This window comes from Tianweitania aestuarii (assembly GCF_018457165.1).
In the GTDB taxonomy this organism is placed as follows: Bacteria; Pseudomonadota; Alphaproteobacteria; order Rhizobiales; family Rhizobiaceae; genus Tianweitania; species Tianweitania aestuarii.
On the sequence record NZ_JAFMNX010000001.1, the window covers coordinates 681,273 to 736,754 of the forward strand.

A 55,482-nucleotide genomic window follows, 5' to 3' on the forward strand; every position below is an offset into this window, starting at 1 on the left:
TATGTTCAGTTCTTCGGCATGCTTCCGGGTTCCTGGTGGGAGCGCAATGCGAGCGGCCAGGGCAAGGTCGATCTGGTGAACCAGAAGGAAGTCGATCTGCTGCAACAGGCGCTGGCCGCCTCGGGCGATGATGTTGCTCGTCTTTATCGCGAGATCGCACTGGAAATGATCAACGACCGGATCATCGTGCCGGTTGTCAGCCCGAACCTCATTCTCGCTTACCGTAACGAGGTTGCCGGCGTGCGCTACAGCGCCTGCTGCAATCTCCCCTTGGCTGAACTGAGCATCAAGTAACGTCAGCATAGGGCAGGGCATCCCGATGTTCGCTTACGTCACCAAACGTCTCATCGCGATGCCCTTTCTGCTGCTGGGCGTCATCACCGTCGCCTTTCTTCTGACCCACTTCACCGCCGCCGATCCTTTGACCTCCATCATCGGCGAGCGGCAGATGAACAATCCGGAAGTGGTGGAAGCGGCCCGGCAGCGCTGGGGGCTCGATCGCTCCTTGCCCGAGCAATATCTGGTTTATCTCGGCAACCTCGTGACCGGCGATTTCGGCACCTCCTTCCGCACGCGCCAGCCGGTCGCGCAGGATCTCATCCTGCGCCTGCCCGCCACGCTGGAACTGGTGATTGCCGCCATGATGCTCGGCACCCTGTTCGGCATCACTTTGGGCGTTCTCGCCGCCCGGTTTCGCGGCGGCGTCATCGACAATCTCGCGCGTCTCTTTGCCCTGATCGGCGCTTCGGCGCCCGTGTTCTGGTCCGGCCTGCTCGTTCTGTTCGTGTTTTCCGTTCAGCTCGGCTGGCTGCCGGGTCCCGGCCGCATCGATGCGCGCGCTGTCGCACCGCCTTTCGTGACTGGCTTCTTCACGATCGACACTTTGCTTGCCGGCGACTGGACCGGATTTCGCAGCGTGCTTCTTCATCTCCTGCTGCCCGCGTCTGTTCTCGGCTGGACGGTGACCGGCATCGTGTCGCGTATGGTGCGCGCGTCCATGCTCGATGTTCTCAGCCAGGAATACATCCTCGCCGCGCGTGCCAAGGGCGCGAGCCCGGTGCGGGTTCTGCTTCATCACGCCTTGCGCAACGCCATGCTGCCGACGCTCACCATCATCGGCTTTTCCTTCGCCTATCTGATCACCGGCGCGGTGTTGACCGAAACCATCTTCGCCTGGCCCGGCATCGGCTCCTACGCCGTGTCCGCCGCCCGCGGCCTCGATCATCCGGCGATCGTCGGCGTCACGATCATCGGCGGCGCGGCGTTTCTGATCGCCAATCTCCTGACCGACATCGCTTATGCCGTGGTTGATCCGCGCGTGAAGCTCGGCGCAAAGGCCGGCGCATGAGCATCCTGTCGAGCCGCTCCGCATCCTCCCGCTTTGTTTGGCCCGAATGGGCGACGCTTCCGCTTGTCGGCGGCGGCGTTGTGATCCTGGCCTGGATCATCATCGGCCTGACCATTCCGTGGTGGACACCTTACGATCCCACCAACCTCGCCGGCATGCGCTTTCAGCCGCCCGGGGCCGAACACTGGCTGGGCACGGACGCACTTGGCCGCGATGTGCTGACCCGCACGCTCTACGGCGTGCGCCATTCCTTCCCAATCGCGGTTTTCGTGATCGGCTGCGCGGTGGTGATCGGCTGCACGCTCGGCGCCATCGCCGGTTATGTCGGCGGCTGGCTCGACAGCGTCATCATGCGCTTCGTCGATATTACCCTTTCCTTTCCCCCGATCCTGCTCGCCATGGCGGTCACGGCCTCGCTTGGGCCGGGTCTCGGCAACGCCGCGATCGCCATGGTGATCGTGTGGTGGCCGATCTATGCCCGGCTGATGCGTGCGCAGGTTCTGTCGGTGCGAAGCCGCGAGCATGTCGAAGCAGCCGTTGCATCGGGCGCAAGTCGCTCCCGCGTTCTGATCAAGCATATCCTGCCGCTGTGCTGGAGCCCGATCATCGTGAACGCCACGATGGATTTTGGCCAGGTCGTGCTTCTGGCAGCCAGCCTCTCCTTCATCGGCCTGGGTGCCGTGCCGCCGACACCCGAATGGGGCCAGATGATTTCGGAAGGCGCGATCCAGTTCTATCGCTGGTGGATCGCACTCGGCCCGGGCCTTGCGATCCTGTCGGTCGTTCTGGCCTCCAACTTCCTCGGCGATGGCTTGCGCGATTATCTCGATCCGAGGGCATCATGAGCGCACCGCTTCTCGCCATCAGGGATCTGACCGTTTCCTTCGCGACACGTCGCGGCGGCCATGCGTTTCAGGCCGTCAGCGGCGTCGACCTCACGGTTCAGTCCGGCGAGGTTCACGGCGTCGTCGGCGAATCCGGCTCGGGCAAAAGCGTGACGATGCTGGCCGTCATGCAGCTCCTGTCGCAAAGCGCGACCATCGCCGGCTCGATCATGCTTGATGGCCAGGAACTCACCGCCCTTTCGGATCGCCAGATGCGCAAGATCCGGGGCGCGCGGATCGGCTATATCTTCCAGGATCCCATGACGGCGCTCAACCCGTTGCTGACGGTCGGCGAACAGATCGCCGAAGCCGTGCGCATCCACCGCGGCGATGTCGGCCACAAACACGCCGTCGCGCGCGCGATCGACCTGCTGCGGCTGGTCGCAATCCCCAATCCTGAGAAGCGCGCGAACCAGTACCCGCACGAGTTTTCCGGTGGCATGCGTCAGCGCGCGGTTATTGCGATGGCAATGGCCAACGAACCGGACCTTCTGATCGCCGACGAACCCACCACCGCCCTCGATGTGACGATCCAGGCGCAGATCATGGAACTGCTCGACCAGCTGCGCCGCGAAAAGAACATCGGCATTGTTCTGGTGACGCATGATCTCGGCGTTGTGGCCGGCGTCGCAAAGAGCCTGTCGATCATGTATGCCGGTCGTGTGGTCGAGCGCGGTCTGGTGGACGATGTTTTCGCCGCCCCGCATCATCCCTACACCAAGGGACTGCTGGAAAGCCTGCCGCAGATGGATGAACGGGTGGAGCGGTTGAGCGCCATCGCCGGCGCACCACCCCCGATCAGCGCGCGTCCGTCCGGCTGCCCGTTTCATCCGCGCTGTCCGTATGTCATCGAACGCTGTCGAAGCGAACGGCCGGTTCTGCGCCCTGTCGGACCGATCGATGTCGCGTGTCACCGCGCGGAGATCGTGGCCGCCGACAAGGGGACCTTGCAGGATGCTTGAGGAAACCACGGCAACGAAGCCGCTTCTTTCAGTGGAAGGTCTGGTCAAGGAGTTTCCGGTTGCCGGCGGCTGGTTTGGCCGCTCGGGCGGAGCGGTTCGCGCCCTGTCCGATGTCAGCTTCGAGATCGCTGGCGGCGAGACGCTCGGCCTTGTCGGTGAATCCGGCTGCGGAAAGTCCACCTTGGCGCGCTGCATCGCACGGTTGTTGCAGGCCACCGCCGGCCGCGTCGTCTTCGACGGGGTGGATCTGACGCAGCTCTCGCATGCCCAGATGCGCCAGTTCCGGAAGCGGATCCAGTTCGTGTTTCAGGACCCTCACGCCTCCCTGCATCCCCGCATGCGCACGCGCGATATCATCGCCGAACCCCTGCGGATGGAAAACGCGTCGGCTTCAGCCAAGCGCGAGCGCATCACCGAACTGCTTGAACTGGTGAAGCTCGATCCCGCGCATGCCGACCGTTACCCGCACGAGTTTTCCGGCGGCCAGCGCCAGCGCATCGGCATTGCCCGTGCGCTCGCCTTGCAGCCTGAACTGATTATCCTCGATGAGCCGGTTTCGGCGCTGGATGTCTCTATCCAGGCCGGCGTGCTCAACCTCTTGAAGGATCTGCAGGACAGGTTCGATCTGTCCTATCTCTTTATCGCCCATGACCTGTCGGTGGTGCATCACCTGTGCGATCGCATCGCTGTTATGTATCTCGGCAAGATCGTCGAGATCGGTGATCGCGATCATCTGTACCGGGCGCCCAGCCACCCCTATACGCAGGCGCTTCTTTCGGCCGTTCCGCTGGCCGATCCAGCAAAGGAGCGGGCGCGTCGGCGGATGGTGCTGCAAGGCGATGCGCCAAGTCCGAGCAATCCTCCATCCGGCTGCCGCTTCCGGACCCGCTGTCCGCGCGCCCAGACGTTGTGCGCGCAACAGGAGCCGGTTCTGGAAACCAAGCCAGGGGGCACGCGCGCGGCCTGCCATTTCCCGCTGACGGGGTGATCGCTCAGCTTTCGTCGGTCTCTGACAACGAAGAAGCCGCCATCATCTCGTCGAGCGGAATATAGATCCGGTCGATCGCTGCCTGTGTCAGCGGTTTGCGGGGCAGAAACTCAGGAAGGAAGCGGCGCAGATAATCGATGGCGGTGGCACTCGCTTCGAGGCGAAACGCATCGGTGATCGTGCCATGCCGGCCATAGGATAGGGCCCAAACGCCGTCCATGCTCGCGCCGGCAATCTCGAGCCGGTCAACGAAATCGGGAATGAAGGGCAAGTGAAAATAGGCCTCGAACAAGCGTTCGCGGCTGCGCGCGATACGCGCATTGCCTGAAAGATCGGCATTGCGCACCGCAACGCTGACGCCTGCGCCTAGAAACAATCTCAGTGCCGCCGGCCGGCTGTTTTGAAAGGCTGCGGCACGCGAATGCTTCATGTGCAGCATGTCCTGCCAGGTCTGCGGCTCGGGATCGGTCGGCGGCTGGATGGAAAGCTGGTAAATTTCCTCGTTGAAGCGACCTGCCAGCGCCACGAAGGCCGCATTGCGGTTGGGAAAGAAGTGATAAACCGAGGCAAGCGGAATACCGGCTTCTTCCGCGATCTGCGCAAGGCTGACATCCTCGTCATTATGCAGGGTCAGCAGTCGTTCCGTGGCATCGAGCAGAGTGTTGAGGCGCTCGACACCGCGCCGGCGCATCTGGCGAAGTGGAAGCCCGTCGCTTCGGCTTGAATTGGCTTCCATTCCTGAGCGGCTCCTCGGCGTTTCTTGCGTTCAATCGCGCATGGCTTCAACGGCACGCAAAAGAACATCGTCGGCGCCAAGTTTACCGGGTTTCAGATAGAGCGATAGATGCAGCGGTATTTCCGCAACGCAGAAGCCCGTGCCAAGCCCCTTGTCGGGAAAGGCGCGCACCTGGCGAATGCCGAGACTTTCAACGATCGATCCCGATGTTTCGCCGCCCGCGACTGCCAGCCGCCGCACGCCGCGTTCCACCAGACCCCTTGCAACGGCAGCAAGGATGCGCTCGGCTTTGCGTGCCGCCTGCAGCGAGCCATGAACGCGCTGCGCTTTTTCAACAGCGTCCTGATCGGCAGCCGTCGTGACGGCGAGCGGATCGTTCCCGATGCGCTGCGTCGCCCAGTGAAGTGCGTCGGCGATAATCGCCTCTTCGGAACGCTCATCAAGAATGTCGATCGCCAGAACAGGGTGATGCTGTTCAAAGGCAGCAAGCTGGGCGCTCGCAACCGGACCGACGCTCCCCACCAGCACGGCCGCCGGACCTTTCGCATGTGAAGGCGCCGGCATGCGCGTGTCTGAACCGCCTCCGGCGCAAACCCTCGCAAATTCGATGATATGCGCATCGCTGCCGATCGTCGTTCGATCGCTGGCGGCGAGAACCGCGCCGGTTTGCGCATCCGTGTCATCGGAGCAATCAATCAGGATGTAGTCGTGGCCTTCTCCAGCCACCGCGTTCAAGCGCAAGCGCGCGGCATCGACGCCGCCCTGCAGGGCGAGGTGGTTGAGGAGCCCGACCTGCTTGCGCGTCTGGCGCGCCAGGCTGCGCACCATGTCGGGATCGCTCATGGGCGTCAGGGGATCGAAGCGCTTGATCGATTCCGACACAAGACGGTTGCGATAAAATAGGTAGCCCTGATGCACGGTCGTTCCGAAGCGCGGAAAACCGGCGCTGAGCAGCAGCGGCTTTTGGTTGTAGCGGTCGGAAAGAAAATCAGCCACCGGTCCGATATTGCCGTCATCGGTGGAATCGAAACTGGCGCACACCTTGTAGGCGATCTTCGTGCAGCCGGCCCGTTCAAAGCGCTCGGTGATGGCTTCCACATCGGCCACGGCGCTCGCCGCCGGAGCAAGCCGCGTGCGCGTCCCGATCACCGCAACCTCGCAACGGTCGAGTGCTGCGATTTCGTCGCGCTCGAACAGAACAGGGCAGGCGATGCCGGCGCCCTCGATATAGCCCGCAATCATCAAGCCGCCGGTGAAATCGTCCGCTATGATCCCGAGCATCACGCTCTCCAAAATGATAATCTATTCGAAAATCTTGGCACAAGAACACGGAAAGCGATAGCGGCATCCGCCATTCTGCGGTAGCTTTCTCGAATTCCGATTAGGTTTCGCGTGGAGTGATCCACTGTGCTGGAGGAACTGACCATGGACGACATTCAGGCTCGTCAATCGATCGTCGAAGCGGTGCGCTTTCTTGAAGACAAAGGTCTCAATCATGGCAGCGCCGGCAATGTCAGTCTTCGCCACGGCGACCATCTGCTCATCACCCCCACCGGCGGGCGCGGCTCCACGATGCAGCCGAAGGACATCGTGGAACTGGCGCTCGACGGTACTGTCCAGGGCGAGGGGATCCCCTCCAGCGAATGGCGGTTCCACACCGGCATCCTGTCGCGTCGGCCCGATGCCAATGCCGTCGTTCACACCCATGCCGATTGTTGCGTCGCTCTGAGCTGTCTGCGCAAGCCGATCCCCGCCTTCCACTACATGGTCGCAAGCTTCGGCGGCGTCACCGTGCCGTGTTCCCGCTACGAGTCGTTCGGCTCCAAGGGTTTGGCGGATGCGGCGGTCGAGGCGATCGAAGGCCATTACGCCTGCCTTCTGGCCAATCACGGCATGATCGTCACAGGCCGCAGCCTGCAGCATGCGCTCGATCTCACCGTGAAGCTCGAAACGCTTGCCCGCCAGTATATCCTGTCCTGCCAGGCGGGTGAGCCGGTCCTGCTCGACAACACGGAAATGGCAGAGGTCTATCGTCGCTACGGAACCTACGGCACCGCAGCCTCGCCTGCCTGAGCAATCCACGACGCCACATATGGCAGGAGCGGGCAGGGGACTTATCCCCGCCCGCCAGATCGATCGATCCGCTTCTCGAGCAAGCGGACGCTCGAGACGAGACGTTGATTTGCGGCTGGCACGCGGTTGCGACCACAATGGCGCTGAAAGCCGCGACTTCTCGACCCGTGTGCCGCCGAAACTCCATTTTCCATTCAGCCAAATGCGCAAAAGGCCGGTTCTGGAACCGGCCTTTTGCTTGAATGAGTGGCTTACTGAGCCAGCCAGGACGTCCAGCGATCGCGCAACATCGCCCGGTTTTCGCCGATCCAATTGAAGTCGGGATCAACCAGAACCTCGTAGTTCGCGGGGTAGGTCGCGAACAGTTTCTGTTCTTCTTCCGGCAACTTCGCGAGGCCTGCCGAAGACGAGGTCGCATAGCCGACCTTCTCCATGAAACCCGGATGACCGTCCGAGTTGCCATAGAAAAAGTCTATATATTTCAATGCGCCTTCGGGGTTCGGGGCGTCCTTGAGGATCGACATGTAACCGGTGTCGCGCATGGCTCCATCCCACGCCATCGCCAGCGGAGCGCCATCCTTGATGGTTGCAAGCGAGCGACCGGAATAAGACATCGTCATCACGACTTCCTTGTCGCGCATGATCTGCTGCACCTGATTGCCGGTCTTCCACCACACCGCGATGTGCGGCCGGATCTCATCTAACTTCTTGTAAGCTCTATCTAAATCGAGCGGAAACAAATCCTTGCGCTCGACACCATCAGCCAGCAAAGCCGCTGCCGGCACCCACCAATCGCGGTCGCCCGTGTCCGGCAAACCGCGAGGTCCCGGAAACTCGGCGACGTTCCAGAAGTCGGCCCAGTTCTTGGGCGCCTTGTCGGCGAAGGTTTCGGTGTTGTAGGTCAACACCATGCCACCCGTCGTGCGCGCCACGCCCTTGGTGGTGCAAGCGCCTTCTAGGCCGAATTTCTTTACGTTTTCAAGCGTATCGCAGGGAATATCGAGGAGCATGTCGGCCTTGTCGACCAGGTCCGGACCGGTTGCGGTGACGATGTCGAACTCGACATTGCCGCTTCGAACCATGCCCTCGGCACGCGCCCATTGATCGGGAACCTCGATGTCGAACGGAATGACCTCCGTGCCGGTCGCTTCCTGGAACGGCAGGTACATCTGCTCTTCAAGCGTATTGCGCATCAAGCCACCGGTGGTGGCCACCACGATTTCATCTGCAAATGCCGGCAGCGCCGCCGTTACGAGCAGTGATGCCCCAAGTAGTTTCGTTAAGTGCGTCCTGATCGTCATAGTCAGCCTCCTTTGCTGAGTTCCCTTGTTATTTTCAGGATTGTTCCACCCGCGCCGCGTTGCGGTTGGCGACGTATTTCAGCAGCCCGGCGGCGAGAAGCACGACGATCGAAAGCAGCGTCAGCATCACGGCGATGGCCGGGATGATCGGCGTCAGGTTCTGCTCGATATCGTCGAACATCATGCGCGGCAGCGTCTTGTCGCGGATGCCGGCAAGAAAGAAGGCGATCACCGGCTCGTCGAACGAGATGATGAAGGCGAACAAGGCGCCTGAAATCACGTTTGGCAAAATGATGGGAAGCGTCACCAGCCGAAAGGCGTTGAAGCGATTTGCGCCGCAGCTCATGGCTGCATCTTCCAGGGCCGGATCGACGCTCGACAACGCCGCCGCCACGGTAAAAACCGTGAAAGGCATGGCGATGATCGAATGCGCCGCGACATAGCCGAAAACCGTTCCCGACAGCCCCGTATTCTGGAAGAAGAGGTAGAGCGCGACAGCCAGCGCGATGTGGGGAACCACGATCGGCCCGATGAGAAAGGCCTGGAACAGCGTGCCCATCGCCTTTGCGCCACGCACCAGAGCATAGGTCGCCATCGTTCCAATCACAGCCGTGGTGATGGCCGTCAGCGCAGCAATCTTGACGCTGAACCATGTCGCCGCCATCCAGCGCGAATTGCCGAAGAAGTCTTCGAACCAGCGCAGGGTCATGCCTTCAGGCGGAAAGGTCAGGTAGGTCGTTTCGCTGAACGCCATCGGCAGGATCACGAGGATCGGCAGCAGGATGAAGATCAGAACGGCATAAACATAGGCGTTGAGGATGATCGCTCTCGGGTTCATGCGCTTGCTCCCAGCATCCGCTCGAAGCGGAACACCTTGCTGAAGGCTATGGTGATGATCGTCACCAGCAGCGTCAAAACGCCGACGAGCGCCGCCGCGAAGGGCCAGTCGAGGTTCTCCCGCATCTGTTGGGAGATCAGTGTCGCGATCATCATTTCCTGCGGCGAACCCAGCAGGGATGGCGTGATGAAGTAGCCGAGTGCCGTCAGGAAAACGAGGATGAAGCCGCCGATGATGCCAGGCATGGCAAGCGGCAGCGTAACCTCCCAGAACGTTCTCAAGGGTCCGGCCCCGCAGATCGCGGACGCGCGATTGTAATCAGACGGGATGTTGCGCAGGGCGCCATAGATCGGCAGCACCATGAAAGGCATCAGCACATGCGTCATGGCGATTACCACGGCACCTTGCGTGTAAAGCAGGCGCAGTGGCTCCGAGGTGATGCCGATGCCCTGCAGAAAGTCGTTCACCAGCCCGTTGCGCTGCAGAAGGATCGCCCATGCAGCGGTCCGCACGAGAACGGACGACCAGAACGGCAGCAACACGCAGGCCGTCAGGAATACCGCCTTCGGCCCGCGGGAGTTGGCCATCAGAATGGCGACAGGCAGCGACAAGGCAAGGGAAAGCAGGCTGACGAGCAGCGCAATCCGCAGCGTGCGGAACAGCACTGTGGCGTAGAGCGGATTTTCCAGAACCCGTTCGTAGTTGCCCAGCGTCGGCGAGGGCTCCAGCACCGAAAGCGACAGCAGGCTGCCAAGCGGATAGATGAAGGCGAAAAAGATTAGTGCAAAGAACGGCGCCATGAGGAGCAGGATCGCTCCGCGCGACATGCGGCGCCCATCCGCTTCAAAGAAGCCCGGCTTCATTGGCTGGCATCCGCAGGATAAAGAAGCGCGGCTTCAGGCGGCACCTTGATGCCGATTTCCTGACCCGGCCGTATGGGCGCTTGCCCGGCGCTCGCCACCCGCAGACGGACTTCGCTGCCATCTGCGAGATGGGTGATGAGGAGGCTGCCCGCTCCTGCATAAACGACATCACGAACTGTCGCTTTCCAGCTTCCTTCCGTGCCCGGTGCTGCAATGGACAGCCGTTCCGGGCGAATGGCGAGAATGGCCGATCCGGGACGAACGGGTTGGATCGACGCTGTGTCTGGAAGCCGGATCTGATCCTGATCGGAAAACACGGCGTTTACGCCATCCCACCGCACCGGCAGCATGTTCATTTCGCCAATGAAGCTTGCCGCGAACAGGTTGGACGGGCGCTCGTAGAGCTCGCGTGCCTGTGAAACCTGCTGCAACCGGCCGGCTTTGAGAATGGCGATCCGATCGGCCATCGTCAGCGCTTCACCCTGGTCATGCGTGACGAAAACAACGGTAAAACCAAGTTCGGCATGAAGCCGCTTGATTTCGATCTGCATTTCCTCCCGCAGGTTCTTGTCGAGCGCGGATAGAGGCTCGTCCATCAGAAGAACCTGAGGATTGTAGACAATGGCCCGGGCCAGAGCCACGCGCTGCTGTTGACCGCCCGAGAGCTGGTTCGGCGTGCGGTCGCCATAACCGCCCAGGCGCACCACCTCGAGCGCAGCTTCGGCCTGCCGGCGGCGCTCAGCCTTCGCGACACCGCGCATCTTGAGGGGAAAGGCGACATTGTCGCCCACGCTCAAATGGGGAAACAGCGTATAATGCTGAAACACCATGCCGATGTTGCGCTTGTTTGGTGGCAGGCGCGTGCAATCCTGACCGCCGATCAGGATCTGGCCTTCCGATGGCCGCTCGAAGCCGGCGATGCTCATGAGAACGGTGGATTTGCCCGAACCGCTCGGTCCCAGAAGGGCCACGAACTCACCTGCATTGATGGTGAGCGAGACGTCGTTCACCGCCTTCACGTTGCCGAACGTCTTTCCGAGATGCTTGATCTCGATAGAAGCACCTTTGACGTTCGACGAGACGGCTTGCGACATGGGAGCTCCCGGTCTTGGACACATTCGTGAAAGCGACTGCTGGCCTTTAACGCTACACGATATATCAGGAAGCTCAAGTATGTTGGTTATTTTATCGAGTTTTGATCGCTTGGTAAAATCCCGCGTACAACCGCCTATGCGAAAGTGGCTAATTGGAGCTTTGAAAATGCGGGCAGCCACGCTGTTGGCTAGAATGCGCAAAATAGAGCTTCGCCGAAAAAATTATCACTAAGTCTCCTGTGGTGCTTGACAGATTTAAGCGATCGTCATCCTCTGCTTTCGCCCTGCACGAAGGCTGCAGGCGTTGACCAGAGACTTCGTTCGCTAGGGCTGTGCCAGTTCTGGCGAGGGGCGCGCCGTTTGGCAGACTGGTCACAAGGCGGAACAAGGACTTCGACTAATCATGACCAAGGAACCGTTTCAGTTTCCAGAAATGGGACCCCACGCCATTCTCCCGCGTACCGTGCGCAAGGGGTATGCGGATGAGCACTTCCTATCCGATTATCGTTTTCAGTTTCCACGGGAAGATCCGAGCCTGCCCGAGGTCTTCGTGTACACGGAGCGGATGTCGTTTGATCCTGGTGAGACGGTGGAGTTCCACGGCTCGACCAATGCCAGTGAATGGTCGATCCAGATCTATCGCGACGGCTTCAAGCCGGAGATGGTGCATGAAAGCTTCGGTCTTCCCGGTAGCTTCACGAAGACCTCTGAGACAGCCTATTCGGATGGATGCGACTGGCCTGTCCTGCATCGCTGGACGATCCCCGCAGATCTCCGATCAGGGTTCTACCGCGTTGTATCGACCTGTATGCGGCCGGGTGGTGAGCGTTTCGTCCAGCACCACTTCGTCGTAGTCCGCCCAACCGCTGCCACCAAACGCGGCCGCATTCTCTTCATGCTCGCGACCGGAACATGGACTGCCTACAATGACTGGGGCGGCGCAAACCATTATTTCGGAACCTGGGGTCCGAACAAGAACGAGGGATCGCCGATCCTCAGTCTGAAGCGTCCTTGGACACGCGGTATGGTCTGGCTGCCCAAGGGTGCCGCCCGCATCATGACGACACCGATGCCGGACATGAATGATGCACCCCGCTTTCCATCGAAGGAATGGGGCTATTCCGGCGGCTGGGGGCAGTATTATGCGGCGGCAGGTTGGGCGCAGTTTGATCGCCACTTTGCAGTCTGGGCCGAGCGCGAAGGCTACGAGTTCGACATCATCACGCAAACCGACCTCCATTTCCGACCGGAGATCCTGGATGACTACAGCTGCCTCGTGACTGTCGGCCATGACGAATATTGGTCATGGGACATGCGCAAGACGGTGGAAGCCTTTGTTGAGCGCGGCGGCGGCTTTTCCCGGTTCGGCGGTAACTTCCTTTGGCAGATCCGGCTGGAAGACAATGGCAGTCGGCAACATTGCTGGAAGTTCAAGGCGCCGACCATGGATCCCGTCCGCGACGATCCGGAGCGCAAGCACCTTCTGACCGCGTCGTGGGAAAGCGGCGGCGTCAATTGGCCGGGCGCATCCACCGTCGGCGTCAACGGGTGCCATGGCATGTATGCGAGCTGGGGCGGGTTCGCCCCAAGAGGCTCGCGTGGCTTCACGGTCTATCGCCCGGACCATTGGGCGTTCAATGGCACCGACCTACGCTACGCCGACATCTTTGGCGCTGAAGCCGGCATCTTCGGCTATGAGGTGGATGGTCTTGATTATACCTTCCACCAAGGCCTGCCCTATCCCGTTGCTGCTGACGGAATGCCTGAGGATATCGACATTCTCGCCATGAGCCCCGCCGTCCTGCTCGAACACGAGATCGAAGGCGAGGGCGTTCGCTACTATGTTCGCGACAGCGACCTCAACGGCTTGGCTGAACTGGCAGCCGATGACACACCGGTGGCACGCCGCAAGTTCCAGTACGGATCGGGCATGGTGGTCGGTATGAAGCGCGGCAAGGGCGAAGTGCTCACGGCCGGATCCTGCGAATGGATCATGGGCCTCACCCGCAGCGATCCCTTCACGGAAACGATCACGCGAAACGCTCTGGACCGCTTTTCCGGCGCGTAAAGACGGCGACGGCTGAAGCACGATCGGCATCAAAGAACACTCGGCGCTGGTGTCACGGCGTTGAGTTGTTCATTCTGATCAAGGCCGCCTGAAACGAAGTTGACGTTGGTCAGTCTAGCTCAGCCGCTGATTAACCAGGGCGTCCCAGTATCGGATGCCGTGGATGATCGCGTCATCGTTGAAGTCGTAGGCGGGGTGATGGAGACCTGCGGAATCACCGTTGCCGAGCCATATAAGGGCTCCCGGACGTCTTTCGAGCATGAACGAAAAGTCTTCTGAGCCCATGGTGCAGGGATAATCACCATCGACATGGTCCTCGCCGGCGATGGTGCGTGCGGCAGCGAGCGCTTCCGTCGTCATCGCGGGGTCGTTGATCGTGACGGGATAGCCGGGACGCCAATCGATTTCGGCTTCCAACTCGAATAGCTTGGCCGTGCCGGTGATCATGTCCCGGAACCGCGCTTCAACGGCTTTGCGGGTCTTGGGATCAACGGTGCGGATCGTGCCGCCGATCTGAACGCTGGCTGGAATGACATTGAGCGCATTGGCCGCGCCGGCTGCCAGATGCGTAACGGATACGACCACCGGATCCAGCGGATTGGTGAAGCGCGATGGGATCGACTGCAGCGCGGTTACCAGATGCGCCGTTGCAAGCACCGGGTCCGGCGTTTCATGCGGCGAAGCGGCATGACCGCCCCGTCCGCGAAGCGTCAGCATGAAGCGGTCCCCGGCGGCCATCAGGGCTCCGGGGCGTGAAGCAAAGGAGCCGACTGGTAGGCCGGGCTCGTTATGCATGCCGAACACTTCCTCGATGCCGAAGCGCTCAAGAACGCCTTCCTCGATCATCGCACGCCCGCCAGCACCGCCTTCTTCCGCCGGCTGGAAGATCAGCACCACAGTGCCCTGGAAATCGCGCGTCTCTGTCAGATGGCGAGCCGTACCCAGCAGCATGGCGGTATGGCCGTCATGACCACAGGCATGCATCATGCCGTCGATCTTGGAAGCATGCGGCAGATTGGTTTGCTCGGAGATCGGCAGGGCGTCCATGTCGCACCGCAGCGCGATGGTCTTGCCTTCGCCACGGCTGCCCTTGATGACGCCGACCACGCCGGATGTCGCAATGCCGGTCACGACCTCATCGCAGCCGAACGCTTTCAGCTTCTCGGCGACGAAGGCGGCGGTTTTCGGAAGATCGAACAACAGCTCCGGCTGTTGATGAATCTGGCGCCGCCAGACGCGCGCTTCGGCTGCAATATTGCTGAATTGGCCGTGGTCTGACATTGCAATATCCCCGTTTTGTGCTGCGACTTGTCTATTCCACGCGGCGAAACGGCGAAAGATCCGGGTCGGGATCAGGCATCGCATTCAACAGCATGCGTGTGTAGTCGTCCTTCGGATGGTCGAAGATGTCGTCCACCGGACCCTGCTCGACAAGCTTGCCGCGATAGATCACGGCCACCTCATCGCAGACATAGCGGATCACGCCGAGATCGTGGCTGATGAAGAAGTAGGTCAGGCCGAGCTCGTCCTGAAGGCGGTGCAGCAGGTTCAAAACTTCGGCTTGAACAGACACGTCGAGCGCCGAAGTCGGTTCATCGAGGATCAGGAACTCCGGCTTCACCGCTAGTGCACGCGCAATTCCGATGCGCTGTCGCTGGCCGCCGGAAAACTCGTGCGGATAGCGAAACAGGTGCTCGCGGCTCAAACCAACTTGCAGGAGAAGCTCCTCCACCCGCTCGGTACGCTGGCGCGAACTCATAGGCACGGTTTCGCGATGGATGATCAGCGGCTCGGAAATGATGTCGTGGATCGTTATGCGCGGATTGAGCGAGGCATAAGGATCCTGGAACACGATCTGCAGCCGCGCGCGAACACGACGCATCTCAGCCTTCGACAAAGCGTGAATATCCTTGCCTTCAAAGCGGATCGTGCCGGAGGTCAGGCTTTCCAGGCGAAGGATGCACTTGGTCAGGGTCGTCTTGCCCGAACCGGATTCGCCAACGAGGCCGAAGCTGCTGCCCTTCTTCACCGACAGGGAGACATCGTCGAGGGCGGTGAAGCCTTCACCCTTTCGCGACGTACCGAAGATCTTGGTGACGTTCTTGATCTCAAGGCTCATGCGAAAGCCTCCGGTGACAGGCCACTTAGGCCACGCAACTCGCCGCGCTTGGTGTGAACGGTAGGAACGGAGTCGAGCAAGGCCTGCGTGTAAACGTGGCTTGGATGCTTGAGGACTTCGCGCACGGGGCCCGACTCAAGGATCCGGCCGCGATACATCACGGCCACATGGCTGCAGATCTGCGCGACAACGCCGAGATTGTGGGTGATCAGCAGAACGCCGATGTTCCGCTCCGCCACGAGATCATGGATCAGGCGCAAAATTTGGGCCTGAACGGAAACGTCCAATGCGGTGGTAGGCTCGTCGGCGATGAGAAGATCCGGCTTGCCGATCATCGCCATGGCAATCAGCACCCGCTGGCGCATGCCGCCGGAGAACTGATGCGGATAATCGTCGATGCGGGTGGCGGCATCGGGAATGCCGACCTTGTCCAGCATCTCGATGGCTGTCTTGCGCGCCGCCTTCTTCATCGCACTGCGCGAAGCGCCTTTGCTCAGTCCGAGGATCGAGGGATCGTCATGACCGGCATGGAGCGCGACATCCACCAGCTGCGTGCCGATGCGGAATACCGGATTGAGGTTGGTGGTGGGATCCTGAAAGATCATCCCGATATGGCGGCCGCGCAGCGCGCGCATGTCACGGTCGGATGCCTTGAGCAGATCCTTGCCGCCAAAGTCGATGTTGCCGGCCAGATAACGACCGGGCGGGGAGGGGATCAGGCGCGATACGGATAAACCGGTGAGGGATTTGCCCGATCCCGTTTCGCCAACCATCCCCCAGATCTCGCCACGTTCAATCTTCAGATCGATGCCATGCAGGATCTGCGTTTCGCCCTCATAGGAGCGCATGGCGAGTTGCAGGTTCTGGATATCAAGAAGAGCCATGCCGCCGTCCCTTAACGCCTTGCCTTGGGGTCGAGCACGTCGCGCAAGCCATCGCCCAGGAGGTTGAAGGCGAGTACGGCCAGGAAGATCGCGGTGCCCGGTGCAACGGCGGTCCACCAGTAATCCGGCATATAGGAGCGCGCGCCTGACAGAAGCGTGCCCCATTCCGGCGTGGGTGGCTTGACGCCGATGCCCACGAAGCCGAGCGAGGCAACCGTCAGGATTGCAAAGCCCATGTCGAGCGAGGCTTTCACCACGATCGGCGACATGATGTTAGGCAGGATATGACGGCACAGGATGCGCGTGGCATTGGCACCAAGCGCTCGAGCTGCCACCATGAACTGTTCTTCCTTCTTGCCGATGACTTCGCCACGCACCAGCCGCGCATAGGCCGGCCACCAGGTGATCGCGATGGCGATGATCATGTTGAACACGCCCGTTCCCAGGGCTGCAGCCACGGCCATTGCAAGAATGAGGCTGGGGATCGTCAAAAGCAGGTCGGGCAGCCGCATCAGGATCTCATCAAGCCAGCCGCCGAAATAGCCGGCGATCGCTCCTACCGTGGTGCCGACCACGATGGCGATGAAGACCACAGCCATGCCGGAGAAGAGCGAAATGCGCGAGCCGACCAGAACGAGCGAGAAGATGTCTTGCCCAAGCTCGTTGGTCCCGAACCAGGCGCTGGCAGAAGGCGGTTGAAACCGGGCGGCCGTGTTGGTGACACCCTGGAGGTGTTCGGGATGCGGGACGATATAAGGCGAAAGCAGCGCCACCAGGATCAGCAGCAGCACGATCGCCAAGCCGACGACCGACAGCCAGCTCTGGCGGAAACGGTAAAAGGCGCGGCCCCAGTTTTCCATGCGCGCCGACTGCGGGCGTGCCTGCACAGTTGCTGTCTCGGTCGTCGTCATGCGTAACGTACCTTCGGATTGAAGACGCCGTAGAGCAGATCAACGACGAGCATCGTGAGCAGGTAGATGATCGCGATCACCAGCGTGACGCCGATCACCGGCATGAAGTCCTATGTGAGGATGGCCTAGGTCGCGTAATGGCCGAGGCCTGGCCAGTCGAACACGGTTTCAACAAGGACTGTGCCACCAAGCAGCCACGACACGTAAAGGCCGATGACAATAAGGTCGACGTCATCGCGTTCTTCAGCACATATTTGAACAGGATCAGGCGGTTCGACAGGCCGAGCGCATGCTCGGTCATGAAGTAGTCCTGCTGCAGCACTTCGATCGTGGACGCGCGCATCATGCGGTCGGTGGCCATACCGGCTACATCACCGTGTTCGACGGTCAGCAGATGTGCGTGCTGCGGATGGTGCGCGGCTCGAGCCCGATCGCCATCGCCACCACACCCGGCTATCGCGCCTGGCCACATGCCACGTCCAATGGTCGTGCCATGCTGGCTTTGCTGAGCGAGGAGGAGTGGCGGCTACGGGTGCCGGACGAACTGCCGGTCTTCTCGAAATCCACACCGGCAACCCATGGAGAACTGAAAGAGCGCGTCGAGCAGATCCGCCAAACCGGCCGATCCTCGTCGGTGGACGATTCCTATGAAGGCGTGTCGTCCCAAGGTATCGCCTTGCGGGATCCCGACAGCCACGAGGTCATCGGCGTTGCGATCTCCTATCCTTCAGCACTTTCAACCCCAGAGCTGAAGACCCGCATTGCGGCACTTCTCGATGACATGAAGAAGGATCTTTCACGTCATATCTCCTGAGCAGGCTCGGGTAGATCCCGAGAGTGACCTGAGCCTCACCACCTAGTCAGATAGGCAACACCTTGCCGGGATTGAGGATGTTGTTGGGGTCGAGGGTGGATTTCAGCGCGCGCATCACGGCCACTTCAGCGGCTGATCGTGAATGATGGAGATAGTCGCGCTTGGCCAAACCGACACCGTGCTCGGCAGATATCGATCCGCCATGCTTGGCGATGATCTGGTAGATCACATCCTTGACCGTCTTCGTCCGGTCGATCCTTGGCACACCTGTCGTCACATGCAGGTTGCCATCGCCCATATGGCCGATGACGTGCAATCCGAGATTGTCCGGCACCTTGTCCTTCAAGACCTGCGTTGCATCCTCGGCAAAAGCTTCCATGCGTGAGACGGGAAGCGAGACGTCGAAGTCGACCATATTGGTGAACAACGCTATTTCAGCCTCGAAGTCTTCGCGGATCTTCCAGAGCTCCAGACGTTGCTGCGAGGATTGCGCGATCACGGCATCGGCAACGTCTCCAGCTTCGAGTGCCGCGGCGATGCAGGCTTCGAACATAGACGCATCCGCGTCTTGATCGAAGCCTTCGGCCTCACAGATCACGTAGAAGGGGTGTTCTAGCCCCAGCGGTGCGCTGTCGGCGAAAACGGCGCGGGTGTTGAACGCGAAGAATTCGTTCCACATGATCTCGAACGATGACAGCGTGCCCCGCAGGTCGCGTCGCATGCGATTGAGCATTCGGGCAACGGCGTTGAAGCTGTCGAAGGCAATCAAGGCCGTATTCGTTGTTGATGGCGCGGGATGCAGACGCAGCACTGCTTTCGTAATGACTCCGAGCGTGCCCTCGGAGCCGATGAACAACTGCTTCAGATCATAACCCGTATTGTCCTTGGGATAGGACACGAGATGGCTGAGCACGGTCCCATCAGCGAGAACGCATTCCAGTCCAAGAACCTGATCGCGCGCGACACCATAGCGAAGCGCTTGAAACCCGCCCGCATTCGTCGACAGTGCGCCGCCGAGATGGGCGCTTCCACGTGCGCCGTAATCCAGACCAAAGCGCAGATCGACCCGCCGACATTCGTTTTGAATGGACTCGATCACCGCGCCGGATTGCGCCTCGACTGACAAGTTGTCGGTGTCCGGCGCTTCGATCGTATTGAGACGGTCGAGCGACACAAGGATGGTGTCCTTGTTGGAGCGCGTTCCGTGCACCAGGTTGGTGCGGCCACCTTCAACGATCACAGCTTGCCGGTCACGATCGCACTGCGAAAGGATGGCCGCGATTTCCTCGACATTGCCGGGCCTCACCAACCCCAGAGCAATGGTCGGATCGTTGTTCCAGAAGTCCTGTGGTCTTTCGGCGAGTTCTTCGCCGGGCACGGTGTATTTCGCGCCGACGATCGCTTTGAGAGCGTCAAAAGTCGTCATGTCGCCTTAAGCCTTGCAGAAGCAGGAGAGATCCGAGACGAGCGCGCGCCCGGCTTTTTGAATGAAGTCCACGTCCGAGCCGATCGTGAAGAACGAGAAGCCGAGGTCACGCAGTTGCGGGATGTGATCGACCTCGCCGACATCGATGGCGGCAATCTTCCCGTTCTCCCGTGCCGCCTTGGCTACCCGCGCACAAGCCTCGAGCAGCGGACCCTTCATCTCACCGAGAGGCGCACCCAGAGAGCTCGCAAGATCAGCCGGTCCTACATAAAGGATGTCAATGCCCTCAACCGCAGCAATGGCTTCAACGGCATCAAGGCCCTTCACGCTTTCGAGCTGCACGATCACCGTGGTCGCATCGTTGGCGTTTGCGAGGTAGTCGCCGAAGTGGTCGTAATATCCGGATGCGCGCCATGGACCGATGCCACGCTTGCCGAGCGGTGCGTATTTGCATGCCGCTACGATGGCGCACGCTTCTTCGGCGCTTTCCACCATGGGGACCATGACACCGGCGGCTCCGGCATCAAGCGCGGACTTGATCTCGGCCGAGGCCTGTGACCGGGGCCGGAAGATGACAGGTTTGCCTCGAAGATCCGCAGCCGGCAGCAAGGTGCTAAGTGCGCTGACCTCGATTGCGGAATGCTCCGCATCCATCAGAAGAAAGTCGACATCCAGGCGCGCCATCACTTCCACGATCGTGGGATGAGGGATGCTCAGCCACGCGCCGAACACAGGTGCTTGACCAAGGAGCCTGTCCCGGAAGTCTTTGCCGAACTGGAGAACCATTCTTGAACTCGTTTCTTTGCCTGCGTTCATCCCGCAAGCCTCACCTGTTTCGAGCTGGAGAAGCGCGAAAAGATCTTCAGGATGCCCAGTGAGATGATGATGTAGATCGCTGAAATCAGAAGCAGCGGTTCGTAAGTGAGATAGGTGGACTGACGCACCTGAGCTGCAGCGGAATAAACGTCCAGCACCGTGATGGTAGCGACGAGCGGCGTCGCCTTGAGCTGCAGGATCGTTTCGCCCGCAAGCGTCGGCATCGCGCGGCGAACTGCCTGGGGCAACCAGATCCGGCGGAAAATCTGCCGCTCCGACATGCCGAAGGAACGGCCGGCGTCCAGCTGGTCCTTGCCGACGCCCGCAAAGGCGCCGCGTAGAACCTCGCCTTCATAGGCCGCATAAGACATCGTCAGGCCGAGCACCGCATAAGGCCATGCCTGTCGCAGGATCGGCCAAAGCTCCGACTGCCGGATCCAGGGGAATTGCGGAAAAAGCGATCCCAAACCGTAGTAAAGCAGCCAAAGCTGCAGAAGCAGCGGCGTGCCACGAATGACGGTGCAGAAGGCCTTTGCCGGCCAGGCCAGCCAGAAAGGGCCGACGACCTGCACGAGCCCGATCGGAATGGCGAGAAGCAGTCCGAGAACGCTCGTGACGATAACCAGGATGATGGTCGTGACCAGCCCCCTCCACAGGAGGGGATAATAGTCCATGATCCAGTCCCACCGCATCTGAGACGCAATGGCGGCTGCGGCAACGATCAGGATGAGCCAGCCGGTGAGGCGAACTGAGGAGCCTTGAGAAGGTGCGCTGACCAGTGCGCTGCTGGTGTTTTCGGTCGTGTCTGTTTTGCTCACGCGGTCTATCCTCAAGCGATGCCGCGGCGTGCCCGGCGTTCAAGCCGTCTCGCAAGGAAGTTGGAGACGAGGCTGGCGATGAGATAAAGGCAGCCCGCCGCAAGGAAGAAGGTGAAGTAGGATTTCGTCGCGCCTGCAGCTTGCCGGGTAATCTGTGTCAGCTCTCCGAAGCCGAGCACGGCCAGCAGGGCGGTGTCCTTCATGGCGATGAGCCAAAGGTTCGAAAGACCAGGAATGGCATAAGGCAGCATGGCAGGAAGCGTGACCCGGCGCAGCGTCAGGAACGACCCCATGCCGTAAGCACGGGCGGCCTCGATTTGTCCCTGAGGGACGGCCAGAATGGCGCCGCGAATAACTTCGGTCGAGTAAGCGCCTTGAACGAAGCCCAGCACCCAGATGCCGGCCAATGCACCATTGATCTCGATGGGATCCTGGCCGAACAAGCCGATCACGGCGTTGATGAGGTCGGCACCCGCGAAATACACGATCAGGATCAGCACCAGTTCCGGAACCGAGCGAACGATCGTGGTGTAGAGTTCAAGCCCTTCGCGGGCCACGGCTCCACCATAAAGTTTGCCGACGGCGCCGAACATGCCGATCACGAGCCCCAGTGCGAATGCACCGAAGGCGATGAACAACGATCGCCAAAGCCCACCGAGGAGTGCGTATCCCCATCCCTCGGTGGTGAATTGCTGAAGGTCGAGTCCGCTCCAAAGGGACGATATGTCGAAAACGAAACTGATCGGGATTCTCCGCTTGCTTTCGTGTTGACCCTAGGTGCGGGCTTTCTCGATGCCGCTTACTTCTTCGGCGAGATGTCGAAGTCGAAATACTTCTTCGAAATCTCTGCGTAGGTACCGTCTGCCTGTACGGCTGCGATCGCCTCGTTGAGCTTGGTCTTCAACTCGGTCTCGTCCTTGCGCAGGCCGGCACCGTTGCCTTCACCAAGCGTGGCGGAATCCGCGGGCAGGTTGCCTTTGGTTTCGCAGCAGCTTTTCCCGGCATCGGACCTGAGGAACTGGTCCATGGTGATGACGCGGTCGAGAACAACGTCGATCCGTCCGGCCGCCAGATCCTGGTAGGCTTCGTCCTGCGTATTGTAGCCGCGGATCTCGGATGCCTGCGACGCGAAGTTCTTGTTCGCATAAGCCTGCTGGCCGCTGGACACCTGAACGCCGATGATCTTGCCGCTCATGTCTTCGGGGCTGACGCCGATGTCGTCGGACTTGTTGGCCACGACAGCTGTCGGCATGTCGTAGTAGCTGTCGGAGAAATCGATGACCTTGCGGCGCTCGTCGTTGATGCGCATCGAGTTCATGATGACGTCGATCTTGCCGCCGAGCAGGGCGGGGATGATTCCTTCCCAAGCGACCGGAACCAGCTCGCAATCAAGCTCTGCCTCGTCGCATACGGCGTCGATGAATTCGACTTCCCAGCCGGTCCAGTTACCCTGAGCGTCCGGCACCCAGAACGGGGGATAAGGTTCCGGCGCAAAGCCGACCTTTACCTTCTCCGCGGCCATTGCTGAGCCCGACAGGAGTGTAATTGCGGCTACGGCCGCACAAAGAATACCCTTCTTCATTTCGGTTCCCTTTTGCTTTGTTAGTTGAAATTGCTGAGAAACTTTTGCAGTCGCTCGGATTGAGGATTGGAAAAGAACTCGGATGGCGGTCCTTCTTCTTCCACAACGCCGTTGTGAAAGAACACAACGCGGGTCGCGACATCGCGAGCGAATGCCATCTCATGGGTGACGAGGATCATTGTGCGACCTTCGTCGGCGAGAGATTGAATGACCTTGAGGACCTCGCCCACGAGTTCAGGGTCGAGAGCTGAGGTCGGTTCATCGAACAGCATTGCCAGCGGATCGACGGCAAGAGCGCGCGCAATGGCAGCTCTTTGCTGCTGCCCGCCTGACAGAAAGGCAGGATAGGCATCGTGCTTGTCGTTAAGGCCGACCCGATCGAGAAGCCGCTTGCCTTCTTCGATCGCCTGTTTGCGAGGAACGCCAAGCACATGCACCGGCGCCTCGATCATGTTCTCCAGCAAGGTGCGGTGCTGCCAAAGGTTGAAGTTCTGGAACACCATGGCCAGACGTGACCGAAGCTGGCGGATCTGCTGTCGCGAAGCGGGCGCAAGATCGCCGTGACCGTCTGGCTTGAAGCGTACCTCCTCACCGTTGATCCTGAGGCTTCCAGATGTCGGGTGATCGAGGCAGTTCAAGCAGCGCAGGAAAGTCGATTTGCCTGAACCACTACCGCCGATGATGGCTACAACGTCCCCTTTCCTTGCGGAAAGATTGACGCCTTTCAGGACTTCCAGCGCTCCGAAGCGCTTGTGGATCTGCTCGGCATGAATCGCTTCGGTCGAAGCGTTGCCTTCGGACTCGGACATTCAAGGTCCTTCTTACACGAACTCTCTTTGATTAAACGGAGAGATAACGCACGATAGAGTGCGCGTAACTGCCAAAAATTCTAACAGTTGGACAAACTGAGCTCATGCGTAAAATGCGCCAGCTAATTCCTTCGGGAAATCTTCTCTACGTGTTCGACGCTGCAGCGCGGTGTGAAAGCTTCACCAAGGCTGCCGTCGAGTTGAATGTAACGCCCGCAGCTGTCAGCCATGCCATTCGCCAATTGGAGGAAGGGCTGGGCACGACGCTTTTCCGGCGTCTGCACAGGCAGCTGCGCATCACGCAAGACGGCGCGAAGCTTTATCAAAGCGTGGCCAGGGGGCTCGACCAGATCGAGGATGTGGCGGAAGAAATTCACACCTCATCCGCCGCAGCGGAGATCAAGGTCTATGCTTCGATAACAGTGGGAACGTATTGGCTGCTGCCGCGCCTGGCGACCTATCCCGATCCGGATACGCGTATCGAAATGCAGCTTTATAACTCCGACCGAAAGCTCGATATTCCAGCCGACGGCGTTTCGATGGCAATCACCAACGGGCGCACGGAATGGCCCGGCTATGACGTTCAGCCCTTCGCCGAGGAGAAGATCTTTCCGGTCTGCAGCCCTTCATTCCTGAAGAATGTCGGGCCGATCAAGGATCTGGAAGCGCTGCTGAAGCTCAATCTGCTGCAGCTCGACAGCAACTACCATGATGGCAACACGTGGAAGGATTTCCTCGGCCATTGCGGTGTCGATTGTCCAAGCGATTACGCCTTTGACACCTACAACAACTACATCCTCGTCATCCACGCAGCTATTGCCGGTTCAGGTATCGGCCTAGGCTGGCAGCATTCTGTTGGCGATCTTGTCGAGAACGGTACGCTGGTCAAGCCGCTCGATGTGTCGTTTTCATCCGGCAACAGGTTTCGCGTTGTTTCAAGGAAAGACCGTCCTTTGACGCGCCGCGCCGCAGCCGTTCGCGACTGGCTTCTGGCCATCGGGGATCAATCCGAAGCGGCGGGATGACGGCTTGCGCTCGCTTTATTCAACGAGGCCGATCATGGGACCGTATCCGCCGTGCCAGGATACGTCGCTGCGCTCCAAGGCTGGTGAGTAGATCCCGGTGCCGCGACCGCCATCCAGGAACAAGGCATCCGGGCAGTTGAGATGATCCCGGAACAACCGCGCAAAGTCATGGAAGTTGACCCGCGTCTCGCTGATCGCGAAGTGAACGTGGCCATCTTCGCAGACCCCCACGCCGCTACGCCGGTTCCGATCGGTGGAGCCGGGGATCAGGGCTGGATGTAACTTTCCCCGAATGACGAGCATCGGCCCCGACTGCGTTGCGAAGAGAGGATCAGGCTTGCGCTTGATATACTCCTCTGTCGTGAGCACCCCTGCTTTCGTGGGTCCAAAGAAGAAGATGCCGTTGGGCTGCTTGAAGAAGTTGGGGATCTCCCGTGCCGGCCGCTCCATGATGGTGGAGTTGACAGGCCGCAGTTGCTTGCCATTCTCGATGTAAAGGCCAACCGGTGTGAAGTCGGTGTCGTACATGCCGGCATTGAAGGCAAAAGACAGCTTCTTGCCCTCTGCCTCCAGGCTCCGCGCCAATGTGGCGAAGCTCCGGAAGGGCGCGCCTGTGTCCTTCCTCCAGAAGAGCCGCAGGTCAGACGATGCGGGGTCGATGCTGCAAACGACATAGTCCGTGTTTTCGAACTGGTCTCGCTTACAAACCTCGGCCTGCGCCATCCCCACGGCAGAGGTCGCTCCCAGCGTCAACGACACCAGGAGGAGGGCAAGCTTGCTACGCCGTAAACCTGCGCGAAAGATCAAGCGGCCTGCTTATGGCTGTTATCAAGCTGCTTCGACCAGTCGGCATACCAGGTGTCGAACAGCTTGAGCTGAGCTTCCACATAGCCCTTCTGGCTTGGGCTGAGCGCATCGTCTTCGTTGAAGTGCAGCGTGTATTCAGGGTCGCCCTTCAGCACCATCATGTGCTTGAAGTAAAGAACGAGATCCGGTCCCTCGTCGAAGGAAGACAGCACGGCCAAAGCCGCTTCCAGTTCCAGCGCTCGCTGACGTGCAGTGGCGTCACCTTGTGCCGCAGCCTGCGCAAGTGAAACCAGATGCAGCACCTCGCGTGGCAAAACGCAGCCGATGCCGGTGATCGCACCCGTTGCGCCGCATTTCACGAAGCCGTGGAAGACGCAAGTATCAACACCCACCAGCAACGATACTGCATCATCCTGGCTGGTGATGAACTCGGCCGCATAGCGCATATCATCGCCGCCTCCGAACTCCTTAAAGCCGACCAGATTTGGATGATCTGCGCGCAGTGCGAAGAACAGATCGGCGCGCGTACGGAAACCATAATAGGGGCTGTTGTAGATCACGGCAGGCAGTTCGGGCGCAGCGGCGAGGATCGCCTTGAAGTGCGCCTTCTGGGCGAGAAGCGACGGGCCTCGTGACAGAACGCGCGGAATAACCATCAAACCCTGCGCACCGACCTTCCGGGCGTGAACAGCATGTTCTACTGCAAGCTTCGTGTTGACGGCGCCTGTTCCAACGATCACCGGAACACCAGCCTGCACGAGACGCTCGACGCCTTCCATGCGCTCGGCATCGGTAAGCAGGGGCCAGTCGCCCATCGAGCCGCAGTAAACTACCGCCGACATGCCGGCCGCGATCAGCTCCTTTGCCTTGCGAACAAGCGCATCGAAGTCAGGCGTACGATCGGCCTTGCAGGGCGTCATGAGAGCAGGGATGCAACCTGAAAAGATGTCGGCTTCCATAGATGATTCCTCAAGCAAAGGACGTCGGGGACGTTCGATTGAGGTTACCTACCTCATCTGCATGCAATTTGTCGACAGGAAAGCATGGTGCCTTCCGGTGAGGCGCTGCTGCCAGTTGGTAGCTTTCAAAGAGGCACCCTCTCTCGATGTTCAGGCAGGATCAGCTTTTGGATTTGTTGGACAATCTGGTCCGCATGCGCTGTTGCCAGGCGGTCGCATTCATCGACATTCCTTGCGGCAATGGCTTTGATCATCTCGTCATGTTCTGCCACGTACCGACGTGGAAGATTGTCGTCAAAAGATTGGTAATAAAGGCGCAACAGGCGGCGACCGTCATCGAGCAAGCGAAGAAAGAGGCTCACATAGTAGGGGTTGCGGCCGGCCATCGCGATAGCCGCGTGGAAATCGCGATTGGTAGAGATCATCGCCAGCGCATTCCTGTTCTCGACCGCTGCGGCATAAGTTGCCTGATGCCTGCGGATCGCTTCCAGGTCGGCTGGCTTGTGGAACTCGGCTGCTTTTCGGGTTGTGACCCGATACATCAGCGTCAGTGCGTCGAAGAAGTGGTGCAGGTTGGGAAAATCGATCTGCGACACGACCGTGGAACGGTTCGGCAAAGTGCTGACCAAGCCTTCGCCTGCGAGCCGAACCAGGGCTTCACGCACCGGCGTGCGCGACACCTTCAGCCTTTCCGAAATCTGCACCTCTTCAATAGGGCTGCCTGGAGCAAGCACGAGGTCGAGGATCTCATCGCGAAGGATGTTATAGACCATCTGTGCGCCGGAGCCACGTTTGCGAACGGGTGCCTCGGTATCAGTGATGTCGGTCATTGCACCACCCAGGCAGGTGTTTGCGTGAACAATAGCTGCGCATCGCAGGAGCTTCTGACGGGGGTGACACTCCGAACAGGAGGCGAGTGCAAGACGAGCTTCACGATTCCTGCGCTTCCCGTTCAAGCAAGTCGCGCTTCCTCTCCAAGCCCCAACGATAGCCGGACAGGCTGCCGTCCGTGCGCACCACGCGGTGGCAGGGTATCGCGACAGCAAGAGCATTGGCTGCGCAGGCACCGGCAACGGCTCGCACAGCGCTTGGTTGACCGATACGCTCAGCGAGTTCCGCATAGCTGACCGTTGTGCCGACGGGAATGCTGCGCAAGGTCTGCCACACACGCTCCTGAAAGGCGGTGCCTTGGATGTCGAGCGGTAGATCGAGGCCAATGCGCGGGGCTTCCACGAAGCCGACCACGGTGGCAACGGTTTCTTCGAAAGCGGGATCTGCGCCGATAAGCTCGGCTTTGGGAAAGCGGTTCTGCAAATCTTGAAGCAGTATCTCAGGCTCATCGCCCAGCAGGATTGCGCATAGACCCTTCTGGCTTTGAGCCACAAGGATGTGCCCGAGTGTGCATTCGCCAATGGCAAAGTGAATGCGTGCGTTTGTTCCGCCCTTCTTGTACGCGCCAGGTGTCATACCGAGGACCCCGTCCGCTTGGTCATAGGCGCGGCTGCTTGCGTTGAAGCCAGCTTCGTAGATGGCCCTCGTAACATCGTTGCCCTGGCCCAAGGCAGACCGTAGCTTCTCTGCTTGGCGAGCGGCACCATAAGCGCGGGGCGTCAAACCGGTATGCTGCTTGAACAAGCGGTGGAAGTGGAACGGGCTGAGACCTGCGGCCGAGGCGAGGGTGTCTAGCTGCGGAAGGTCATCTGCGACATCGATCTGCTTGCAAGCTTCAACGATACGCTGGGCCTGCGTTCGCTTTGCTGATGCGGCTTGCGGCTTGCAGCGCAGGCAGGGACGGAAGCGGGCTTCCATGGCCTCTTCAGCGGTAGCGAAGAAGCGGACGTTTTCTGGCTTGGCTCGACGCGAAGGGCAGGAAGGTCGGCAGAAAATGCCGGTTGTAAGAACCGCGTAAAAGAAGTGGTCGTCCAAAGCGGCATCGCGATCCAAGACGGCTTTCCAGCGCAGGTCTGCCAGCGGATCGAAAGCGGTGTGAGAAGAATGCGGCATGGCATGTCCTTATGAAGCTTGAGGCATCATAGGCAAGATGTCGATCATCCGCTTCCCGCTGCTTGCTGTCAAATTCGCTGCACAGCAAGCTGAAACGAAAACGCCCTGCCGGATGAGGGCAGGGCGTTTTCTCAGAAAGATCTTTCGATCAACGAAGACCGAGGAAGGACAAGATCGCGAGAACCACGACAACAAGACCGACGAGATAGATAATACCGTTCATTTTTCTGAGCCTTTCACATTAGCGGATCGATAAAGTAACGCGCTCGTGTAGGTGGAGTTCCTGAAGGACACCGACACTGCTGTGGAAAAAAGGCGAGTGAGCCGCCTTTTTTCCGGAGTAAGTATCAACGCAGGCCGAGACCTTCGATGATGACGCCCTCATCGCGGTGACGACCGCCGATGCCGGCTGCGAAGAAAGCAACGGCTGCGCTTACTGCAAGCGAAGCGGCCGTGAAGAAGGCAACCACGAGAGCCGTCTTGCGAGCGGCGTCCGCTGCATCGCGAGCCGACCGGACAGCTTCTTCAGCCGTTGTAACCGCCTGGTCGACGCGGGCGCGGGCTTCTTCCTGCGGGATGTTGGTGTTCTGAGCGATCAAGCCAGCCACATAGTTGCGATCGTCCTCGTTGAACTCGCCTTCGGAAAGGGAAGACGTGAAGATACGACCGACCTCAGCGCGGGTTTCCTGCGTGATCGGCTCACCATTTTGGCCGCGGAACAAGCGATCGACGTAGCCTGCAACGGCAGGATTATCGGCTGCATTGCCGGCACCAGAAGCGATGCCACCGATTGCGCTTGCTGCACCGCCGGCTACGTTCGATACTGCATCGGCAGCCGTGCTCGTTGCTGCGCCGAGGCTCGAGACAGCCATGAAGGCGCCAAGCAGAGCGCCTACAGCCCAGACGAGCAGACCATGCGAGCCGTCGCGGATGTCGGATTCATGCTCGGTCGCATCGTAAGCGCGACGCCGAAGACGGCCGGTCAGGTAAGCGCCTGCGCCGAAAGCGGAGACCTGAACCCACAAGAGCCAAAGGCCGGCTGCGAGTGCGATGCCCCAAAGCGAGGTGCTTTCGCCTTCATAAGGCGACGTCAGGGAAAGGCCGAGTGCCGATCCGAATGTGATCAGCACGAAAGAGATGGCAGAAGCCAGAACGGCACCTGCGATGATGGCTGGCCAGTCGACATAAGAACCGGTCTTCTCACCAGCTCCCGTCTCGACAATGGTCACGCCCGATGTTGTGTCACCCAAAGACATGGTTTTGAACTTCCCTCTCCGTGCTCCAGGATCAGTGTGGAGCCGGTTTTCCTGCCTAGTTCTGAACAGCGATCAACGATAACCGGCGTAGGACAGGATAAAGAGAACGATGACCACTGCGCCGATGATGTAGAGAATGCTTCGCATGAACAGCACTGGACCTTCTGTTACGAACATCACCGCAACGCGGCTTCAGCCACTTTGTTCCTTTGGTGTCCTGCTGATGTTTTCTATATGGCAGAAGTAGCAGGATCCTGCGGTCCATGGGTAGGCTAAAAGCCTTGCAAGACGACAAAGCACTGTTGAACGCGCTCGCCGGCATGGTCAGTCTGGCCACGGCCATGGGGATAGGCCGGTTCGTTTACACGCCACTCCTGCCGGCCTTGATGACTGGCACCGGCTTGACCGTATCGCAAGCCGGCTGGATCGCTTCGGCCAATTTCGTCGGCTACCTTCTCGGTGCGATCCTGGGCGGCGGTGGCTGGGCACATGGAAAAGAACGGGCCATCGCCCTTATCTCGCTGCTCGCATCGAGCCTGCTCGCAGCGGCAATGGGCTTGAGCCATGACTTTCTGGTCTTCGTGATCATTCGCTTTGCTGCCGGCCTCGCGAGCGCATTCTGTCTTGTTTTCACGACCACGATCGTGTTCGCGCGCCTTGCCCAAGCCAATCGGATGGATCTTCAGTCCGTTGTGTTTTCCGGTGTGGGATTAGGCATCGCTCTGTCGTCAGTGCTGACGGGCATCGTTTATTTCGAGGAAGCCCGTTGGCAGACTGGGTGGTTTGCCTCCGGCGTTCTGTCCCTAGTTGGAACACTGATCGTCTTCTTGCTGTTGGCGCCCACCGCGAAGACGATCGGCGCCGGCAGCCGCGAACTGCCCCTGCCGAAATCACGACCTTTCTGGGCCATGACGCTTGCCTACGGGTTTTTCGGTGCAGGTTATGTGGTCACGGCAACCTTCCTGATCGCGATCGTGCGCGTTGGCGATGGTGGAGCACAGATGGAAGCCGGTGTCTGGCTCGTCACAGGCATAGCGGCGTTTCTCTCGTTGCATGTCTGGAAAGCCGCTGTTGCATCCATCGGCTTGGTAATGGCCTTTGCCGTAGCGTGCGTGATCGAGAGCCTTGGCGTCATGGCAAGTGTTCTGATCCCCGGCATGGTCGGCGCGATCGTTGGCGGCGCTCTTCTCGGCGGTACGTTTGTGGTCATCACTGCTTACGGTCTTGCAGCCGGACGCATGTCTGCCCCTGACGCACCGCGAAAAGCCTTGGCCGTCATGACGGCTGCGTTCGGCATCGGCCAGGTTATCGCACCCATCGCCGCCGGTTATCTGGCTGACTGGACAGGCGGCTTTCTTGTGCCTTCGATCGGGGCTGCGTTGCTGCTGTTGGTGTCGGCCGCGACAGCCGTGGGTTTCGGCTCAGAAAGCCGCGCTCATCGAACATGAAAAAACATTAATCCACGAGCGCGGTGGAATGACGATCCTCGCCACGAATCCGTACCAATTCGCGCCGTGAGTGCGCCAAGTACATCGTTTGCACGCGGATCGTTGCGGCCGCCCTTGAAGGATATCGCACTTGTTTGTTTCGTTTTTTCCGCGGCCGCGGCTGTTCTTCGCCTCCGCAGTTATTTGGAGCCTGATTGCAGTCATCGGCTGGTATCTTGGCGGTGAACAACTCGGTGCGTTGTTCAATATGGCGCCGAGCGGGGCCGATGCGGACACGACGCGGGGCGTCAGCGAGTTCCTGTCGCCTGCTTACATCTGGTTTTACGTTTACTTCTGGATGTCGATCTTGCTCTTCGCCGGCTTCTGGTTTTGGTTCTCACCGCACCGCTGGCAGGCTTGGTCCGTTCTGGGTTCAGGACTGATCATCTTCATCACGAACTTTTCCGTTCAGGTGTCGATCGTCATCAACAACAACTGGCGCGGGCCCTTCTACAACCTGATCCAGGAAGCTCTGACGACGCCAGGTTCTGTGAACCAGGGGCAGCTGTTCAGCGGGGTTGTCCAGTTTCTGACGCTGGCTCTGGTCGGCATCACGGTTGCGGTGCTCAACCTGTTTTTCGTCAGTCACTGGGTGTTCCGCTGGCGCACGGCGATGAATGAATTCTACACCTATCATTGGCCCCGCCTGCGCCATATCGAGGGTGCGTCCCAGCGCGTTCAGGAAGACGCCATGCGCTTCGCCACCACGATGCAGGGGCTCGGCGTCAACTTGATCGACGCGCTCATGACCTTGATCGCCTTTCTGCCTGTGCTGGCAGCCTTGTCGGGCAATGTCACGGAACTGCCGGTGGTCGGCGCAATCCCCTATCCGCTGGTGTTTGCAGCGATCGGCTGGTCGATCTTCGGCACGGTTCTTCTGGCGGTCGTCGGCATCAAACTGCCCGGCCTGGAATTCCGCAATCAGCGCGTTGAAGCGGCGCTTCGTAAGGAGCTGGTTTACGGCGAGGACGATGCCAGTCGTGCCCAGCCTTTGACGCTCGGTGAGCTCTTCGACAATGTGCGAAAGAACTACTTCACGCTCTATTTTCACTACGTCTATTTCAACGTAGCCCGTTATCTGTACCTGCAGGCAGACGTCATCTTTCCGACGTTCCTGCTGGTTCCGACGATCGCTGCCGGACGCATAACCTTCGGCATCTTTCAGCAGATTTTGTCCGCTTTCACCTACGTCGCTTCATCGTTCCAGTACCTCGTGAATTCCTGGCCGACGATCGTGGAGTTGATCTCGATCTACAAACGCCTCCGCGCGTTCGAGGCGCAGATCGGAGGTGGCGAGTTGCCGGAGGCCGACCAGCATTATTTGCGGCGTGAGCAGGCCGGTGTGCCGCCGGAAGATCAGCCGGCGACCTGAAGCAGAAAGTGATCAGCCACCAGCGCTTTTCGGAGCGCTGGTGAGCGCCTGGAGCTCGCGATAACTCACGCATTTAGTGTCGGGCCGAACACACGCTTCGCGAGCGAAGCGTTCCAGCGCGTGCCAATAGGCACCGCCATTCATGAGCACGAAATGGAAGCCGAGCTGAAGCGGCCGCTTTTTGCCCGAGAGCTCGGCATCAAAGGCGGTTTTGAACGCCTGATACGCGCGCTCGGAGAAGGCCGCGCTTTCTTCGGCCTTCTCCTTGGCGCCGGAATGCCGGACATATAGATTGTAGTCCATTGCGATGATGCGGCGTGATCTCGGACCCTCGGGCACCATCGGCAGGGAGTATAGCGGGACCTTCGGTTTGTGGTCGGGGTCAACCGGACCATCGGATACACCGCTGGCGCTATACTGGAAGCCTGCCTGCGAGAGGGCTGCGTCCAGCCCTTTGCTGGTGGAAAGATAAGGTGCGCGGAACCCCTTTATCTCGGTCTCGGCAAAGTCTTTCCACTCGGCCGGCTCGCCGTCGATCCCGTTGATGGTATAGGCGTCGCGCACGATCTTGCTGAAGCTATCCAACTCGCTCAGCCAGTCGGCCTTGGACCAATCCTTGCCATCATAATGGCCGCAGCCATGGCTGCCGATCTCGTGGCCTTCGCTCCGCGCGCTCCAGATCTGGTCGAGGCGTGCGATCACGTCATGGCGGGTCTCGGCAAAACCCACATTTGAACGACCCGCAGAATGATGCGGCGCCTGGTAGGCAGCCTTGGTTTCTGCCGAAAGCAGATAAACGCAGGACAGGAAGTAGGTGAAGTGTGCGCCGGTTTCCGCGGCGAGTGCGCGGCTTCGCTGCCACAACGTGTTGTCATGCGCTCCGTCAAAGGAGATCACCACATATTGCGGTTTCTCCGGAGGCGCCGCTTCCTGGGCGAACAAGGTGGTTGGGAAAGTTGCAGCCATGACGGCGGCGACAGCGGCACTGCGTTGAACGAACATCGATCCCCTTTCCAAGCAGGCTGCGGGCTAGAACCCGAATATGGCGGGGATGCGGACGCGAAAGGGATGGGCGCACGCCTCGCTTGGTGCTAGGTGGAGAATAGTCGCGCCAGCTTGAAAGCCAGCACCATGACGATCTTTGTTCTCGGAATCATCCTGTTTCTCGGTATCCACTCCGTCGATATCGTTGCGCCCGCCTGGCGTCAGCGCCAGGTGGAGCGCATGGGCGAGGGGACCTGGAAGGGCATCTACTCGGTGTTCGCCCTTGTCGGCTTTATCCTGCTGATCTGGGGCTATGGCATCGCGCGCAATGAAGGCGTGGTGCTTTATGAGCCACCAGTTGGATTGCGGCACCTTTCTCTGCTTTTGATGCTGTTCGCCTTCATCGCGCTCGCTGTTTACGCCGTTCCAGCCGGTAAGCTGAAGGCCAAGCTGAAACACCCGATGCTGGTTGCGGTGAAGCTTTGGGCTTTTGCGCATCTGCTCGCCAATGGTGATCTGGCATCAGTGCTGTTGTTCGGCACCTTTCTGATCTGGGCAGTGTTCGACCGCATCTCCGTGAAGCGCCGCCATGTCCCGACACCGGCTGCAGGACCGGTGAAGTGGGACATCATCGCCATTGTGGTTGCCGTCGTGTTCTATCTCCTTTTCCTGTGGCGTCTGCATTACTGGCTGATCGGCGTTTATCCTCTGCCCCAACTGGCTGGCTGACGCCGACGTGAAGAGAAGCCGAGCGCTTTTTTGCGCAAGCTCTTCCATGGCCGGCAAAACTCGCTAAAACGCAGAACTTCAATCCAAGCCGGCCAGGAGCCGGACGCCGGCTCCTGGCCGGCCAATCGAGCAAAGCGAAACGGATGTCGGACACCTTCTTCCGCGAAGTCAATCAAGAGATGCGGCAGGCGCAGGCCCAGGCGCTCTGGACCCGCTTCGGCCCGATCGCCATTCTTCTTGCCGTGCTGATCGTTCTCGCGACCGGCGGCTGGGTTCTTTACGATTGGTGGTCGACCAACAAGGCCAATGCTTCCGGCGACCAGTTCTCGCAGGCACTCCAGCTTGCCAGCGAAGGCAAGACGGATGAAGCTGCGGCTGCCCTGCAAACCCTCGAGGACGATGGTGTCGGTGCTTATCCGCTGTTGGCGCGCCTGCGCATGGCGACGGTTCTTGCGCAAAAGGGCGACTTCAACGGTGCGGTTGCCGCCTTCGATCAGGTGGCTGCCGATAATGCCATCCCGCAGGGTCTTCGCGACATTGCCAAGCTGCGCGCGGGCCTCGTTCTCGTTGATCATGGCAGCTTTGCCGATGTCGAATCCCGCGTTGGTCCCTTGAACGCCGATACCAATCCGCTGCGTCACTCAGCGCGCGAAGCCCTCGCCCTGTCGGCCTGGAAGGAAGGCCGTCCTGCCGATGCACTGCCGATCTTCCAGCAGATCTTGGACGATCAGGCCGCTCCCGGCAATCTGCGTCAGCGCGCCACGATGATGGTCGAGCTGATCCGCGGCTCCGGCGTCAAATAGGCCGATAGAATGGGTTTCTCCCTAGCTATTATCGGCCGTCCGAATGTCGGCAAGTCGACGCTGTTCAACCGGCTGGTCGGCCGTAAGATCGCGATCGTCGACGATACGCCGGGTGTGACGCGCGATCGCCGCGTGCACGACGCCAAGCTCTATGACCTGCAATTCGACGTTGTTGATACGGCAGGTCTCGAGATCGCGCCAAACGAGTCACTGGCTGGCCGCATGCGCGCGCAGACAGACATCGCGATCGAAGAAGCGGATGTCATCCTCTTCATGATAGACGCGCGCGTCGGTCTGACGCCGGACGACCGGACCTTCGCCGACATCGTGCGTAAGGCCGGCAAGCCGCTGGTGCTGGTCGCCAACAAGACCGAGGGTCGTGCCGCCGAAGCGGGCGCAATGGAAGCCTGGGAACTGGGCTTGGGCCAGCCGGTCGAAATTTCCGCCGAACATGGTCTCGGCATGGCCGATCTGCGCGACGCCGTTGTTGAAGCAATCGGCAAGGAACGCGCCTTCGAAGAAGATGAAGCCGATGCGCTGATCGCCGAACTCGGCGAAGTGCTGGTCGGCGAAGACATCGAGGATCCCGACGCCGAACCGGCCTACGACGAATCCAAGCCGATGCGAATCGCGATCGTCGGACGTCCTAACGCCGGTAAGTCGACGCTGATCAACCAGATGATCGGCGAAGAGCGTCTGCTGACTGGGCCTGAAGCCGGCATCACACGCGATTCCATTTCCGTGGAATGGGAATGGAAGGGCCGCGAGCTCAAGCTGTTCGATACGGCTGGCATGCGGCGCAAGGCACGTGTTCAGGAGAAGCTGGAAAAGCTTTCGGTGGCCGATGGCCTGCGAGCCATCCGCTTTGCCGAAGTGGTTGTCGTCGTGTTCGATGCAACGATCCCGTTCGAGAAGCAGGATCTCCAGATCGCCGACCTCATCATTCGCGAAGGTCGCGCTCTGGTTCTTGCCTTCAACAAGTGGGACCTGATCGAAGACAAGCAGGCTTATCTCGCCGAGCTTCACGAGAAGACCACCAGGCTTCTGCCGCAGGTGAGGGGGCTGCTGGCGATCCCGGTTTCAGCAGAAACGGGGCGCGGCATCGATCGTCTGATGGAAGGCATCGTGAAGACCCACGAAGTCTGGAACCGCCGCATTTCCACCGGCCGTCTCAACCGGTGGCTTGAAGGCGTTGTTGGACACCATCCGCCACCCGCGGTGGCCGGGCGTCGCCTCAAGATCAAGTACATCACGCAGGTCAAGGCGCGTCCGCCGGGCTTCGTTCTGTCCTGCACACGGCCCGACTCGGTGCCGCAATCCTATGTGCGTTATCTTGTGAACGGATTGCGTGAGGCCTTCGACATGCCCGGAGTACCAATCCGCATGATGCTGCGCGCGTCGGACAATCCGTTCGCGTCCAAGAGCAAGTAGCGCTGCTGCGCGTCTGACGTTCACGATTTTCTGAAGCGGCCGGTGCATGCACCGGCCGCTTTGCTTTAGCCACCATTCTGAAATTAACCGCTCATCAAGGTTAATCGATCATTTCTTTTGCGAACGGGTCGGTTGCGTTTCAGGAGAGTGGGTCGGTGCTAGATCGAGTGTTGCCGCAGAGGATTGCTGCGTCGGATCGCCTGCGGTCCTTTGTGTCTCCGCTGATCATCGGCCTTGGGATCGCGGTTGGCTTTCCGGTCCAGATCGCGATGCAGGACATGACGAGCATGGTCTCGGGCGCCGAAGCCGTCAGCTCGCGCTGGAACGCTTATCTTGAAAAGGCCGCGGCCGGTTCCATTCAGCAGGCGGACATGAAGTTCGGTGCGAACGTCATGAACGCCAGCCTTTCTGGTGCCGCACGCAAGACCAAGGATCTGGGGATCATCGCCTTCAAGGGCAAGGCAGCCAAGTCGGATAAGCCGGATGAAGATCGCGTCACGCGCTCCGATAAAAAGGGGCGCATCGTGCGCATTGCGCCCGTTGCTCCGCCCAAGGCCTTCACCGCGGGCTCGGTGTTCGAGCGAACCAGCATGATCCTGCGCTCAACCAAGCCTGATGATCTGAAGATGGCGTTCGTGCAGCCTGATCTCGATGGCAAGGAAATCCAGATCGCCGCCGAGTTTCATCCGCACGCGGTCGCCACGTCCGATCCGCTGCTGCCGAAAGCCCTTGCGGCTCTCGTGACGAACAACAAGGCCGACATTCTCGCAACCGCCTATGCGCCTGTTGAGCCGGATTATGCGACGGCCTCGCCGTTCGAATCGCTGCTGCGCGGCAGTGATCCCAATGATGGCCGCTTCATTCCACCCGTTGCGGAAGGCGACCATGCCTGGATGAGCCAGCCCTTGCCGGCAGAAGTCTTTTCCGCCGCCGAGCAGAAGTGCCTGGCAACCGGTATTTACTTCGAAGCGCGCGGGGAAAGCGAAAAAGGACAAGCGGCAGTCGGGCAGGTGATCCTGAACCGCGTGCGAAATCCGACCTATCCCAACACCATCTGCGGTGTGGTGTACCAGAACAAGAACTGGCGCAACCGCTGCCAGTTCTCCTTCGCATGCGATGGCATTCCAGACATCATCACCAGCCGCTCGCATTACCACATTGCCGAGGAAGTCGCTCTCGCCGTGACCGCCGGAAAGATCTTCATCCCCGAAGTCGGGTCGTCGACCCACTACCACGCGACCTACGTCAACCCGCGCTGGAACAAGACGATGGAGGAGATGAAAAAGATCGGTTTGCACATCTTCTACCGCACCTATGGCGGCGGCTGGAGTTGACCTCGTAACAGGGGATTCGGTTTCCTGCTGCGACAGAAGCCTGCGCGCGCATTGTCGCACAATGATAAGCTTATGAATTCATTCAAGAAAAAGCTTCTGTGAAGGGTGTCTATCGCGGCTTGACGGCGGATTGTGACCTAACTATGGTGCGGCCGACTTTGAAGCGGCGGCTCCAATGGGTGTCTGCTTGAACGGGAGGGTGCGATGGCCGAAAACAAAGGGCCTGAAGATCGCCTCGGGAAGCAGGGGACCTTGAACGGAGCAGACGCTTCAGGCGACGACAGTCTCGAGAGACGTCGGCGTGACCTGGGCGCCCAACTGGCGTCGCGGCGCTCCGATGCGCAAGCCGAGGCCGAAGACGCAAAATCGCGTGGCGCGACCGGATATGGCCAGGCAATGAAGCTTTCCAGCGAGTTCATCTCTGGGGTCGTCGTTGGTGCTGTGCTGGGTTGGGTTGTTGATCACTTCGCCGGTACGTCTCCTTGGGGCTTGATCGTATTCTTGCTTCTCGGGTTTGGTGCAGGTGTTCTGAATGTTCTGCGATCCGCAGGGCTGGTAGCCGAATCGGGTTTGCGCGCATCAGATGCGCCGCCGGCCGATAAGGATCGCAAATAGCGGCCTCGGCCGTTATCGAAAGAAGCGGCAGTTGTCGCATCATGTGAATTGGCCAATTCGGCCTGATGGAAGAGCAAGGGGTAGCGGTGGCAAACGATCCGATCCACCAGTTTCAGATCTCCCGCCTGGTTCCGATCGAGGTCGGCGGGCTGGACTTCTCGTTCACCAACTCGTCGCTCTTCATGGCGCTGACGGTTGCGACGGCTGGCGCATTTCTGTTCATGTCCACCACGAGCCGGGGTCTGATCCCGGGGCGTCTCCAGTCCGTTTCGGAAATGTCCTACGAGTTCATCGCAGGCATGCTTCGTGACTCGGCGGGTAGCGGCGGCATGAAGTTCTTTCCGATGGTCTTCTCGCTGTTCATGTTCGTGCTCGTCGCGAACCTGCTCGGCATGTTCCCCTACTTCTTTACCGTCACCAGCCACATCATCGTCACCTTCGTTCTTGCGCTTTTCGTGATCCTCACCGTGATGATCTACGGTTTTGCCAAGCATGGTCTCGGCTTCTTCGGCATTTTCGTGCCGAGCGGTGTTCCGGCGGCGCTGGCGCCGGTTGTTGCGCCGATCGAGGTCATCTCGTTTCTGTCGCGGCCGATCAGCCTTTCCGTTCGTTTGTTCGCCAACATGTTGGCCGGACACATCACGCTGAAGGTTTTCGCTGGCTTCGTGACGTCCCTTGGAGCGCTTGGCGCTTGGGGCATCGGCGGCGCTATCCTGCCGCTGTTGATGACGGTTGCGCTTACCGGCCTGGAATTCCTGGTCGCCTTCTTGCAGGCCTATGTCTTCGCGATCCTGACCTGCATGTACCTCAATGACGCGGTGCATGGCGCGCACTAAGCGCGTCTTGTCCCGCGGCCTGACCCCACCACCCCGTAAAGATTACGGACAGATCCCCAAAGGAGCCTATAATGGAAGTTGAAGCAGCAAAGGCAATCGGCGCAGGCATCGCCTGCCTCGGCATGGCAGGTACCGCACTTGCTCTCGGTAATATCTTCAGCAGCTATCTGTCGGGCGCATTGCGCAATCCGTCCGCTGCTGATGGCCAGTTCGGCCGCCTCGTGTTCGGCTTCGCGGTGACGGAAGCTCTGGGCATTTTCTCGCTCCTCATCGCTCTGCTCCTGCTCTTCACGTAAGACTGGATCGGGCCGGCCGCCAAGGCCGTCCAAAAGCGTGCAATGAACGCCATCCCGGCCGCGATCAACGCGGTCGGGTTTCAATTCACAGGGGAAGCCGATGTTCGTCGCGCCAGCATTTGCGCAGGAACAAGCACCGGATACGAATTCCGAGCCATTGACTCAAACGCCGGCCATTACCGATGGGACGACGTCCCACACGGAAGCCGAGCATACCGGCGTTTTTCCGCCTTTCGAAACGACATTCTTCCCCTCGCAGATTCTCTGGCTGGCCATCATTTTCGGCCTGTTCTACCTGTTCCTGAACAAGGTGGTTCTGCCGCGGCTCGGCCATATCCTCGAAGTTCGTCGCGATCGCATCGCGCAGGATCTCGACACGGCTGCCCGCATGAAGGAAGAAGCCGATGCGGCTGTTGCCGCATATGAGCAGGAACTTGCTGACGCCCGTGCCAAGGCCAATGTGATCGGCCAGGAAGCGCGCGATCGTGCAAAGGCCGAAGCTGAAGCCAGCCGTCGTGCAACGGAAGCGGGTCTCGACACGCGCCTTGCCGAAGCCGAAAGCCGCATCGCATCGATCAAGAATGCGGCCATGGCGGATGTTGGTGTGATCGCCGAAGAAACGGCAATCGCAATCGTGGAAGCCCTCGGCGGCCGCGCTGATGGTGCTGCAATCGCCTCGGCGGTTGCTGCTGAACGGAGCTGAGCGCCATGCATTTCGACGCCACATTTTGGGCAACCGTAGCTCTCGTCCTGTTCCTTGCCTTGATGGTGTACCTCAAGGTTCCGGGCATGCTGACCAAGTCTCTCGACGAGCGCGCGGATCGCATCCGCGACGAACTCGAGGAAGCTCGCCGTTTGCGCGAGGAAGCCCAGCAGCTGCTCGCCGAATACCAGCGCAAGCGCGCGGAAGCTGAAAAGGAAGCCGGCGAGATCGTCGCGGCTGCCGGTCGCGAGGCTGAGGCCCTGCGTCAGGACGCCAAGACCAGGGCCGACGAATATGTCGCACGCCGCACCACGATGGCCGAGCAGAAGATTGCTCAGGCTGAACGTGAGGCCGTCAACGCGGTCCGTTCGAGCGCCGTGGATATCGCCGTTGAAGCGGCACGCCGCGTTCTTGCGGAGCAAGCGGACACGGCACCAAGCGCCTTCCAGGCTTCGCTTACGGAAGTGAAGACTAAGCTGAACTGACAAGGCTCAGCCTACAGAATCGATGAAAGGCCGTTTGAGCGATCCAGCGGCCTTTTTGTTTGGTAGAGCACCACACCTTCCACGCGCTAACATAACTCACGCCCTGCCTCTTTTGATCATCCCGAGGTCAGTATGAGCGGTGGAAATAGGGCGTGGATAAATCGTCTGACGAAGACGCCTGCACGTGCTCTTGGAAGATTAGCTTAGCCAGTTGCCAAGCGAACTGAGCCTGCTCGTGTCCTAGCCAGCGACGCGCTGGTGAGCAGCCTTAGGCTCTTCATCGCCCAGAAACGCGGTTTGTCGATCCTCACCTTCAAGTCCGGCCTTCAAGGGCGCGAAGGTCATGCGGTGGAGGCGTGACACCGGACCGTGTGCCTTGATGGCGTCCCGGTGGCGGATCGTTCCGTAACCCATATGACTGTTGAACCCGTAAGCATCATGATGGGCGCTGCAGCGGGTCATCATGCGATCGCGCATGACCTTTGCGACAATGGAAGCAGCGGCAATCGATTGTGAGCGCTGATCGCCCTTGATCAGGGCCTCGCCGTCGCAGGGGAGGCCGGGTGGAACGTCACGGCCATCGGCGATCACGAGCTTCGGCTGAAGGATGAGCCCGTCGACGGCGCGCTTCATGGCGGTAAGGCTGGCACGCAGGATGTTGATCTCGTCTACGCTCTCGGCGCAGATCGAGGACACGCTCACGGCGAGCGCGCCTTTCAGGATCTTGGCGAACAGGGCTTCCCGCGCTTCCGCCGTGAGGCGTTTGGAGTCGTCGAGGCCTTTGGGAATGCGCTTGGGATCGAGAATCACGGCAGCGGCCACAACGGGCCCGGCGAGGGGGCCCCGTCCAGCTTCATCGACGCCGGCGACCGGCCACTGCTCGGCCTTGATCGCACGCTTTTCGCGCGTGAAGTCGGGTGTCGAAACAACCTCGAAGAGAGGCGGAGAATCAGAGCGCGTACGAGCCATGTTGCGGCGAAGCTCGCACCACCCCTGATTCTCCGCAAGTCCTTCCCGGCATAAGGGGCGTTGCCGGAAAGGAAACCGCTGGCCGCCAAGGGAACGGTCCGGCCGAACGGATTGGCATCCGGGGGGAAAGACCACCCGGTTCGCGCAGCCTCAAAGCAGCTGTAACTGTTTGCCGGCGGGTTCGGGTGCTTCGAACAGGTCGGTCCGCAAGGCGCGCTTTTCTGCGTTGAGGCCAAGGCGCTTGGCGGCAAGCTCGAACCGTCGGCCGATTTGCCAGGCATAAGGACCACTGCCCTTCATGCGCTTGCCCCATTCGGCATCGTAATCCTTGCCATCGCGCATGGAGCGCACGAGCGACATCACATGCCGGTAGCGATCGGGGTAGTGTGTGAGCAGCCAGTCCTTGAAGATAGGAGCAACTTCCAGCGGCAGGCGCAGCAGGACATAACCAGCTTCCTTGACCCCGAGGGATGCTGCCGAATCGAGAACGCGCTCGATCTCTGCATCGTTCAGCCCGGGGATGATCGGCGCCACGAGAACGGAAACGGGGATGCCGGCTTCGTTCAAGGCTCGTAGGGCTTCGAGACGCCGGGTCGGGGTTGCAGCACGGGGCTCCATGGTGCGCGCAAGCTTGCGGTCGAGCGTCGTGATCGAAAGCGCGACCTTGGCGAGACCACGTTCAGCCATGCGCCCAAGAATGTCGATGTCGCGCATCACCAGCGCCGACTTGGTGACGATACCAACCGGATGATTATGGGCATCGAGCACTTCCAGGATCTCGCGCATGATGCGATGCGTTTTCTCAATGGGCTGGTAGGGATCGGTGTTGGTGCCGATCGCGATCGTGCGCACTTGATAGCCGGGCTTGGCGAGCTCCTTTTCCAGCAGCCTGGCGGCATCCGGCTTGGCGAAAAGCTTGGCTTCGAAGTCCAGCCCGGCCGACAAGCCCATATAGCTGTGGGTCGGGCGGGCAAAGCAATACACGCAGCCATGCTCGCAACCGCGATAAGGATTGATCGAGCGGTCGAAGGAGATATCGGGCGATTCGTTGCGCGTGATGATCGTGCGCGGCTTCTCGACCTGCACTTCCGTCTTGAAGGGCGGCAGGTCTTCAAGCGTGTTCCAGCCATCGTCGAAAACATGGCGACTGGTTGGCTCGAACCGGCCGGAGGGATTGATGCCCGCCGAGCGGCCACGCCGCCGTTCGGGTGCGATCCGCATTCCGCTTTCGCCGATGATGGCGTCCGCCAAGGCGGCACCGCCACTGGTGAAGGCGGCGCGATCGGCGGGCCCGATATGTTCGAAATTCTGCATCAAACCCGCTCCTGATGATCGGCGCTGCCGCCGAATCGCGTGGTGTGGATGAATGTATTCCTAATCGTCAAAACAGAACGAAGCAAGAACAAATTTGTTGCACCGGAACATGGCGTCGGCGCTTGGCTTCCGGTAGGTTTCGGCGATGTTATCCGTTTTGATTGAAACCCGAGATCACGAGGAAGCCTTGGCCCGCACTTTGGCCTCGCTGGTGAGCGCTGCCGTGGAAGGGATGGTGCGTGAGGTCATCGTTCTGGATCGGGGCTCGAGCGACAAAACGAGCAGGGTGGCCGACCTGTCCGGCTGCTTGTTTGTTTCCGATGCAACGCTGAATGATGGGGTTCAACGGGCCCGAGGCGATTGGCTGTTGTTGATCGAACCGGGTGCGCGGTTGGGCGAGGGCTGGACCCAGGACGTGCGGCGCCACGTTGCAGGCGGTGGCAGCCCGGGCCGTTTCACACGAAAGCGGTCGGGTTTCCGTGACTGGCTGCCGCTCAAGCGGCGTGGTTTGGGCGCGGGGCTCCTTGTGTCCAGGCAAGAGGCTCTGGTTGTCATGCGCGAAGGTTGGAACGGTTCGACGCTGGCACGAACGGTGCGCGCGCAACGGCTGGACGCAGAAATCCTGCGGGATGGAAAGTAGGCGGAGCCGCGAGGAGGGACGTTTGCCCGCCTTGCTTTGGTGGCGTCCAGACACTCAAGTCCGCAGCAGCGGTTCAGCTGGTTCAAAGATCGTTGCCCGCGACAAGTCGTTTTGCTTCTGTCGTTCAGGCACAGGTGTCCGACTTCCCGCGCGCCTGAGCTTGGGAAGCGGACGCGAAACCCCGCGCCTTGATGATTTTAGATACGGCGCGGGTGGTTTCGCGTCCGTCGGTGCTCTAGCCCTGATGCCGGTGGGCAGGCTCGGCGCAGACTAGTCGCCACCTCGCCGAGTGCTCCCGCACTGACCGACATAGGCCCGGGTTTGGGGAGGGACTGAATACCCTCCAAGCCGGACTACCGTAGCCCAACCAACCCGGACACCGCCGCCCTCCTCTGATCCCCGGTGCGCACCAGAGTTCCCAACGAGGGCGATGGGGGAAGGATAGATGGGCGGGTGGAGGCGTGGATAAAGAAATGGTCCGCCGGTGAAAGGGAGCAGCACCATCAGGTAGTTAGCGGCATTTCCTTTCCGTCTTTATCCTCGGGTTTCAACCTCCGCTGAAGCTGTCTTTGCGCGCGAAGCTGATGAAGACCTGGGTATCCGAGCGTTCATCCCGAAACCAAGGAAGGAACGGGATGAAGCACCCACAACTTCAGAGACCCTCGTCTCTCCATCTCCAGAGGAAGTAAATCGAGCAAAGAAGTCTACCAATGGCCGATAGACTCTCCTGATCCTCTGTGTCTTAGGTTGTCCGGGGTGGGGACCTAAAATGTCTACATGTATTCTGGTAATCTCGCGAGTTCTAACTGCCGTATGCTTCGTCTTGATGGCTGTCGGGCCTGGTCTTGCGGAGATCAAGAATTTTGGTCCCTTCAAGATCGATACGGCAAGGCCCGATGTCATCGCTCTCGAGGGCCCGATCGACGATAGAGCAGCGCTTGCCTTTCGTCGCGCCCTTCTGACCTTACCTGATGTCAAGCTGATGACCCTCAATAGTCCGGGCGGCGAGGTCGATAACGGCCTGTTGATTGCGGACGATGTCTTTCAGCGAAAGCTGGCGACTTATATTGCGCCTGATGCGGAGTGTTACTCTGCCTGTTCCTACATCTTCCTGGCCGGTGATGAGCGGCGGGTGGAAGGTAAGCTTGGCGTTCACCAGATCTCGTCACAGCGCCCGGATCTCGCCTCTGCGCAGTTTTCGATCTCAGACATTATCGACATGCTCAATCGCTTCGGCACGCCGACGGACGTGTTGACGATCATGTTCCGAACGCCGCCGGATGATATGTATGTCTTCAATGAAGCAGATATAACAAAGTACGGGATCAATCGAAGCAGGGGTTCGGCTGATACACCGCGAGCACCAGCTGCGCCGTTGGCTGATGTCCAGCTGCCCGCAACAGCGACAAACAACGCGCCCGCTGTCGTCCTAGACACACCAACCCCGTCTGTTTCTATGGCGGATAGCGCTTCGTTAGCGGAGCTTTCCGTCATCGAAGATTACGCCAAGCGGCCGAACCGTCTGGCGCTTTACACCGGCTTGGACTTTTCAGAACAGGATATCGCCAGCGAAGCCGTTGATGATGCCAAGGCCTGCGCGCTCAGGTGTTTGGAAACAGGGGGTGCTTGTCGCGCGTTCACCTTCAACATCACCACGCCGAAATCGCCAGGACCGAATTGCTTTCTCAAGAGCGCACGCGGGCAGTTGGACGGCAACGCCTCAGCCATTTCGGGACAGCTGCTATCGCGAGCAGATTCGTACCCGTCCAGCTTTACGATCGGCGTGATCGATCCCAAGGCGAGCGTGTTCGAGAATGTCGATCTGGTCGGTGGAGATTTGTCACGCAAACCCTTCACCAAAGCCAAGACGGCACGCGACTGCCGCTTGGCTTGCGTCGACAACGACAGCTGCCGTGCCTTCACCTATTTGAAGCGCAAGAAGGAGTGCTGGCTGAAGTCGGGTGCCAGTCAGCCAAGAGCGGCAGCTGACATGATCAGCGGCTTGAAGAAGATCGAGACCTTCGAACCAGCGACGGTGATTGACCTCGAATAAGGTCTGGCAACCGGCACGACTGTAACGAGACCCGAGGTGTGAGCCTAAGCGAGCATCGAAAGGCGCGCTTCATTCACTCGCCGCTTTTGGCCCGATGCTCGCTCAGCCGCGGCATCAGATCCACCAGATTGCTGGGCAGGTGCCTGTGATCCAGCTGCGGCTTGAGGATCTCGTCCCAGCCGTCCTTGCAGGCTCCCGGTGAGCCGGGGAGGGCGAAGACGAAGGTGGCGTTGATCGTGCCGGCGGTGGCGCGCGACTGGATGGTGGTGACGCCGATCTTGTCGAAGGAGATGCGGTGGAAGATCGCCGAGAAGCCGTCCATGACCTTGTCGAACAAGGGCAGAAGCGCGTCCACGGTAACGTCGCGGCCGGTGAAGCCGGTGCCGCCCGTGGTGATCACGACGTCGATGGCGGGATCATGCGTCCAGGCAAGCACTTGTTCGCGGATGGCTTCGATCTCGTCGCGCACGATGGCGCGTGAAACGAGCGTGTGGCCGGCTTGTTCGATGCGCGCGGCCAGCGTGTCGCCGGATTTGTCGTCGGCGGGTGTGCGGGTATCCGAGACGGTGAGCACGGCGATGCCGACCGGCACAAAGGCCTTTGCTTCGTTGATGCGATAGGTAGGGCTGGTCATGGCGCGCTGTCCGATCCCTTAAGCATGGTTGCTTGCACATACCATTGCGGATCATCCAGCAACAGCTGCGCCGCAGCCGCTTCCGCCTGAGCTTCAGTGGCGAACACGCCGAAGCAGGTTGCGCCTGAGCCGGACATGCGGGCGAAGGATGCGCCGGTGTTGGTGAGCGCGCGCAGGGCTTCGCTGATGATTGGCGCGACTGCGATGGCATGTGGTTGGAGATCGTTGCGGGTGGCGTGCAGCCAGTCGAGCCAGGCTTGCGGTGCGTTTGTTTCCGGCGGGATGGCCAAGGGCGGGTTGTCGCGCGTGGTCAGCTGCTTGAAGATGGCAGGCGTGGAAACGGCAATGCCGGGATTAACCAGCACGATGGGGCAATCGGGCAGGGTGCCGATCGGAGCGATCTCCTCGCCGATACCCCTGATGCGGGCGGGTCGGGCATAAAGACACATCGGCACATCGGCGCCGAGCGATAGGCCGAGTGCCGCGAGATCAGTTGAAGGCAAGTCGGCTTTCCACAGCGCGCAAAGCGCTTTCAGCGTCGCCGCCGCGTCGCTCGAGCCGCCGCCGATGCCGGATGCGATCGGCAGGGTCTTTTCGAGATGAATGCGGACGGGAAAAGCGGACTGACCGATTTCCTTTCGCAGAGCGTCGCGGGCACGCAAAACGAGATTGCCGGCATCAACCGGCACGCCGGCGGCATAGGGGCCGGAGACGGTGAAAGCGTCTTCGGCGGCGGGCTCGACGGTGATGCGATCGCCTGTCGAGGCGAAGGCGACAAGGCTGTCGAGCAGGTGATAACCATCGGCACGGCGGCCGACGACATGCAGAGCGAGGTTGATCTTTGCGGGCGCGAAACGGGTCAGCGCGCCGACTTCATGCGTCGGGCTCAATCCTTGGCGACGGTGTAAACACCGGTCTTGGGATCGCGGATCAGCGTTCCCTGACTACCGGAGCGGGCTTCCTGCTCCTGCCGCTTGATGCGGGCGGTGACCTTTTCGGCCTCGCCGACGAACTTCTTGTAGCCGGCATAAGCAAGCGCGCCCACCACGGCAAAGAAGACGATCTGCGGCATCGGTTCAAGCGCTCCTTCGCGCGACTGGTTCTCAACCAAATCTACAAGGGATTTCGTGGCAGATCAAAGGCGATAACGGGCCCAAAGCGCTTGTTCTTCCGCCGCTTCGATCAGGCCGGCACCGGCTGCTGCGGCAAAACTGCCGGCAAGGCCTGCATCGCGTGCGCCAAGAAGGCCGAAGCGGCGGCCGAACAGACCCTTTGGCGGGGTGATGACGCGCAGCCTCGTATTGGCGCCGAAGCGGGCCTTGAGCGTGCCGCGCAGGTCGCCCAACGCATCGGCAAGACCGAGCGCGACCCCCGATTTGCCGGCCCAGAACAGGCCGGTGAACAGGTCGGGATGGTCGGCAAGCTTCGAACCGCGGCGGGTTTTCACCATGTTGATGAAGGTTTCATGGACTTCGAGCTGCAGGGCTTTCAGCCGCTCCACATCTTCCGGCCGCTCCGGCTTGAAGGGATCGAGCACGGCCTTGTTCTGGCCGGCGGTATGCACACGGCGCTCGACGCCGATCTTCGAAATGAGATCCTGGAAGCCGAAGGACGCCGATACGACGCCGATCGAGCCGACGATGGAAGAGGGATCGACGATGATCTCGTCGCCGGCGATCGCAATCATGTAGCCGCCGGATGCCGCGACATCTTCCACGAACACCAGCACGCGCTTGTTCTTCTCGGCCGAAAGGTCGCGGATGCGCTGGTAGATCAGGCGCGACTGCACGGGCGAACCGCCGGGCGAGTTGATCGAAATCGCAACGGCCGGCGCATCCTTCATGCCGAACGCTTTTTCAAGCAGGCCGGCGCAGGATGCGAGGTTGAGTGACGGACGCAGCGGCGAACCACCGGCCATGATCGTGCCGTTGAGCCTGACCACCGGAATGACAACGCCCTCCTTGCGCATCGACTTGGGCAAAAGACGGCGAAGCATGCGTTTCACGAGGCGAAATCTCCGGTTGGATCGTGCCTCCCATGTAGGTTCGCGTTTCAGGCACGCAATGGTCGTGCAATGACGGCCTAGTCGCCGAACAGTGTGGCCCGGCCGTTGTTGATCGCGTCTGCACGCTCCGAAAAGCCGTTGCCGACCGTGTCGTGAACCACGAGCGGCGGCAGCAGCGAAAGGCCGGCGCGGGAGCCGAGTTCGCCGCGCACGACGATGCGGGTCGCCGGTTTGTCGGGTCGCGGATGGATCGGCAGCATTTCCGCGCGTCCGAAGCGGCCGGCAAAAGCGCGCAGGATGTCGAACAGGGATTGCGGCCGGGCGATCACCGCAACGCCGCCCTTGGGTCGCACGATGGCCGCGGCCGTTCGCAGCCATTGCTCGAACAAATCGGGCGTCATGACATGGGCTTCTGCACGCAAGGCATCCGGCGATGAGCGATCGGGCAGCGCGTTGAAGGGCGGGTTGAGGATAACGAAATCGACGCTGTTATCCGCAAGACCGCCAGTGCGGCGGGCAGCGCCGGTGAGCGCGACGTCGGCTTGAAGAATGGTCGCGCGGGTGGAAAGCGCCGCGTTGGCATCGAGCGCCAAGGTGCGCTGCGCCCATTCAACCATATCCGGTGAACGCTCAACCAGAAGCGCCTTCGCTTGCGGGCAGCGGGACAGCACGGCCAGACCGGCGGCTCCCACGCCTGCACCGAGATCCGCAACCGTTCCGTTGAAGCCGTTGGGAACACTGGCTGCCAGAATAAGGGCATCGGTGCCGGCCCGGTGGCCCTGTTCGCGGGGCTGAACCAGCTGGAAGACGCCGCGGTGAAAAGCATCGACCGTATGCGGCGGCCAGTTCAGGCGATCGGACACGTCAGTCCCGCTTGATCTCGGCCTCGATGCCGGCATCGGCAAGCAGCTTGCGCGCGGCGTCTGCGTCATCCGCATCCACCATGACGCGACGTGCCAGCACGCCGAGCGAGCCTTCCATGATGCTCATGTTCTGATCGGCTACGAAGCAGGCGATGCCTGCATCACGCATCAGCGATTCGACAAAGGAGATGACCACGAGGTCATTGGTGCGCAGGAGCTCTATCATGCACCTTTGCTGGCAGGTCTGGCACGGGAAGTAAACTGCTGCGCGCACGCCCGAGCGTGGACATACCCTGTCAGATGCGCCTTCAAGCGCTATTTGCCCACTTGCTCCGGGCGAAGGAGCCAAAGTAAAACGCGCGCAGCCATTGGAAGTCGCGTCCGGGAGTGTGTTTGTGGGTGTTGTAGTCAACCTCGAAGACGGCAAGAAGCCGGAAGCTTCCATCGCCGCGCTGGTCGAACTGACCGCAGGCGACATGAAAGCCGTCAACGAGCTGATCCTGTCCAAGGCCGGCTCGAATGTGACGATGATTCCGGAAGTTGCCAATCACCTGATCTCGTCGGGCGGCAAGCGCTTGCGGCCGATGATGACCTTGGCGTCCGCCAAGCTGTTCGGCTACGAGGGCGACGGCCATGTGAAGCTCGCGATGAGCGTCGAGTTCATGCACACCGCCACGCTTCTGCATGACGATGTGGTGGACGAAAGCGGCATGCGGCGCGGCAAGAAGACGGCGCGCATGATCTGGGGCAACCAGGCCAGCGTGCTTGTGGGCGATTTCCTGCTCGGCCAGGCTTTCCGGACCATGGTGGATGTCGGTTCGCTGGAAGCGCTCGATATTCTCGCCAACGCTGCGGCCGTGATCGCCGAAGGCGAGGTGCTTCAGCTTTCGGTGGCGAAGAACCTCGAAACCACCGAGGACGAATATCTCGAAGTCATCAAGGCGAAGACCGCAGCACTCTTTTCGGCTGCCGCCGAAGTCGGTCCGGTGATCGCCAAGGCGTCTCGTAACGACCGAACCGCGCTGCGCTCCTACGGAACAAACCTCGGTTATGCGTTCCAGCTTGTGGATGATGCGCTGGATTACGGCGGTTCCACCAAGGATCTCGGCAAGAATGTCGGCGACGATTTCCGGGAAGGCAAAGTCACGCTACCGGTGATCCTGAGCTATCGCCGCGGCACCGAAGACGAGCGCGCCTTCTGGCGTCAGGCGATCGAGGGCGGCAATGCCGACGATGCTGGTCTGGAAAAGGCGCTCGGCCTGATGAAGAAGCACAATGCGATTGCCGACACGATCGGCCGCGCCCGTCATTTCGGCGGCATCGCCCGCGACGCCTTGGCACCCATGCCGAACTCGCCTCACAAGACCGCGCTGCTCGACGTCATCGACTTCTGCATCAGCCGCGTGGTGTGAGGCAGCCTGCATCCACCTGCATGACGCGTTGATCGGCGACCGCAAAAAGGCCATGCTTGCGCGACAACTGGTTCGCTGATTTCACGATCAGGCGGTCAGCCGGTTCGACGAAGGGGAGCGGGCCTCAGGCCCGGAAAGGGTTTTACGATGCGGCAGATGGCAAAGGGCGCGGTTACAGCGCTGATCCTGGCAGCGGGGCTTTCAACGGCAATCCAGCCGGTCTTCGCCAAGGAAACGCCTGCCGAAAGCGCCGATCACATCGATCCGCTGACGATCAGCTCCTTTTCCGGCGCGTTCCTGGCAGCTCGTACTGCCGAGATCGACAAGGACTTCACCAGCGCGACGATCTATTACAAGCGTGCGCTCGCGCTTGATCCCGGCAATCAGGATATCGAGAAGAGCCTGTTTCTCGGCTTGATCGCGCAGGGCAATTTCGACCAGGCGCTCAAATATGCCGAAGAGTTGAAGCTGGTTCGCGGCGTGTCGCGCTTCAGCGCGATCGCGCTCGGCATCGATGCCATGCGCAAGCGTGAGTACAAGCAGGCCGATACGCTGTTCAGCGGCGATGTCGAATCGGACCTCGACCAGCTGGTGACGGGCCTTCTGTCGGCCTGGGCCAAGCTTGGCACCGATGCGCCCAAGTCTGCGCTCGACACACTCGACCGTCTCGACGGCCCGCCGTGGTTTGCCTTGTTCGTGGGCTATCACCGCGCTCTGATCGCCGAGGCGGCGAAGATGGATGATGAAGCGCGCAAGAGCTTCGAAGAAACCATGGCCAATCAGGACGCAGGCGGTGCCGCGCCCGACACCTATCTGCGGGCCGCTGAAGCCTATGCCGGTTTCCTCGCACGCAAGGGCGAGAAAGACGCCGCGCTCAAGGTTCTGGATACCGCCGACCGGTTCATCAGCGGCCGCTTGCCGATCCTGACGCTGCGCGACGAAGTGCGCGACGGCAAGGACATTCGCAAGCTCGTCAAGAACCCGGCCGAAGGTGCCGGCGAAGCGATGTACAACATCGCTTCCGCGCTCAACCAGTCCGGTGGCGAGGACTTCGTTCGCATCTACCTGCAATTTGCCCGAGCGTTGAACCCGTCCAACGACATGATCCTGCTGCAGCTCGCCAGCATTGCCGAACAGCAGCAGCTGCCGCAGGAGGCGATCGATCTTTATTCCAAGATCTCCGACCGTTCCCCGCTGAAACGCGCGGCCGAGTTGCAGATCGGTTTGAACCTTGCCGATCTCGACCAGAAGGACGAGGCGATCAAGCATCTGCGGGTCGCGCTCGAACAGGACAAGACCGACATGCGCGCCTATCTCGCGCTTGGCGGCGTGTATTCCAGCCAGGAAAACTACAAGGCCGCCGCTGAGGTCTATGATGAGGCCGTTGCAACGCTGGCCGCGCCTGAGCGCGCCAACTGGAGCATCTTTTATCAGCGCGGCATCGCCTATGAGCGGCTGAAGCAGTGGGACAAGGCCGAGCCGAACTTCCGCAAGGCGCTCGAACTGTTTCCCGATCAACCACAGGTGCTGAACTATCTCGGCTATTCCTGGATCGACATGAACCGCAACCTCGATGAAGGCTTGACCATGATCAAGCGCGCCGTCGAGCTGCGGCCGAGCGATGGTTATATCATCGACTCGCTGGGTTGGGCCTATTACCGCCTCGGCCGCTTCCCGGAAGCGGTGACGGAACTGGAACGCGCGGTGTCCTTGAAGCCGGACGATCCGGTTTTGAACGACCACCTCGGCGATGCGTATTGGCGCGTCGGACGCAAGCTGGAAGCGACCTTCCAGTGGAGCCATGCGATCGACCGGAAGCCGACGGAAGCCGAGCTGCCGAAGATCCGTGAGAAACTCGCCGAAGGGTTGCCGGATATCGAGCCGCCGGCAGCCGCGAAGGCCGATGAAACAAAGCCGCAGCCGGCAACCGAGCAGCCTGCATCCGACAAGAAGGGCTGACGCCCCACTATAAAAAGGCCCGCTTTGCAGCGGGCCTTTTTTTGGCGCGTGTAACGGTGATTACATCGTGCGGTTGTTGTGCGTCTTGCGATGGATGTTGCGCGAGGCGCGGTTCTGCTGGCGCTCAAGGCGGCGGCGTTCGGCTGGGGTAATGTAGCCGTCACGGGCGGCACGATGCTGCGAGCGATCGATACGGCGCTGCTGTCGCTGGATCTGGCGCAACTCGCGCGGGGTCAGTTCGCCGCGTGCAATGCCCCGTTCGATGCGGTGTCCCTGACGATATTCCCGCGATTGCGTGTGATGCGTTTGTGCAAGGCCAGGCATGGTCGATGCAATCAAAACGGCGACGGCGCTTAGAACGATCTTCTTCATGGTTCTTTCCTTCAAAAGCTCCAACACAGTGGATCAGGTGGAGCTTGGCGCAAGAACGGTGAACCGCACCTGAAGGATGCGTTTACCTCTATCACGGATTGTGACAGCACCTCCGGGGCCATGCGAAAGCCTGCAGCGAGGCGGCTCGTCAATCGGCGCTGCCAAACCAGTGCTGCCAAACCAGTGCTGCTTGACGCTTGGGCGACCCCGTCCTAGGACGACGACCTCTGCCGCCGACCACCCGAGGCTCGCTTGTCCGTATCCCAAATGTCCGCCCACAACGATCCACGCCGCTCGTTTCAGGGCCTGATCCTGACGCTTCACGCTTACTGGGCGGATCACGGCTGCGTCGTGCTGCAGCCCTATGACATGGAAGTGGGCGCCGGAACCTTTCATCCCGCAACGACGCTGCGCGCGCTTGGACCGAAGCCATGGAACGCGGCGTACGTGCAGCCCTCGCGCCGTCCCAAGGATGGACGGTATGGCGAGAACCCCAATCGTCTCCAGCATTATTACCAGTATCAGGTGATCCTGAAGCCGAACCCGGCCAATCTGCAGGAGCTGTATCTCGGCTCACTGAAGGCGATCGGTCTCGATCCGCTCGTGCATGACATCCGTTTTGTCGAGGACGACTGGGAAAGCCCGACGCTGGGCGCCTGGGGCCTCGGCTGGGAATGCTGGTGCGACGGTATGGAAGTGTCGCAGTTCACCTATTTCCAGCAGGTTTGCGGCATCGAATGCGCGCCAGTGGCCGGCGAATTGACCTACGGCCTCGAGCGTCTCGCCATGTATGTGCAGGGCGTCGACAACGTTTACGACCTGAACTTCAACGGCCGCGAAGGCGACGAAAAGGTCACCTATGGCGACGTGTTCCTGCAGGCCGAGCAGGAATATTCGCGCCACAACTTCGAACATGCCGATACGACGATGCTGCTGCGCCACTTCGAGGATGCGGAAGGCGAGTGCAAGGCGCTGCTCGCCGCCGGTGCGCCGCGCGAGGGCGGGCCGCAGCGGATGGTGTTTCCGGCCTATGACCAGGCGATCAAGGCCAGCCATGTGTTCAACCTGCTCGATGCGCGCGGTGTGATCTCCGTGACCGAGCGGCAGAACTACATCCTGCGCGTGCGCAACCTCGCCAAGGCCTGCGGCGAGGCGTTTCTGCTGACCGATGCGGGCGGCTTCAATTTTCAGACTGAGGCTGCGTGATGCCTGACCTGCTTCTCGAACTTCGCTCCGAGGAAATCGCCGCCCAGCCCGTGCGCCCGCAGCGCCATCGGCGCGAGGACGCGCAAACAAGAAACCAGCATGCGGCTGGAGCCCACTGATGCCTGATCTGCTTCTCGAACTTCGCTCCGAGGAAATCCCGGCTCGCATGCAGCGCAAGGCTGCGGGTGACCTCAAGAAGATGATCACGGACGGCCTGGTGGAAGCCGGGCTGACCTATGAAGGCGCGCAGGAATACTGGACGCCGCGCCGGCTGACGCTCGACATTCGTGGTCTGACGGCGCGTTCCAAGGACGTGCGCGAGGAGATCAAGGGCCCGAGCACCAAGGCGCCGGAAGCGGCTATTCTCGGCTTTTTGCGTAAGTCAGGACTGACTGATGTTACGCAGGCGCATACGCATTCGGACCCGAAGAAGGGCGACTTCTATGTCGCGCATCTCGTGAAGCCGGGCCGCAGTGCCGAGGAGATCATTGCCGAGCTCGTTCCGGCAACCATCCGCGCTTTCCCGTGGCCGAAGTCGATGCGATGGGGCAAGGCCTCTGCGAAGCCCGGTTCCTTGCGTTGGGTGCGGCCGCTGCAATCGATCCTGTGCACCTTCGGGCCTGAAACCGGTGCCGAGCCGGTGGTGATCCCGTTCGAGGTCGATGGCATTCGCTCCGGCGACGTGACCTATGGCCACCGCTTCCACGCGCCGGATGCCATCACGATCAAGCGCTTCGATGATTATGTCGCAAAGCTCTTTTCCGCCAAGGTCGTTCTGGACGCCGAGCGCCGTAAGGAAATCATTCGTCACGACGCCAACAATCTGGCCTTTGCCAGCGGCTTGGAACTGGTGGAAGACGACGCGCTGCTCGAGGAAGTCTCCGGGCTGGTGGAATGGCCTGTCGTGCTGATGGGCGAGTTCGAGCAGGATTATCTGCAGATCCCCGGCGAGGTGATCCGCCTGACCATTCGCGCCAATCAGAAGTGCTTCGTGACGCGCCGGAGCGGTGCCGAAGAAACGACGCTCGCCAACCGCTTCATCCTGACGTCCAACATCGAGGCGAGCGACGGCGGCAAGGAAATCGTGCACGGCAACGGCAAGGTCGTGCGCGCACGGCTGTCCGATGCGCTGTATTTCTGGAACACCGACCAGGCCGATCTGCCGGACAGGGAAGAACTGCGCGCTTCGGGCGACAAGTTCGGCCTCGACCTTGCCAAGCCGCTCGACCAGCGCATGGCGCGCCTCGACAGGCTCGATGTGACCTTTCACGCCAAGCTCGGCACGCAAGGCCAACGTGTGAGTCGCATTGCAGCGCTGGCAGAAGAACTCGCGCCGATCATTGGCGCCGATCCCGCACTGGCCAAGCGCGCAGCGGTGCTGGCGAAGGCCGATCTGACCACCGAGGCCGTGGGCGAATTCCCTGAACTTCAGGGTGTCATGGGCCGCAAATATGCGCTTTTGCAGGGCGAGGCCAACTCGGTCGCGGCAGCGCTGGAAGAACACTACAAGCCGCAGGGCCCGTCAGACCACGTGCCGACCGATCCGGTTTCGGTCTCGGTGGCGCTGGCCGACAAGCTCGACACGCTTGTTGGGT

The 55,482-nt window shown here is 60.5% G+C and carries 57 protein-coding genes (2 of these 57 running past the window's edge); 26 read left to right on the plus strand and 31 right to left on the minus strand.

The window, feature by feature from the left end:
- The 5 genes in view from JYU29_RS03220 to JYU29_RS03240 are tightly spaced (at most 25 nt apart) and all read left to right on the plus strand, a layout consistent with a single transcriptional unit that may run on beyond the window.
- Window positions 1-294 carry the 3' portion of an ABC transporter substrate-binding protein gene (locus tag JYU29_RS03220; protein ID WP_250157164.1) on the plus strand. It extends 1,302 nt beyond the left edge of the window, so the window shows 294 of its 1,596 coding nt (coding positions 1,303-1,596); the start codon falls outside the window, past its left edge; it ends in the stop codon at window positions 292-294.
- A gap of 25 nt (window positions 295-319) precedes the next feature.
- Window positions 320-1,348: an ABC transporter permease gene (locus JYU29_RS03225; RefSeq protein WP_213983309.1), complete on the plus strand. Its 1,029-nt coding sequence runs from the start codon at window positions 320-322 to the stop codon at window positions 1,346-1,348.
- Window positions 1,345-2,193 carry an ABC transporter permease gene (locus tag JYU29_RS03230; protein WP_213983310.1) on the plus strand — a complete coding sequence of 283 codons (849 nt, stop codon included), beginning with the start codon at window positions 1,345-1,347 and terminating at the stop codon, window positions 2,191-2,193. The genes JYU29_RS03225 and JYU29_RS03230 overlap by 4 nt, the downstream gene beginning before the upstream one ends.
- Window positions 2,190-3,194 carry an ABC transporter ATP-binding protein gene (locus JYU29_RS03235; protein WP_213983311.1) on the plus strand — a complete coding sequence of 335 codons (1,005 nt, stop codon included), beginning with the start codon at window positions 2,190-2,192 and terminating at the stop codon, window positions 3,192-3,194. Before JYU29_RS03230 ends, JYU29_RS03235 begins: the two co-directional genes overlap by 4 nt.
- Window positions 3,187-4,182 carry an ABC transporter ATP-binding protein gene (locus JYU29_RS03240; protein ID WP_213983312.1) on the plus strand — a complete coding sequence of 332 codons (996 nt, stop codon included), beginning with the start codon at window positions 3,187-3,189 and terminating at the stop codon, window positions 4,180-4,182. The genes JYU29_RS03235 and JYU29_RS03240 overlap by 8 nt, the downstream gene beginning before the upstream one ends.
- A 4-nt stretch (window positions 4,183-4,186) precedes the next feature.
- Here JYU29_RS03240 and JYU29_RS03245 read toward each other — a convergent pair whose 3' ends face one another.
- Window positions 4,187-4,918: a TetR/AcrR family transcriptional regulator gene (locus tag JYU29_RS03245; protein WP_213983313.1), complete on the minus strand. Its 732-nt coding sequence runs from the start codon at window positions 4,916-4,918 to the stop codon at window positions 4,187-4,189.
- A gap of 30 nt (window positions 4,919-4,948) precedes the next feature.
- Window positions 4,949-6,199, minus strand: a complete 1,251-nt coding sequence (locus JYU29_RS03250) for a four-carbon acid sugar kinase family protein (protein WP_213983314.1) — start codon at window positions 6,197-6,199, stop codon at window positions 4,949-4,951.
- A gap of 144 nt (window positions 6,200-6,343) precedes the next feature.
- Here JYU29_RS03250 and JYU29_RS03255 point away from each other — a divergent pair, with 144 nt between their 5' ends.
- A complete protein-coding gene (locus JYU29_RS03255; protein ID WP_213983315.1) occupies window positions 6,344-6,991 on the plus strand; it encodes a class II aldolase/adducin family protein in 648 nt (215 codons plus the stop codon).
- A 251-nt stretch (window positions 6,992-7,242) separates the two neighbouring features.
- Here JYU29_RS03255 and JYU29_RS03260 read toward each other — a convergent pair whose 3' ends face one another.
- From JYU29_RS03260 to JYU29_RS03275, 4 genes are read right to left on the minus strand one after another with little or no spacing between them, the layout of a single operon-like run.
- Window positions 7,243-8,292: an extracellular solute-binding protein gene (locus JYU29_RS03260; RefSeq protein WP_213983316.1), complete on the minus strand. Its 1,050-nt coding sequence runs from the start codon at window positions 8,290-8,292 to the stop codon at window positions 7,243-7,245.
- A gap of 34 nt (window positions 8,293-8,326) precedes the next feature.
- Complete coding sequence (locus tag JYU29_RS03265) at window positions 8,327-9,130, minus strand: ABC transporter permease (RefSeq protein ID WP_213983317.1); 804 nt, start codon at window positions 9,128-9,130, stop codon at window positions 8,327-8,329.
- Window positions 9,127-9,993: an ABC transporter permease gene (locus JYU29_RS03270; protein WP_213983318.1), complete on the minus strand. Its 867-nt coding sequence runs from the start codon at window positions 9,991-9,993 to the stop codon at window positions 9,127-9,129. Before JYU29_RS03270 ends, JYU29_RS03265 begins: the two co-directional genes overlap by 4 nt.
- Complete coding sequence (locus JYU29_RS03275) at window positions 9,990-11,087, minus strand: ABC transporter ATP-binding protein (RefSeq protein WP_213983319.1); 1,098 nt, start codon at window positions 11,085-11,087, stop codon at window positions 9,990-9,992. Before JYU29_RS03275 ends, JYU29_RS03270 begins: the two co-directional genes overlap by 4 nt.
- A gap of 403 nt (window positions 11,088-11,490) precedes the next feature.
- Between JYU29_RS03275 and JYU29_RS03280 the strand changes: the two genes are divergently transcribed.
- Window positions 11,491-13,155: a N,N-dimethylformamidase beta subunit family domain-containing protein gene (locus tag JYU29_RS03280; protein WP_213983320.1), complete on the plus strand. Its 1,665-nt coding sequence runs from the start codon at window positions 11,491-11,493 to the stop codon at window positions 13,153-13,155.
- A gap of 114 nt (window positions 13,156-13,269) precedes the next feature.
- Here JYU29_RS03280 and JYU29_RS03285 read toward each other — a convergent pair whose 3' ends face one another.
- Genes JYU29_RS03285 through JYU29_RS03300 form a run of 4 tightly spaced genes read right to left on the minus strand, consistent with a single transcriptional unit; the run spans window position 13,270 to window position 17,069 of the window.
- The gene (locus tag JYU29_RS03285) at window positions 13,270-14,436 is read right to left on the minus strand and encodes a M20 aminoacylase family protein (RefSeq protein WP_213983321.1); all 1,167 of its coding nucleotides are present in this window, start codon (window positions 14,434-14,436) and stop codon (window positions 13,270-13,272) included.
- Between the two features lie 31 nt (window positions 14,437-14,467).
- Window positions 14,468-15,274 (minus strand): ATP-binding cassette domain-containing protein, encoded by an 807-nt coding sequence (locus JYU29_RS03290; RefSeq protein WP_213983322.1) that lies wholly within the window; start codon window positions 15,272-15,274, stop codon window positions 14,468-14,470.
- Entirely contained in the window at window positions 15,271-16,158 is an 888-nt protein-coding gene (locus JYU29_RS03295) for an ABC transporter ATP-binding protein (RefSeq protein ID WP_213983323.1), read from the minus strand. The genes JYU29_RS03290 and JYU29_RS03295 overlap by 4 nt, the downstream gene beginning before the upstream one ends.
- A gap of 11 nt (window positions 16,159-16,169) precedes the next feature.
- Window positions 16,170-17,069 carry an ABC transporter permease gene (locus tag JYU29_RS03300; RefSeq protein ID WP_213983324.1) on the minus strand — a complete coding sequence of 300 codons (900 nt, stop codon included), beginning with the start codon at window positions 17,067-17,069 and terminating at the stop codon, window positions 16,170-16,172.
- A 289-nt stretch (window positions 17,070-17,358) separates the two neighbouring features.
- Between JYU29_RS03300 and JYU29_RS03310 the strand changes: the two genes are divergently transcribed.
- On the plus strand, window positions 17,359-17,883 hold the full coding sequence (locus JYU29_RS03310; RefSeq protein WP_213983325.1) for an IclR family transcriptional regulator domain-containing protein: 525 nt from the start codon (window positions 17,359-17,361) through the stop codon (window positions 17,881-17,883).
- Window positions 17,884-17,929: 46 nt separating this feature from the next.
- Here JYU29_RS03310 and JYU29_RS03315 read toward each other — a convergent pair whose 3' ends face one another.
- The 6 genes from JYU29_RS03315 to JYU29_RS03340 all read right to left on the minus strand — a co-directional run bounded on the left by JYU29_RS03315 (window position 17,930) and on the right by JYU29_RS03340 (window position 23,334).
- On the minus strand, window positions 17,930-19,309 hold the full coding sequence (locus JYU29_RS03315; protein WP_213983326.1) for an FAD-binding oxidoreductase: 1,380 nt from the start codon (window positions 19,307-19,309) through the stop codon (window positions 17,930-17,932).
- 6 nt (window positions 19,310-19,315) lie between these two features.
- Entirely contained in the window at window positions 19,316-20,095 is a 780-nt protein-coding gene (locus JYU29_RS03320; protein WP_213983327.1) for an HpcH/HpaI aldolase family protein, read from the minus strand.
- Window positions 20,096-20,121: 26 nt separating this feature from the next.
- Window positions 20,122-20,904, minus strand: coding sequence for an ABC transporter permease (locus JYU29_RS03325; protein WP_250157258.1), 783 nt, complete (start codon window positions 20,902-20,904; stop codon window positions 20,122-20,124).
- Between the two features lie 50 nt (window positions 20,905-20,954).
- Window positions 20,955-21,668 carry an ABC transporter permease gene (locus tag JYU29_RS03330; protein WP_213984237.1) on the minus strand — a complete coding sequence of 238 codons (714 nt, stop codon included), beginning with the start codon at window positions 21,666-21,668 and terminating at the stop codon, window positions 20,955-20,957.
- Between the two features lie 74 nt (window positions 21,669-21,742).
- Window positions 21,743-22,525, minus strand: a complete 783-nt coding sequence (locus tag JYU29_RS03335; RefSeq protein ID WP_213983328.1) for a transporter substrate-binding domain-containing protein — start codon at window positions 22,523-22,525, stop codon at window positions 21,743-21,745.
- A 20-nt stretch (window positions 22,526-22,545) separates the two neighbouring features.
- On the minus strand, window positions 22,546-23,334 hold the full coding sequence (locus JYU29_RS03340) for an ABC transporter ATP-binding protein (protein ID WP_213983329.1): 789 nt from the start codon (window positions 23,332-23,334) through the stop codon (window positions 22,546-22,548).
- A gap of 113 nt (window positions 23,335-23,447) precedes the next feature.
- Here JYU29_RS03340 and JYU29_RS03345 point away from each other — a divergent pair, with 113 nt between their 5' ends.
- Entirely contained in the window at window positions 23,448-24,359 is a 912-nt protein-coding gene (locus JYU29_RS03345; protein WP_213983330.1) for a LysR substrate-binding domain-containing protein, read from the plus strand.
- Between the two features lie 15 nt (window positions 24,360-24,374).
- Here JYU29_RS03345 and JYU29_RS03350 read toward each other — a convergent pair whose 3' ends face one another.
- From JYU29_RS03350 to JYU29_RS03370, 5 genes are all read right to left on the minus strand, one after another.
- Entirely contained in the window at window positions 24,375-25,163 is a 789-nt protein-coding gene (locus tag JYU29_RS03350; RefSeq protein ID WP_431192835.1) for a phosphodiester glycosidase family protein, read from the minus strand.
- Window positions 25,163-26,125 carry a dihydrodipicolinate synthase family protein gene (locus tag JYU29_RS03355; RefSeq protein WP_213983331.1) on the minus strand — a complete coding sequence of 321 codons (963 nt, stop codon included), beginning with the start codon at window positions 26,123-26,125 and terminating at the stop codon, window positions 25,163-25,165. The genes JYU29_RS03350 and JYU29_RS03355 overlap by 1 nt, the downstream gene beginning before the upstream one ends.
- Window positions 26,126-26,250: 125 nt before the next feature.
- Window positions 26,251-26,955 carry a GntR family transcriptional regulator gene (locus JYU29_RS03360; protein WP_213983332.1) on the minus strand — a complete coding sequence of 235 codons (705 nt, stop codon included), beginning with the start codon at window positions 26,953-26,955 and terminating at the stop codon, window positions 26,251-26,253.
- Between the two features lie 100 nt (window positions 26,956-27,055).
- A complete protein-coding gene (ada, locus tag JYU29_RS03365) occupies window positions 27,056-28,129 on the minus strand; it encodes a bifunctional DNA-binding transcriptional regulator/O6-methylguanine-DNA methyltransferase Ada (RefSeq protein WP_213983333.1) in 1,074 nt (357 codons plus the stop codon).
- 347 nt (window positions 28,130-28,476) lie between these two features.
- Window positions 28,477-29,385 carry a hypothetical protein gene (locus JYU29_RS03370; protein WP_213983334.1) on the minus strand — a complete coding sequence of 303 codons (909 nt, stop codon included), beginning with the start codon at window positions 29,383-29,385 and terminating at the stop codon, window positions 28,477-28,479.
- Window positions 29,386-29,648: 263 nt separating this feature from the next.
- On the opposite strand from JYU29_RS03370, the gene JYU29_RS03375 reads away from it, so the two are divergent.
- Both JYU29_RS03375 and sbmA read left to right on the plus strand, forming a co-directional pair.
- Entirely contained in the window at window positions 29,649-30,833 is a 1,185-nt protein-coding gene (locus JYU29_RS03375) for a YbfB/YjiJ family MFS transporter (protein ID WP_250157167.1), read from the plus strand.
- A gap of 130 nt (window positions 30,834-30,963) precedes the next feature.
- Window positions 30,964-32,244, plus strand: coding sequence for a peptide antibiotic transporter SbmA (gene sbmA, locus JYU29_RS03380; protein WP_213983335.1), 1,281 nt, complete (start codon window positions 30,964-30,966; stop codon window positions 32,242-32,244).
- A gap of 12 nt (window positions 32,245-32,256) precedes the next feature.
- On the opposite strand, the gene JYU29_RS03385 is transcribed toward sbmA, so the two are convergent.
- Window positions 32,257-33,246, minus strand: a complete 990-nt coding sequence (locus tag JYU29_RS03385) for a polysaccharide deacetylase family protein (protein ID WP_213983336.1) — start codon at window positions 33,244-33,246, stop codon at window positions 32,257-32,259.
- 129 nt (window positions 33,247-33,375) lie between these two features.
- Between JYU29_RS03385 and JYU29_RS03390 the strand changes: the two genes are divergently transcribed.
- The 9 genes from JYU29_RS03390 (at window position 33,376) to JYU29_RS03430 (ending at window position 40,460) form a co-directional block, all read left to right on the plus strand.
- Window positions 33,376-33,957, plus strand: a complete 582-nt coding sequence (locus JYU29_RS03390; RefSeq protein ID WP_213983337.1) for an NnrU family protein — start codon at window positions 33,376-33,378, stop codon at window positions 33,955-33,957.
- 143 nt (window positions 33,958-34,100) lie between these two features.
- Window positions 34,101-34,760: a tetratricopeptide repeat protein gene (locus JYU29_RS03395; RefSeq protein ID WP_213983338.1), complete on the plus strand. Its 660-nt coding sequence runs from the start codon at window positions 34,101-34,103 to the stop codon at window positions 34,758-34,760.
- A gap of 9 nt (window positions 34,761-34,769) precedes the next feature.
- A complete protein-coding gene (der, locus tag JYU29_RS03400) occupies window positions 34,770-36,191 on the plus strand; it encodes a ribosome biogenesis GTPase Der (protein WP_213983339.1) in 1,422 nt (473 codons plus the stop codon).
- Between the two features lie 155 nt (window positions 36,192-36,346).
- Entirely contained in the window at window positions 36,347-37,525 is a 1,179-nt protein-coding gene (locus tag JYU29_RS03405) for a cell wall hydrolase (protein WP_213983340.1), read from the plus strand.
- A 204-nt stretch (window positions 37,526-37,729) separates the two neighbouring features.
- The gene (locus tag JYU29_RS03410) at window positions 37,730-38,140 is read left to right on the plus strand and encodes an AtpZ/AtpI family protein (protein WP_213983341.1); all 411 of its coding nucleotides are present in this window, start codon (window positions 37,730-37,732) and stop codon (window positions 38,138-38,140) included.
- Between the two features lie 86 nt (window positions 38,141-38,226).
- Window positions 38,227-38,976 carry a F0F1 ATP synthase subunit A gene (locus JYU29_RS03415; protein WP_213983342.1) on the plus strand — a complete coding sequence of 250 codons (750 nt, stop codon included), beginning with the start codon at window positions 38,227-38,229 and terminating at the stop codon, window positions 38,974-38,976.
- A gap of 71 nt (window positions 38,977-39,047) precedes the next feature.
- A complete protein-coding gene (locus JYU29_RS03420; protein WP_213983343.1) occupies window positions 39,048-39,272 on the plus strand; it encodes a F0F1 ATP synthase subunit C in 225 nt (74 codons plus the stop codon).
- A 100-nt stretch (window positions 39,273-39,372) separates the two neighbouring features.
- A complete protein-coding gene (locus JYU29_RS03425; protein ID WP_213983344.1) occupies window positions 39,373-39,975 on the plus strand; it encodes a F0F1 ATP synthase subunit B in 603 nt (200 codons plus the stop codon).
- A 5-nt stretch (window positions 39,976-39,980) separates the two neighbouring features.
- On the plus strand, window positions 39,981-40,460 hold the full coding sequence (locus JYU29_RS03430; protein WP_213983345.1) for a F0F1 ATP synthase subunit B: 480 nt from the start codon (window positions 39,981-39,983) through the stop codon (window positions 40,458-40,460).
- Between the two features lie 240 nt (window positions 40,461-40,700).
- On the opposite strand, the gene rnhB is transcribed toward JYU29_RS03430, so the two are convergent.
- Both rnhB and JYU29_RS03440 read right to left on the minus strand, forming a co-directional pair.
- The gene (rnhB, locus tag JYU29_RS03435; RefSeq protein ID WP_213983346.1) at window positions 40,701-41,429 is read right to left on the minus strand and encodes a ribonuclease HII; all 729 of its coding nucleotides are present in this window, start codon (window positions 41,427-41,429) and stop codon (window positions 40,701-40,703) included.
- A gap of 150 nt (window positions 41,430-41,579) precedes the next feature.
- The gene (locus tag JYU29_RS03440; RefSeq protein ID WP_213983347.1) at window positions 41,580-42,743 is read right to left on the minus strand and encodes a PA0069 family radical SAM protein; all 1,164 of its coding nucleotides are present in this window, start codon (window positions 42,741-42,743) and stop codon (window positions 41,580-41,582) included.
- 187 nt (window positions 42,744-42,930) lie between these two features.
- Between JYU29_RS03440 and JYU29_RS03445 the strand changes: the two genes are divergently transcribed.
- A complete protein-coding gene (locus JYU29_RS03445; RefSeq protein ID WP_250157169.1) occupies window positions 42,931-43,383 on the plus strand; it encodes a glycosyltransferase family protein in 453 nt (150 codons plus the stop codon).
- Between the two features lie 826 nt (window positions 43,384-44,209).
- Window positions 44,210-45,436 (plus strand): PAN domain-containing protein, encoded by a 1,227-nt coding sequence (locus tag JYU29_RS03450; protein WP_250157170.1) that lies wholly within the window; start codon window positions 44,210-44,212, stop codon window positions 45,434-45,436.
- 73 nt (window positions 45,437-45,509) lie between these two features.
- On the opposite strand, the gene moaB is transcribed toward JYU29_RS03450, so the two are convergent.
- The 6 genes from moaB to JYU29_RS03480 form a co-directional block, all read right to left on the minus strand.
- The gene (moaB, locus tag JYU29_RS03455; protein WP_213983350.1) at window positions 45,510-46,070 is read right to left on the minus strand and encodes a molybdenum cofactor biosynthesis protein B; all 561 of its coding nucleotides are present in this window, start codon (window positions 46,068-46,070) and stop codon (window positions 45,510-45,512) included.
- Entirely contained in the window at window positions 46,067-46,960 is an 894-nt protein-coding gene (locus tag JYU29_RS03460; RefSeq protein ID WP_213983351.1) for a 4-(cytidine 5'-diphospho)-2-C-methyl-D-erythritol kinase, read from the minus strand. Before JYU29_RS03460 ends, moaB begins: the two co-directional genes overlap by 4 nt.
- Window positions 46,957-47,142, minus strand: a complete 186-nt coding sequence (locus JYU29_RS03465) for a hypothetical protein (protein ID WP_213983352.1) — start codon at window positions 47,140-47,142, stop codon at window positions 46,957-46,959. Before JYU29_RS03465 ends, JYU29_RS03460 begins: the two co-directional genes overlap by 4 nt.
- Window positions 47,143-47,205: 63 nt before the next feature.
- Window positions 47,206-48,075 carry a S49 family peptidase gene (locus tag JYU29_RS03470; RefSeq protein WP_213983353.1) on the minus strand — a complete coding sequence of 290 codons (870 nt, stop codon included), beginning with the start codon at window positions 48,073-48,075 and terminating at the stop codon, window positions 47,206-47,208.
- A 77-nt stretch (window positions 48,076-48,152) separates the two neighbouring features.
- Window positions 48,153-48,938 carry a tRNA1(Val) (adenine(37)-N6)-methyltransferase gene (locus tag JYU29_RS03475; RefSeq protein WP_347879841.1) on the minus strand — a complete coding sequence of 262 codons (786 nt, stop codon included), beginning with the start codon at window positions 48,936-48,938 and terminating at the stop codon, window positions 48,153-48,155.
- Window position 48,939: 1 nt separating this feature from the next.
- Window positions 48,940-49,164, minus strand: a complete 225-nt coding sequence (locus tag JYU29_RS03480; protein WP_213983354.1) for a putative signal transducing protein — start codon at window positions 49,162-49,164, stop codon at window positions 48,940-48,942.
- Between the two features lie 169 nt (window positions 49,165-49,333).
- Here JYU29_RS03480 and JYU29_RS03485 point away from each other — a divergent pair, with 169 nt between their 5' ends.
- Both JYU29_RS03485 and JYU29_RS03490 read left to right on the plus strand, forming a co-directional pair.
- The gene (locus JYU29_RS03485) at window positions 49,334-50,350 is read left to right on the plus strand and encodes a polyprenyl synthetase family protein (protein ID WP_213983355.1); all 1,017 of its coding nucleotides are present in this window, start codon (window positions 49,334-49,336) and stop codon (window positions 50,348-50,350) included.
- A gap of 147 nt (window positions 50,351-50,497) precedes the next feature.
- Window positions 50,498-52,309 carry a tetratricopeptide repeat protein gene (locus JYU29_RS03490; RefSeq protein ID WP_213983356.1) on the plus strand — a complete coding sequence of 604 codons (1,812 nt, stop codon included), beginning with the start codon at window positions 50,498-50,500 and terminating at the stop codon, window positions 52,307-52,309.
- Between the two features lie 60 nt (window positions 52,310-52,369).
- Here JYU29_RS03490 and JYU29_RS03495 read toward each other — a convergent pair whose 3' ends face one another.
- A complete protein-coding gene (locus tag JYU29_RS03495; protein WP_213983357.1) occupies window positions 52,370-52,681 on the minus strand; it encodes a hypothetical protein in 312 nt (103 codons plus the stop codon).
- A gap of 267 nt (window positions 52,682-52,948) precedes the next feature.
- On the opposite strand from JYU29_RS03495, the gene JYU29_RS03500 reads away from it, so the two are divergent.
- Complete coding sequence (locus JYU29_RS03500) at window positions 52,949-53,887, plus strand: glycine--tRNA ligase subunit alpha (protein WP_213984241.1); 939 nt, start codon at window positions 52,949-52,951, stop codon at window positions 53,885-53,887.
- A gap of 118 nt (window positions 53,888-54,005) precedes the next feature.
- Window positions 54,006-55,482 carry the 5' portion of a glycine--tRNA ligase subunit beta gene (gene glyS, locus JYU29_RS03505; RefSeq protein WP_213983358.1) on the plus strand. 776 nt of this gene lie beyond the right edge of the window, so only the first 1,477 of its 2,253 coding nucleotides appear in the window; its start codon is at window positions 54,006-54,008; its stop codon lies beyond the right edge, outside the window.

Bases quoted from the DNA above. Each gene is read 5' to 3' on its own strand.
- JYU29_RS03225 (WP_213983309.1), top strand. From the start codon at position 320: ATGTTCGCTTACGTCACCAAACGTCTCATCGCGATGCCCTTTCTGCTG.
- JYU29_RS03230 (WP_213983310.1), top strand. From the start codon at position 1,345: ATGAGCATCCTGTCGAGCCGCTCCGCATCCTCCCGCTTTGTTTGGCCC.
- JYU29_RS03235 (WP_213983311.1), top strand. From the start codon at position 2,190: ATGAGCGCACCGCTTCTCGCCATCAGGGATCTGACCGTTTCCTTCGCG.
- JYU29_RS03240 (WP_213983312.1), top strand. From the start codon at position 3,187: ATGCTTGAGGAAACCACGGCAACGAAGCCGCTTCTTTCAGTGGAAGGT.
- JYU29_RS03245 (WP_213983313.1), bottom strand. From the start codon at position 4,918: ATGGAAGCCAATTCAAGCCGAAGCGACGGGCTTCCACTTCGCCAGATG.
- JYU29_RS03250 (WP_213983314.1), bottom strand. From the start codon at position 6,199: ATGCTCGGGATCATAGCGGACGATTTCACCGGCGGCTTGATGATTGCG.
- JYU29_RS03255 (WP_213983315.1), top strand. From the start codon at position 6,344: ATGGACGACATTCAGGCTCGTCAATCGATCGTCGAAGCGGTGCGCTTT.
- JYU29_RS03260 (WP_213983316.1), bottom strand. From the start codon at position 8,292: ATGACGATCAGGACGCACTTAACGAAACTACTTGGGGCATCACTGCTC.
- JYU29_RS03265 (WP_213983317.1), bottom strand. From the start codon at position 9,130: ATGAACCCGAGAGCGATCATCCTCAACGCCTATGTTTATGCCGTTCTG.
- JYU29_RS03270 (WP_213983318.1), bottom strand. From the start codon at position 9,993: ATGAAGCCGGGCTTCTTTGAAGCGGATGGGCGCCGCATGTCGCGCGGA.
- JYU29_RS03275 (WP_213983319.1), bottom strand. From the start codon at position 11,087: ATGTCGCAAGCCGTCTCGTCGAACGTCAAAGGTGCTTCTATCGAGATC.
- JYU29_RS03280 (WP_213983320.1), top strand. From the start codon at position 11,491: ATGACCAAGGAACCGTTTCAGTTTCCAGAAATGGGACCCCACGCCATT.
- JYU29_RS03285 (WP_213983321.1), bottom strand. From the start codon at position 14,436: ATGTCAGACCACGGCCAATTCAGCAATATTGCAGCCGAAGCGCGCGTC.
- JYU29_RS03290 (WP_213983322.1), bottom strand. From the start codon at position 15,274: ATGAGCCTTGAGATCAAGAACGTCACCAAGATCTTCGGTACGTCGCGA.
- JYU29_RS03295 (WP_213983323.1), bottom strand. From the start codon at position 16,158: ATGGCTCTTCTTGATATCCAGAACCTGCAACTCGCCATGCGCTCCTAT.
- JYU29_RS03300 (WP_213983324.1), bottom strand. From the start codon at position 17,069: ATGACGACGACCGAGACAGCAACTGTGCAGGCACGCCCGCAGTCGGCG.
- JYU29_RS03310 (WP_213983325.1), top strand. From the start codon at position 17,359: ATGCTCGGTCATGAAGTAGTCCTGCTGCAGCACTTCGATCGTGGACGC.
- JYU29_RS03315 (WP_213983326.1), bottom strand. From the start codon at position 19,309: ATGACGACTTTTGACGCTCTCAAAGCGATCGTCGGCGCGAAATACACC.
- JYU29_RS03320 (WP_213983327.1), bottom strand. From the start codon at position 20,095: ATGGTTCTCCAGTTCGGCAAAGACTTCCGGGACAGGCTCCTTGGTCAA.
- JYU29_RS03335 (WP_213983328.1), bottom strand. From the start codon at position 22,525: ATGAAGAAGGGTATTCTTTGTGCGGCCGTAGCCGCAATTACACTCCTG.
- JYU29_RS03340 (WP_213983329.1), bottom strand. From the start codon at position 23,334: ATGTCCGAGTCCGAAGGCAACGCTTCGACCGAAGCGATTCATGCCGAG.
- JYU29_RS03345 (WP_213983330.1), top strand. From the start codon at position 23,448: ATGCGCCAGCTAATTCCTTCGGGAAATCTTCTCTACGTGTTCGACGCT.
- JYU29_RS03355 (WP_213983331.1), bottom strand. From the start codon at position 26,125: ATGGAAGCCGACATCTTTTCAGGTTGCATCCCTGCTCTCATGACGCCC.
- JYU29_RS03360 (WP_213983332.1), bottom strand. From the start codon at position 26,955: ATGACCGACATCACTGATACCGAGGCACCCGTTCGCAAACGTGGCTCC.
- ada (WP_213983333.1), bottom strand. From the start codon at position 28,129: ATGCCGCATTCTTCTCACACCGCTTTCGATCCGCTGGCAGACCTGCGC.
- JYU29_RS03370 (WP_213983334.1), bottom strand. From the start codon at position 29,385: ATGTCTTTGGGTGACACAACATCGGGCGTGACCATTGTCGAGACGGGA.
- JYU29_RS03375 (WP_250157167.1), top strand. From the start codon at position 29,649: ATGGGTAGGCTAAAAGCCTTGCAAGACGACAAAGCACTGTTGAACGCG.
- JYU29_RS03385 (WP_213983336.1), bottom strand. From the start codon at position 33,246: ATGTTCGTTCAACGCAGTGCCGCTGTCGCCGCCGTCATGGCTGCAACT.
- JYU29_RS03390 (WP_213983337.1), top strand. From the start codon at position 33,376: ATGACGATCTTTGTTCTCGGAATCATCCTGTTTCTCGGTATCCACTCC.
- JYU29_RS03395 (WP_213983338.1), top strand. From the start codon at position 34,101: ATGTCGGACACCTTCTTCCGCGAAGTCAATCAAGAGATGCGGCAGGCG.
- der (WP_213983339.1), top strand. From the start codon at position 34,770: ATGGGTTTCTCCCTAGCTATTATCGGCCGTCCGAATGTCGGCAAGTCG.
- JYU29_RS03410 (WP_213983341.1), top strand. From the start codon at position 37,730: ATGGCCGAAAACAAAGGGCCTGAAGATCGCCTCGGGAAGCAGGGGACC.
- JYU29_RS03420 (WP_213983343.1), top strand. From the start codon at position 39,048: ATGGAAGTTGAAGCAGCAAAGGCAATCGGCGCAGGCATCGCCTGCCTC.
- JYU29_RS03425 (WP_213983344.1), top strand. From the start codon at position 39,373: ATGTTCGTCGCGCCAGCATTTGCGCAGGAACAAGCACCGGATACGAAT.
- JYU29_RS03430 (WP_213983345.1), top strand. From the start codon at position 39,981: ATGCATTTCGACGCCACATTTTGGGCAACCGTAGCTCTCGTCCTGTTC.
- rnhB (WP_213983346.1), bottom strand. From the start codon at position 41,429: ATGGCTCGTACGCGCTCTGATTCTCCGCCTCTCTTCGAGGTTGTTTCG.
- JYU29_RS03440 (WP_213983347.1), bottom strand. From the start codon at position 42,743: ATGCAGAATTTCGAACATATCGGGCCCGCCGATCGCGCCGCCTTCACC.
- JYU29_RS03450 (WP_250157170.1), top strand. From the start codon at position 44,210: ATGGCTGTCGGGCCTGGTCTTGCGGAGATCAAGAATTTTGGTCCCTTC.
- moaB (WP_213983350.1), bottom strand. From the start codon at position 46,070: ATGACCAGCCCTACCTATCGCATCAACGAAGCAAAGGCCTTTGTGCCG.
- JYU29_RS03465 (WP_213983352.1), bottom strand. From the start codon at position 47,142: ATGCCGCAGATCGTCTTCTTTGCCGTGGTGGGCGCGCTTGCTTATGCC.
- JYU29_RS03480 (WP_213983354.1), bottom strand. From the start codon at position 49,164: ATGATAGAGCTCCTGCGCACCAATGACCTCGTGGTCATCTCCTTTGTC.
- JYU29_RS03490 (WP_213983356.1), top strand. From the start codon at position 50,498: ATGCGGCAGATGGCAAAGGGCGCGGTTACAGCGCTGATCCTGGCAGCG.
- JYU29_RS03495 (WP_213983357.1), bottom strand. From the start codon at position 52,681: ATGAAGAAGATCGTTCTAAGCGCCGTCGCCGTTTTGATTGCATCGACC.
- JYU29_RS03500 (WP_213984241.1), top strand. From the start codon at position 52,949: ATGTCCGCCCACAACGATCCACGCCGCTCGTTTCAGGGCCTGATCCTG.